47 protein-coding genes and 2 pseudogenes (1 of these 49 running past the window's edge) are annotated in these 57,671 nt (G+C 69.1%); 31 read left to right on the top strand and 18 right to left on the bottom strand.

Annotation, left to right across the window (positions count from 1 at the left end; all coding sequences use genetic code 11):
• The 3 genes from AB0J69_RS31110 to AB0J69_RS31100 all read right to left on the bottom strand — a co-directional run.
• Window positions 1-2,216, bottom strand: partial view of a helix-turn-helix domain-containing protein gene (locus AB0J69_RS31110; RefSeq protein ID WP_364124262.1) — the 5' portion only. Its footprint begins 40 nt before the window's first position; only the first 2,216 of its 2,256 coding nucleotides appear in the window; its start codon is at window positions 2,214-2,216; its stop codon lies off the left edge, out of view.
• A gap of 1,406 nt (window positions 2,217-3,622) precedes the next feature.
• Window positions 3,623-5,932 (bottom strand): polysaccharide deacetylase family protein, encoded by a 2,310-nt coding sequence (locus tag AB0J69_RS31105; protein WP_364124259.1) that lies wholly within the window; start codon window positions 5,930-5,932, stop codon window positions 3,623-3,625.
• Between the two features lie 176 nt (window positions 5,933-6,108).
• Window positions 6,109-7,101, bottom strand: a complete 993-nt coding sequence (locus AB0J69_RS31100) for an ROK family protein (RefSeq protein WP_364124256.1) — start codon at window positions 7,099-7,101, stop codon at window positions 6,109-6,111.
• A 76-nt stretch (window positions 7,102-7,177) separates the two neighbouring features.
• Between AB0J69_RS31100 and AB0J69_RS31095 the strand changes: the two genes are divergently transcribed.
• The 10 genes from AB0J69_RS31095 to AB0J69_RS31050 all read left to right on the top strand — a co-directional run bounded on the left by AB0J69_RS31095 (window position 7,178) and on the right by AB0J69_RS31050 (window position 20,115).
• Window positions 7,178-8,386 (top strand): ROK family transcriptional regulator, encoded by a 1,209-nt coding sequence (locus AB0J69_RS31095; RefSeq protein WP_364124253.1) that lies wholly within the window; start codon window positions 7,178-7,180, stop codon window positions 8,384-8,386.
• Window positions 8,387-8,548: 162 nt separating this feature from the next.
• The gene (locus AB0J69_RS31090; protein WP_364124250.1) at window positions 8,549-9,577 is read left to right on the top strand and encodes an ABC transporter substrate-binding protein; all 1,029 of its coding nucleotides are present in this window, start codon (window positions 8,549-8,551) and stop codon (window positions 9,575-9,577) included.
• Window positions 9,574-11,097, top strand: coding sequence for a sugar ABC transporter ATP-binding protein (locus AB0J69_RS31085; RefSeq protein ID WP_364124247.1), 1,524 nt, complete (start codon window positions 9,574-9,576; stop codon window positions 11,095-11,097). The genes AB0J69_RS31090 and AB0J69_RS31085 overlap by 4 nt, the downstream gene beginning before the upstream one ends.
• Window positions 11,094-12,050, top strand: a complete 957-nt coding sequence (locus AB0J69_RS31080) for an ABC transporter permease (RefSeq protein WP_364124244.1) — start codon at window positions 11,094-11,096, stop codon at window positions 12,048-12,050. The genes AB0J69_RS31085 and AB0J69_RS31080 overlap by 4 nt, the downstream gene beginning before the upstream one ends.
• The gene (locus AB0J69_RS31075; RefSeq protein ID WP_364124241.1) at window positions 12,047-13,027 is read left to right on the top strand and encodes an ABC transporter permease; all 981 of its coding nucleotides are present in this window, start codon (window positions 12,047-12,049) and stop codon (window positions 13,025-13,027) included. The genes AB0J69_RS31080 and AB0J69_RS31075 overlap by 4 nt, the downstream gene beginning before the upstream one ends.
• 11 nt (window positions 13,028-13,038) lie before the next feature.
• Window positions 13,039-14,295 (top strand): Gfo/Idh/MocA family oxidoreductase, encoded by a 1,257-nt coding sequence (locus tag AB0J69_RS31070; RefSeq protein ID WP_364124238.1) that lies wholly within the window; start codon window positions 13,039-13,041, stop codon window positions 14,293-14,295.
• 589 nt (window positions 14,296-14,884) lie between these two features.
• Window positions 14,885-15,514 (top strand): HNH endonuclease family protein, encoded by a 630-nt coding sequence (locus AB0J69_RS31065; protein ID WP_364124236.1) that lies wholly within the window; start codon window positions 14,885-14,887, stop codon window positions 15,512-15,514.
• 62 nt (window positions 15,515-15,576) lie between these two features.
• Complete coding sequence (locus AB0J69_RS31060) at window positions 15,577-16,674, top strand: hypothetical protein (protein ID WP_364124233.1); 1,098 nt, start codon at window positions 15,577-15,579, stop codon at window positions 16,672-16,674.
• Window positions 16,675-16,771: 97 nt separating this feature from the next.
• Window positions 16,772-19,300, top strand: a complete 2,529-nt coding sequence (locus tag AB0J69_RS31055; protein ID WP_364124230.1) for an alkaline phosphatase D family protein — start codon at window positions 16,772-16,774, stop codon at window positions 19,298-19,300.
• 491 nt (window positions 19,301-19,791) lie between these two features.
• Window positions 19,792-20,115, top strand: coding sequence for a hypothetical protein (locus AB0J69_RS31050; protein ID WP_364124228.1), 324 nt, complete (start codon window positions 19,792-19,794; stop codon window positions 20,113-20,115).
• A gap of 921 nt (window positions 20,116-21,036) precedes the next feature.
• On the opposite strand, the gene AB0J69_RS31045 is transcribed toward AB0J69_RS31050, so the two are convergent.
• Window positions 21,037-21,549 carry a DUF3027 domain-containing protein gene (locus tag AB0J69_RS31045; RefSeq protein WP_364124225.1) on the bottom strand — a complete coding sequence of 171 codons (513 nt, stop codon included), beginning with the start codon at window positions 21,547-21,549 and terminating at the stop codon, window positions 21,037-21,039.
• 216 nt (window positions 21,550-21,765) lie between these two features.
• Window positions 21,766-21,870: pseudogene (locus AB0J69_RS31040) on the bottom strand (IS5/IS1182 family transposase); the annotation flags it as partial.
• 381 nt (window positions 21,871-22,251) lie between these two features.
• Between AB0J69_RS31040 and AB0J69_RS31035 the strand changes: the two are divergent.
• From AB0J69_RS31035 to AB0J69_RS31020, 4 genes are all read left to right on the top strand, one after another.
• On the top strand, window positions 22,252-23,106 hold the full coding sequence (locus AB0J69_RS31035; protein ID WP_364124222.1) for a helix-turn-helix transcriptional regulator: 855 nt from the start codon (window positions 22,252-22,254) through the stop codon (window positions 23,104-23,106).
• Window positions 23,107-23,293: 187 nt separating this feature from the next.
• Entirely contained in the window at window positions 23,294-24,238 is a 945-nt protein-coding gene (locus AB0J69_RS31030) for an NADP-dependent oxidoreductase (RefSeq protein ID WP_364124219.1), read from the top strand.
• Window positions 24,239-24,260: 22 nt separating this feature from the next.
• Window positions 24,261-25,211 (top strand): alpha/beta hydrolase, encoded by a 951-nt coding sequence (locus AB0J69_RS31025; protein ID WP_364124216.1) that lies wholly within the window; start codon window positions 24,261-24,263, stop codon window positions 25,209-25,211.
• Window positions 25,212-25,566: 355 nt separating this feature from the next.
• Window positions 25,567-26,067, top strand: a complete 501-nt coding sequence (locus tag AB0J69_RS31020; RefSeq protein WP_364124213.1) for a cupin domain-containing protein — start codon at window positions 25,567-25,569, stop codon at window positions 26,065-26,067.
• A 274-nt stretch (window positions 26,068-26,341) separates the two neighbouring features.
• Here the strand turns inward: AB0J69_RS31020 and AB0J69_RS31015 are convergent, their stop codons facing one another.
• The gene (locus tag AB0J69_RS31015) at window positions 26,342-26,776 is read right to left on the bottom strand and encodes an Rrf2 family transcriptional regulator (RefSeq protein WP_364124210.1); all 435 of its coding nucleotides are present in this window, start codon (window positions 26,774-26,776) and stop codon (window positions 26,342-26,344) included.
• Window positions 26,777-26,908: 132 nt separating this feature from the next.
• On the opposite strand from AB0J69_RS31015, the gene AB0J69_RS31010 reads away from it, so the two are divergent.
• Window positions 26,909-27,658, top strand: a complete 750-nt coding sequence (locus AB0J69_RS31010; RefSeq protein WP_364124207.1) for an SDR family oxidoreductase — start codon at window positions 26,909-26,911, stop codon at window positions 27,656-27,658.
• A gap of 76 nt (window positions 27,659-27,734) precedes the next feature.
• Here the strand turns inward: AB0J69_RS31010 and AB0J69_RS31005 are convergent, their stop codons facing one another.
• The 3 genes from AB0J69_RS31005 to AB0J69_RS30995 all read right to left on the bottom strand — a co-directional run bounded on the left by AB0J69_RS31005 (window position 27,735) and on the right by AB0J69_RS30995 (window position 29,317).
• On the bottom strand, window positions 27,735-28,028 hold the full coding sequence (locus tag AB0J69_RS31005) for a hypothetical protein (RefSeq protein ID WP_364124205.1): 294 nt from the start codon (window positions 28,026-28,028) through the stop codon (window positions 27,735-27,737).
• A 192-nt stretch (window positions 28,029-28,220) separates the two neighbouring features.
• Window positions 28,221-29,054 (bottom strand): IS630 family transposase, encoded by an 834-nt coding sequence (locus tag AB0J69_RS31000; RefSeq protein WP_364124390.1) that lies wholly within the window; start codon window positions 29,052-29,054, stop codon window positions 28,221-28,223.
• Window positions 29,021-29,317 carry a helix-turn-helix domain-containing protein gene (locus tag AB0J69_RS30995; protein WP_364124202.1) on the bottom strand — a complete coding sequence of 99 codons (297 nt, stop codon included), beginning with the start codon at window positions 29,315-29,317 and terminating at the stop codon, window positions 29,021-29,023. Before AB0J69_RS30995 ends, AB0J69_RS31000 begins: the two co-directional genes overlap by 34 nt.
• A gap of 1,045 nt (window positions 29,318-30,362) precedes the next feature.
• Here AB0J69_RS30995 and AB0J69_RS30990 point away from each other — a divergent pair.
• The gene (locus AB0J69_RS30990) at window positions 30,363-30,671 is read left to right on the top strand and encodes a hypothetical protein (RefSeq protein ID WP_364124199.1); all 309 of its coding nucleotides are present in this window, start codon (window positions 30,363-30,365) and stop codon (window positions 30,669-30,671) included.
• A gap of 310 nt (window positions 30,672-30,981) precedes the next feature.
• Window positions 30,982-31,556 (top strand): annotated as a pseudogene (locus AB0J69_RS30985) (CAP domain-containing protein).
• A 75-nt stretch (window positions 31,557-31,631) separates the two neighbouring features.
• Here the strand turns inward: AB0J69_RS30985 and AB0J69_RS30980 are convergent.
• Window positions 31,632-31,859 carry a hypothetical protein gene (locus AB0J69_RS30980; protein WP_364124196.1) on the bottom strand — a complete coding sequence of 76 codons (228 nt, stop codon included), beginning with the start codon at window positions 31,857-31,859 and terminating at the stop codon, window positions 31,632-31,634.
• Window positions 31,860-32,283: 424 nt separating this feature from the next.
• On the opposite strand from AB0J69_RS30980, the gene AB0J69_RS30975 reads away from it, so the two are divergent.
• Window positions 32,284-33,528: a phosphatase PAP2 family protein gene (locus AB0J69_RS30975; protein ID WP_364124193.1), complete on the top strand. Its 1,245-nt coding sequence runs from the start codon at window positions 32,284-32,286 to the stop codon at window positions 33,526-33,528.
• A 466-nt stretch (window positions 33,529-33,994) separates the two neighbouring features.
• Here the strand turns inward: AB0J69_RS30975 and AB0J69_RS30970 are convergent, their stop codons facing one another.
• Complete coding sequence (locus AB0J69_RS30970) at window positions 33,995-34,486, bottom strand: Pycsar system effector family protein (RefSeq protein WP_364124190.1); 492 nt, start codon at window positions 34,484-34,486, stop codon at window positions 33,995-33,997.
• Window positions 34,487-35,422: 936 nt separating this feature from the next.
• On the bottom strand, window positions 35,423-36,532 hold the full coding sequence (locus AB0J69_RS30965) for a hypothetical protein (RefSeq protein ID WP_364124187.1): 1,110 nt from the start codon (window positions 36,530-36,532) through the stop codon (window positions 35,423-35,425).
• A 556-nt stretch (window positions 36,533-37,088) separates the two neighbouring features.
• Between AB0J69_RS30965 and AB0J69_RS30960 the strand changes: the two genes are divergently transcribed.
• Complete coding sequence (locus AB0J69_RS30960) at window positions 37,089-39,227, top strand: hypothetical protein (protein ID WP_364124184.1); 2,139 nt, start codon at window positions 37,089-37,091, stop codon at window positions 39,225-39,227.
• 267 nt (window positions 39,228-39,494) lie between these two features.
• Here AB0J69_RS30960 and AB0J69_RS30955 read toward each other — a convergent pair whose 3' ends face one another.
• The 3 genes from AB0J69_RS30955 to AB0J69_RS30945 all read right to left on the bottom strand — a co-directional run bounded on the left by AB0J69_RS30955 (window position 39,495) and on the right by AB0J69_RS30945 (window position 40,953).
• On the bottom strand, window positions 39,495-40,106 hold the full coding sequence (locus tag AB0J69_RS30955; RefSeq protein WP_364124181.1) for a DUF6461 domain-containing protein: 612 nt from the start codon (window positions 40,104-40,106) through the stop codon (window positions 39,495-39,497).
• Between the two features lie 46 nt (window positions 40,107-40,152).
• Entirely contained in the window at window positions 40,153-40,599 is a 447-nt protein-coding gene (locus AB0J69_RS30950; RefSeq protein ID WP_364124388.1) for a winged helix-turn-helix domain-containing protein, read from the bottom strand.
• 162 nt (window positions 40,600-40,761) lie between these two features.
• Window positions 40,762-40,953 (bottom strand): hypothetical protein, encoded by a 192-nt coding sequence (locus tag AB0J69_RS30945; protein WP_364124399.1) that lies wholly within the window; start codon window positions 40,951-40,953, stop codon window positions 40,762-40,764.
• Here AB0J69_RS30945 and AB0J69_RS30940 point away from each other — a divergent pair.
• The 4 genes from AB0J69_RS30940 to AB0J69_RS30925 are packed head-to-tail and all read left to right on the top strand — an operon-like array spanning window position 40,886 to window position 44,545.
• The gene (locus AB0J69_RS30940; protein ID WP_364124178.1) at window positions 40,886-42,370 is read left to right on the top strand and encodes a serine hydrolase domain-containing protein; all 1,485 of its coding nucleotides are present in this window, start codon (window positions 40,886-40,888) and stop codon (window positions 42,368-42,370) included. The two genes, AB0J69_RS30945 and AB0J69_RS30940, sit on opposite strands and share 68 nt — an antisense overlap.
• 20 nt (window positions 42,371-42,390) lie before the next feature.
• On the top strand, window positions 42,391-43,062 hold the full coding sequence (locus AB0J69_RS30935; protein ID WP_364124175.1) for a response regulator transcription factor: 672 nt from the start codon (window positions 42,391-42,393) through the stop codon (window positions 43,060-43,062).
• Complete coding sequence (locus AB0J69_RS30930; protein ID WP_364124172.1) at window positions 43,059-44,117, top strand: ATP-binding protein; 1,059 nt, start codon at window positions 43,059-43,061, stop codon at window positions 44,115-44,117. Before AB0J69_RS30935 ends, AB0J69_RS30930 begins: the two co-directional genes overlap by 4 nt.
• 17 nt (window positions 44,118-44,134) lie before the next feature.
• A complete protein-coding gene (locus AB0J69_RS30925; RefSeq protein ID WP_364124169.1) occupies window positions 44,135-44,545 on the top strand; it encodes a nuclear transport factor 2 family protein in 411 nt (136 codons plus the stop codon).
• Window positions 44,546-44,901: 356 nt separating this feature from the next.
• On the opposite strand, the gene AB0J69_RS30920 is transcribed toward AB0J69_RS30925, so the two are convergent.
• Window positions 44,902-45,357 carry a lamin tail domain-containing protein gene (locus AB0J69_RS30920; protein ID WP_364124166.1) on the bottom strand — a complete coding sequence of 152 codons (456 nt, stop codon included), beginning with the start codon at window positions 45,355-45,357 and terminating at the stop codon, window positions 44,902-44,904.
• A gap of 178 nt (window positions 45,358-45,535) precedes the next feature.
• Entirely contained in the window at window positions 45,536-46,744 is a 1,209-nt protein-coding gene (locus tag AB0J69_RS30915) for a hypothetical protein (RefSeq protein WP_364124164.1), read from the bottom strand.
• A gap of 379 nt (window positions 46,745-47,123) precedes the next feature.
• On the opposite strand from AB0J69_RS30915, the gene AB0J69_RS30910 reads away from it, so the two are divergent.
• Both AB0J69_RS30910 and AB0J69_RS30905 read left to right on the top strand, forming a co-directional pair.
• Window positions 47,124-47,525, top strand: a complete 402-nt coding sequence (locus AB0J69_RS30910; RefSeq protein WP_364124161.1) for a hypothetical protein — start codon at window positions 47,124-47,126, stop codon at window positions 47,523-47,525.
• A 117-nt stretch (window positions 47,526-47,642) separates the two neighbouring features.
• Window positions 47,643-48,776: a serine hydrolase domain-containing protein gene (locus AB0J69_RS30905; RefSeq protein WP_364124160.1), complete on the top strand. Its 1,134-nt coding sequence runs from the start codon at window positions 47,643-47,645 to the stop codon at window positions 48,774-48,776.
• A 24-nt stretch (window positions 48,777-48,800) separates the two neighbouring features.
• Here AB0J69_RS30905 and AB0J69_RS30900 read toward each other — a convergent pair whose 3' ends face one another.
• Window positions 48,801-49,796 carry an aldo/keto reductase gene (locus tag AB0J69_RS30900; RefSeq protein ID WP_364124158.1) on the bottom strand — a complete coding sequence of 332 codons (996 nt, stop codon included), beginning with the start codon at window positions 49,794-49,796 and terminating at the stop codon, window positions 48,801-48,803.
• Between the two features lie 129 nt (window positions 49,797-49,925).
• Here AB0J69_RS30900 and AB0J69_RS30895 point away from each other — a divergent pair, with 129 nt between their 5' ends.
• The 6 genes from AB0J69_RS30895 (at window position 49,926) to AB0J69_RS30870 (ending at window position 57,571) form a co-directional block, all read left to right on the top strand.
• Window positions 49,926-50,786: a helix-turn-helix transcriptional regulator gene (locus AB0J69_RS30895; RefSeq protein ID WP_364124156.1), complete on the top strand. Its 861-nt coding sequence runs from the start codon at window positions 49,926-49,928 to the stop codon at window positions 50,784-50,786.
• A 338-nt stretch (window positions 50,787-51,124) separates the two neighbouring features.
• Window positions 51,125-51,865 (top strand): VOC family protein, encoded by a 741-nt coding sequence (locus AB0J69_RS30890; protein ID WP_364124154.1) that lies wholly within the window; start codon window positions 51,125-51,127, stop codon window positions 51,863-51,865.
• 555 nt (window positions 51,866-52,420) lie between these two features.
• Complete coding sequence (locus AB0J69_RS30885) at window positions 52,421-54,100, top strand: serine/threonine-protein kinase (protein ID WP_364124151.1); 1,680 nt, start codon at window positions 52,421-52,423, stop codon at window positions 54,098-54,100.
• 439 nt (window positions 54,101-54,539) lie between these two features.
• Window positions 54,540-55,700 (top strand): RNA ligase RtcB family protein, encoded by a 1,161-nt coding sequence (locus tag AB0J69_RS30880; RefSeq protein WP_364124148.1) that lies wholly within the window; start codon window positions 54,540-54,542, stop codon window positions 55,698-55,700.
• Entirely contained in the window at window positions 55,697-56,362 is a 666-nt protein-coding gene (gene prfH, locus AB0J69_RS30875; RefSeq protein WP_364124145.1) for a peptide chain release factor H, read from the top strand. Before AB0J69_RS30880 ends, prfH begins: the two co-directional genes overlap by 4 nt.
• Window positions 56,363-56,551: 189 nt before the next feature.
• Window positions 56,552-57,571 carry a MerR family transcriptional regulator gene (locus tag AB0J69_RS30870; protein ID WP_364124142.1) on the top strand — a complete coding sequence of 340 codons (1,020 nt, stop codon included), beginning with the start codon at window positions 56,552-56,554 and terminating at the stop codon, window positions 57,569-57,571.
• The last annotated feature ends 100 nt before the right edge of the window (window positions 57,572-57,671 follow it).

Here is a 57,671-nt window from a genome sequence, read left to right as displayed (position 1 = left end):
CCGGATGGCTGCAGCCATGAGCGGATTCTCGCCTCTCCGATCACGGTCGGTTCCAGGGGCTGCTGGAGGGAGTCGGCTCGCGCCCACTCCGCGAGTGCTTCGTGGAGGCGTTCGGAGGCCGCGGCGACGTTTCCCAGCCCGGTAAGCGCCCGAACGGTCTCGTAGCGGCTGCCGCAATCCTCGGCCAGTTGCCGAGCCTGTTGGTAGTAGCCGGCAGCGGCGTCGAAGGCGCCCCAATTGAAGTAGGCCCAGGCGATGCAATTGAGCGACATCACGATGTCCAGGGGAAGATCGAGTCGCTGGAACTCGGTCAGGGCCTCCTGGCCGTGTTCCAGAGCGTCTCGATAGTGTGCGAGTTCTGTCTCGGCCAAGACGATGGCACGGAGAGTGATCGCGGCGTTCCGCAGATTGCCCAGTCTTCGGTAGGCGGTCAGGACCAGGCGCAGTTCGCGTAGTGCGCTCTCGTAATCGCCCAAGTACAAGGAGGCCCAGGCGAGGTTGGATAGGGCGCTCGTCTGTCCGTGCTCGTCCCCCAGGCGTCGGAAGAGTTCCAGGGCCTCTTGGTAATGGCCGACCGCTAAGGCGACGTCGCCCCGGTCGACGTGCGCGATGCCGAGACTGTTCAGCGCAGCCGCCAGGACGTCGTCCGCACCAGCCGCACGCGCAGACCTGACTGCGGCCTGATGCGTCTCGATCCACTGTGCCCAGAGCTTGGTGACGAAGAAGTAGTCGCGCAACGCGAAGGCGAGTTGCCAACACCTACGGTGGAACCCTCGTACAGTAGCCGTCTTGCACAGCTCGACCAGGGTGTACCACTCTGTCTCGAACCAGTCCAGCGCCCGGGTGCGGTCGGTGATCTCGGTCCGCAGGTGAGCGGATGTCTCGGTGGTCAGCGGCCGGTGGCGCTGCGGATCGATGAGCCTTCCGCATGCTTCGGCGCGTGTCAGGTTGTGGTCGAGGAGCCGCGACAAGGCAGCGTCGCGTTCCGCTACCGCCAGACCGGGAAGGGCCTTGCCGCACGCGAACTCGCGCAAAAGGTCGTGCATGACAACGCGGTCTGCGGTCTCGTAGGACACGAGATTGGCTGCGCAGAGGCGGTCCAAGGAGTTGCGTGCCTGGCCAAGGACGACACCTGAGAGAGCGAAGATGCTGGAGAGCGGGATCTCGCGCTTGGGGTACAGCGCGAGAAGCGCGAAGAGCCGGCGATCAGCCTCCCTCAATTCGTCAAAGGACATCGCGAAGGCACCAGCGATGCTGCGATCTCCGTCGTCGATGGCATCGACGCGGGACATGCCCTCGGCGAAGCCCTCTGCGAACGCTTGGAGGGTCCACTGGGCGTTTAGGCCGAAGCGCGCGGCGGTAATACGGAGGGCGAGCGGGAGCCGCCCACAGTAAGCGACAATGTTGGCCAGCAGCGGAGCCGCCGCTCCCTCCGCCCGATGTCCGGCTATCGCGCGGAAGAGCTGGGCCGCCTCTTCCTGGGGCAGCTCCGCAAGGGGGATATACATAGCCTCGTCGAGGCTGGTCAACCGGTTGCGGCTGGTGACGATCACACGGCAGCTCGGCTCGGCCGGTAATAGTGCCTTCACCTGGCTGACGCTTCTCACATTGTCGAAGATGATCAACATCCGTCTGCCTTGCGAGCGGCTCTGATAGAGCGCTATGCGGCCCGCGCGGTCACCTGGAATGTCCTCGCTGTGCACATTGAGCAGCCTGAGCAGAGTACCAAGCGCGTCGTACTCGCTGAGTTCGGAGACGCCCGGGGTGTGCGCGCCGAAGTCGAGCTGGAGCGTGCCGTCGGCGAAGGAGCAAGCAGACTCCCACGCGGCCTTTAGAGCGAGAGCGGTCTTTCCGATTCCGGCCATTCCGGTGACCAGGCAGATGTTCACGCCGCTCTTGCCGTGAAGGAAGGATGACAGCTGGGCCAGCTCCCTGAAACGTCCCACGAACCACTGTGTGGAGGCGGGCAGGCAGATCAGTTCTTGCGCGGGACGGCGGGCCGGAGGCGGAATCAGGGACATCAGCGCGCCACCCGCTTCCAGCGCTTCGTCCAGTTGCCGTGCCAGGTCAGGGTTGATCGAGACTCTACCTGTCTCCATCCTGCTGATGTAACTCTTGTGACAGCCGACTGCCCTCGCAAGCTCTGCCTGCGTCCTTTCCTTCGCATGACGAAGACGTTGCAGCTCAGGACCGAATTGAATGGAGGGTTTCGCCATGACTTCATGATGCCCTATCTGTCGCAGTCTCTGTCGAAAGAACGGCGTTCTAGCCGGCATGCAACCGGACGAAGCTTGCCGATCAACCGCGCGTACCCTGCCTAAACGATGTGATCATCTGTCGAACGAATGTGTGTGCATTGTGCATACACCTCCCGGCCACGGTAAGTCCAAGTGCTTTCGTAAGCACTGTGACCTCATAGGCGGAAGCAAGTAAAGGAGTTTCTTGAAGTAGCTTTCTTGGAAACTGGAAACCCGCTTCTACCAGCGGAAGTTTCGTAACTCGTGGACAGATGGAAACGCCAGATGAGATCCGCGAGCAGCCCTCACGGTCGAACAGCGCCTCGTGGCACGTGCCCGGAGATTTCCTTTCTTCGCGCCCCTCTGCCCTGCGGCCCGGGCTTTGCCCGACATCCAGAGACGTGGCGGCAGTCTCCGACGGGTAGAGGGGACATACGCGGGATGATCTTTCAGCCGATACGGGCCACGGGAAGCATTCGCCCAGGTCACAGCACGAGATCCAGCCGTACAACAACCCCACTCCTAAAGCGGGTGCCGCAGGTTCGAATCCTGCCGGGGGCACTCACCTAGATAGGCATTTTCGGCCCCTGACCTGCGGTTTCTCAACCGCGGGTCGTTTGCTTTGTGAACCTTGGTAGGCAGCCGGCGGTGCCCGCATGCAGCCATAAGACCATGATCAGGGGAGATAAACGGGATGATCTTAGCAACACTTCCCCAGGTCAAACCCCGATTCTAGGCCATCCGGGCCTCCGACAACCCGCTGCAATCGGCTGGCCATCAGATTAACGCAGCCTGTGATCGTGCCAAATACCTGCGTACACTCCGGGCTTTGGTGCATACTTACCTGCCCAGTACGCGGGGCCGCTCTGGCAACAACGGTGGCCGCCAGAACCCAGCCGGCCGAGATCAGCCCGCACGAGAGCCACTGCGTCACTCCTGCTGAGCAAGCCGCTCCCCGCTCGCCCTGGCGACGGCCTGGTGCAGCGTGCTGGCGAGATCGAGCTGCCCTCACTGGCCGCGAAGTTCGGCGATCAGCTTTGACCCGGCGAAAATCGCTGAGCGGATGTCGGCGCCAGTGGCGGGCCTGAGCGCCGCCACTCGCGCGCAGGTGGAGGCCCACCACAAGCTCCTCGCCGTACACGTGGAGGCCGAACGCGTCAAAGAGGCACTGCGAGCCACGTCCGCCCGGCGCGACTCCGGCGTCTGCCAAAACGGGTCGGTGGCGGCGGCGAGCGCCGCCACGAGCATGACCAGCCCGAGTGCGGCCACGATCTACCCGCCCGAGGGAGCACCAGGTAACGAGCCGCGGCGCAGCAGTCGACGGTGCCTGTCTTCATGATGCTCGCTCGCGCTTGGTGCCCCACAGTCGGCACTCGCCTCCTGAGTCAGTCGAGGATCACGTAGGGGTGCGGCGGCTCACCGGGGAAGATCAGCGGCGCGTACGGCACCGGGTTCTCGACCACCGGGATCGGTTGGTCAGTTGGGATCAACCGGTCCGCTACCACGTCGCCGTGGTGGTCGACGGTGCCGAAGCAGTAGCCCCGCTCGCGGGCGGCGTCGATGAGCAGAGCCAACCCACCGTTCGTACCCCGGCCGGCCGGGGTGTCGTACGGGCCGTCGTGAAGCGAGATGATCGCGCCCGGGTGCAGCTGTTCGACGATGGCGTCGCTGATCTCCTGCGGCGTACGGTCCGGCACCCAGTCGTCGGTGCCGATGCGGGTCATGTAGGCCGTGTAGCCCATGTCCGCGACGATCTGTCGGACCTGCGCGTTCGCGGCGCCGAACGGCGGACGGATGCCCTTGAACGAGATCGGGGCGCCGACGGCGGCGAACGTGGCCTCCGCGGCCGTGATTTCGCGACGGACGCCGTCGGGACCCTCGCTGGCCAGCACCTCATTGAGGTTCGCATGGCTGTAGGTGTGGTTGAGCAGCTTGTGTCCCTCAGCCAGTTGGAACCGAGCGAATTGCGGGTTCGCCTTGACCCGGGTGCCGGTGTCCATGAACACGCCGGTCACCTGCTTCTCGCGGAGGATCCGCAGTGTCTCCGTCCGGTAGTGCGACGGGCCGTCGTCGAACTGGATGGCCAGCCGGCGGTCGCAGGAGTTCGGGACGGACGTGTCGCGCGGTCCGCCGACGTGGGTGCGGGCGGCGGCCGAGACGATGCGGGCCTGTTCCGGTCTGCTGAGCAGGCCGGCGGCGACGAACTCGTCGGCGGCGGCGCGGACGGCGGACACAAAGGCACCGTGGGTGGCGAATGGCTCCCGCTCCCAGACGCGGTCCAGCAGGGTGCAGCCGTCTGGGCCCTCGGGGTTGGTGATGCCGGTGTCGACGCGCGGCGGGCCGAACCAGACCGTGCCCTCCGAGGACCAGCCGTTCGGGCATCCGTTGGACGCGGCGCCCGCGGCCGAAGACATGCTCCTCGTGGCGGTGGTCGCCGTCGTGGCGGTCGTCGTGGCCCGGCTGATCGGCCCCGGAGCAATGGGCGTCGGAGTGATGATCTTGTAGGGCTCCGGCGGCAGCCCCCCGCCGAACATCAGCGGCAGGTACGGCACCGCGTTAACGACAGACGGGATCGCCTCACCGCTCGAGACGTACCGGTCGGCGACGATCGCGCCCGTGCTGTCGAACGTGCCGAAGCACAGCCCGGCCGCCCGGATGTCGTCGATGATCTGCGGCAGGGCCTTCATTAGCTCCCGTCCGGCGACGGTGTCGATGGGGCCGTCGTGCAGGAAGACGTTCCGCCGTCCGTCGGCGATGCCCGCGGCGATGTCGGCCCGCAGCTGCTCGGCCGACCGGTCCGGCAGCCAGTCTGCCGCGTCGATGTCGCCGCCGATGACTGTGAAGCCGAGCTGCGCCAGCTCGGCCCTGACCTGCGCGTTGGCCGCGAGGAAGGGCGGGCGCATGCCGGCGAACGGCCGCTCGACCCTGGCCCGGTCCAGCGCCTTCTCGGTGGCCCGCAGCTCGGCCCGCAGCCTCGGCAGGGTGACCTCGTTGAGGTTGGGGTGCTCGTAGGTGTGGTTGAGTACGAGATGACCCTCGCGCCGCTCGAATTCCGCAAGCTGCGAGTTGGCGTCGATGCGCATGCCCACGTCGAAAAACGTCGCCGGGACCTGCTTCTCGCGCAAGATCGCCAGCGTCCGGGCGCGGTAGAACGACGGGCCGTCATCGAACGTCAGCGCCACCCGATCGGTGCAGGTGTTCGTGAACGAGTCGTCGGCCGGACCGCCGACGGCGGAGCGGGCGGCAGCCGAGCGGATAGTGCGCGCCTCGCCCGCGTCGAGCAGGCCGAGGCGGCGGAACTCGCGCGTGGCACGGTCGACGGTGGCAACGAACTGGCCGTGGGTGTCGAACGGCTCCGCCCGCCAGACGACGTCGAGCAGCGTGCAGCCGTCGTCGCGCCGGGGGTTGAGGATGCCGGTGTCGACGCGTGGCGGGCCGAACCAGACCGTGGTCTCGGTGGACCAGCCGGCTGGGCAGACATCGGCCGCGGTCACCGCTGATCCTGGCGACCCGCTTGACGGATCCACGTCGGATGAGGCCTTCGACGGGTCGGCGCCGGGTGCGGCCACTGCCGTCCTGACCAGCGTGCCGGAGGCCTCGGCGGGCACGGCCACAATCATGCCGATCAGCGCGCTGGCGACCACCACCCCCAGCACTCGCGCCGCCGGGAATCGTCCCGTCACTGTCCTGGCCATGGCCACTCCTTCGGGAGGTCAGCGGGCATGCCGAGCGAGATCTGCTCAGAACGAATCGAAATGCTGAGCAGATTGTTGATCCCTGTGAAGGTACTCGTGACACATCGTCATCGGAACCCTTCAAGGCCGGGAATGAACCACTTTCTTATCGTGGTGATACTGAACTCTCGACAAGGTCAGATCGCCGCGGCGGCGGCCAGCGCTCCCGCGACGGCCGCTCGAGTCCCAAATGTGCTGGCCCTGACCTGCAACGACTCGCCCTCGGTGACGGCCAGCCAGCGCCGGGCGGCGGCCAGCGTCTCCGGCCGCGAGCCGATCCCGCCGCCCAGCACGAACGTCGCCGGATCGACGATCGCCCGGACCGCCCGCAGCGCCAGCGCCAGCATCCGGCCCAACTCGTCCAGCGCCTGCGCGGCCGCCTCGTCACCGCCTGCCGCGGTCGCGAACACCTCCGCCGCCGGGCGCCGCCTGCCGGTCAGCTCGTGGTAACGACGCTCGATGCCACGGCCGCTGACCTGCTGCTCCAGTGGTCCGTGCACGAGGTTGGCCGGATCGAACGGGTCCGCACCGAACGGCAGGTCGGCCACCTCGCCGGCCAGGCCGCGGCTGCCCGCGTACATCCGGCCACCCAGCACCAGGCCGAGCCCGACCCCGGTCCCGACCGCAACGAACGCGAGGTCGCCGCCGTCTTCCGGCCGCCAGACGTGCTCGCCCCAGGCGGCCAGGTTCGCGTCGTTGTGCACCAGGGGCCGGATGCCCAGACGGGCCTCGAGGTCGGTGGTCACGTCCATCCGGTCCCAACCCGGGATGTTGGGCGCGTGCCCGAAGGTGCCGGTGACCGGATCCGGGGCGCCGGGGCAGCCGACGGCGACCCGCGTCGGTCGCCCCCCGCCGCCCGCTGCCGACGTCAGCGATGCCACAAGTCGGGCGATCTGGCTGGTCACGGCCGTGCCGCCGCGTGGATCGGTGTGCTCGACACGATCCAGCAGCCGGTGCCGGGCGGGGTCGTATAGCACCGCGTGCAGCTTGGTGCCGCCCAGGTCGACGCCTACCACCGGCTCTCCGAGGAACGCCTCGTCGGGCAGGGCCGGCCCGGCGCTGCCCGACGGCAGCCAGCCGGCCTCGGCGAGGGCCAGTCGCAGCGGGCCGGTACGGTCAGTTCCGGGCACAGGCGGCCTCTCCCGTCTTGATCGGGCTCGGGGACGGTTACAGTATCAGCCTGATAGAAAACTCAGGGGAGCAGTCATGTCCGGTCCGACCTCCTCGACGGCCAACGCTGGCACCGTCTCGCGGGTGAACCAGACCGCAATTCTCGACGTGCTGCGGCAGCACGGGCCGCTGTCGCGGCAGGAGATCGGTGCCCGCACCGGTCTCAGCCCCGCTACCGTGAACCGGCTGGCCGGTCAGTTGCAGCGCAAGGGCCTGGTTATCGCCGACGGGCTCCAGCCGTCCACCGGCGGGCGGCCGTCGATCCTGCTGCGCTACAGCGGCCGGGCCCACCTCGTGTCGGTGGTCCATGTGGGCGCCACCCGCACCGAGGGCGCGCTGGTCGACTTCGACGGCGTCATCGTCCACCGGGTCCGGCGTCCCGTGGTCCCCGATGTGCTGCACGCCGCCGACCGCGCGACCATCCGCCTGGAGGAGGCGCTGTCCGTCGCCGCCGAGCTGGGTGACGCCGCCGGGGAGCGGAGCCAGGCCAGCCAGGCCGTGGGGGTCGCCGTCCCGGGCGTCGTCGACGGCGCCGACGGGCGCGTGACCTGGGCGCCCGCACTCGACTGGCGCGAGGTGCCGGTCGGCTCGCTGCTGCACGACCGCACCGGCCTGCCCGTCGTGGTCGAGAACGACGCCAACGTGCTGGCCGTCGGCGAGCACCACCGCGGTGCCGGCCAGGGCGTCCAGGACCTCGTTGCCGTCGTGTTGGGCACCGGCATCGGCGTCGGCATCGTCACCGGCGGCCGGCTGCATCGGGGTTCGCGGGCGGCGGCTGGCGAGATCGGCTACATGCTGCTGGACCGCTCGTCGCTGGCCCGGCTGTTCCCCGGGTTCGGCGACCTGGAAAGCCGGGTCGGGTCGGCCGGGCTGACCCGGCAGGCCCGCGAGCGCGGCATCGGCGCGCCCGGGGATCGGCCGCTCACCGCCGCCGACGTGTTCGACCTGGTCAGAAGCGGCAGCTCGGAGGCGCGGGCGCTGCTGGAGGAGACGCTCGACTACGTCGCGCTGGCCGTCGCCAACCTGTGCACGGTCCTGGACCCGGAGCTGGTCATCGTCGGTGGTGAGATGGGCGGCGCGGCCGATCTCATCACGCCCGGCCTGCGTGACCGGCTCGTCGGCAAGATCCCGCACGTGCCGCGGCTGGCCGCGTCCGTGCTTGGCGGCGACGCCGCGATCGTCGGCGCCGCAGAGCTGGCCGCGCGCCTGGTGAGCGAGTCCGCCTACGTCCAGGCCATTCCCTGACACCGGACCCTCATGGCGGGAAAGATCGCGCCGAACGGTAGACGGTACCCCCGACGGTGGGGCACCATTGGGCCCACTTATTGCTCGTGCTGGACATAAAGTCACCTGAGAAAGGGTGTGGTCCTCATGCCGAGACCGAGTCGAGGGTGGCGGGCAGGTGCTGTGGCCGGCGCTCTGGTCGTCCTCCTGACAGCCTGCAGCTCGGGCGACGGCGGCAGCGGTGCCGAGGCCGGCGGCCGGCCGTACACCATAGGGTTGAGCAACGGCTTCGTCGGCAGCGAGTGGCGCACTCAGATGGTCGAGGGCCTGAAGACGGCGTTCGCCGATTACCAGGACGAGGGCGTCGTCGACGAGCTGGTCATCGAGAGCGCCGACACCGACGTCAACGGCCAGATCCAGCAGATCCGCAACCTCATCAACCGCGACGTCGACGCGATCATCGTCAACCCGAATTCGGAGACCGCCCTGGACGCCGTCTTCCGTGAGGCGACACAGCAGGGCATTAAGATGTTCGCCATCGATCAGGCGGTCACTTCCAAGGATGTCACGAACGTCGTCATCGACCAGGCCGAGTGGGCCCGCATCTCCGCCGAATGGCTGGCCGGGCAGGTGGGCAAGGGCGGCGACATCGTCGTCGTCAACGGCATCGCCGGCCACCCGGCCAACGAGACGCGCTGGGGCGCCGCAAAAGAGGTCTTCGCCAAGGCCGGCGTCAACGTGCTCACCGTCGCCGACGGCAACTGGGATCAGGCCACCGGGCAGCAGGTGATGACGAACCTGCTGGCCACCTACCCCGACGTGGACGGCGTCTGGACGCAGGACGGCATGGCTGAGGGCGTGTTCCGCGCCGTCCAGGCGGCCGGCCGCCTGGACCGGATCACGATCTCCGGAGAGGCCCGAGTCGGGTTCATGCGACTGTGGGACAAGGCACGGGCGAACGGCTTCGAGAGCATCGGCGTCGTGAACCCGCCCGGTGGCGCCGTGTCGGCGTTGCACATGGCCGTCAACGTGCTCGACGGCCGGAAGTTCCCCGCCGGCAAGATCAACGGCAACACCGTCCACATCCCGATCCCGTACACCGTGGACGAGGCCGCCTTCGACAAGTACTGGGGCGAGGCCCGCGGCAAGGGAGACGCGTACTGCCTGGACGGCTCGCTGACCCGCGAGCAGGCCGCGGAATTCTTCCAGTGAGCACGCTGCTGGAGATGACGGGCGTCCGCAAGCGGTACGGCGGCGTCCAGGCGCTCGACGGTGCGAGCCTCATCGCGGTTGGCGGTGAGGTGCACGCCCTGCTCGGCCCGAACGGCTCTGGTAAGAGCACGCTGGACAAGACGCTGGCTGGCACCGTCGTCCCCGACTCCGGCGAGATCCGGATCGACGGCGCCGAGGCGCGCATCCGAGGCCCGCGCGGCGCGCACGCCCTTGGCATCGCCGCCGTCCACCAGCAGCTGAGCCTCGTCCCCGACCTGACGGTGACGCAGAACGTGGTACTCGGGCTGGAACCGGCTCGCCGGTGGGGCTTCCTCGACCACCGCGCCGCCCGCGAGTGTGCCGCCGCCGCGCTGGAACGGTTCGCCGCCGCGTTCTCCGGGCGGCTGCCGCTGGACCGGCCGGCCGGCTCGCTCGGGCCCGGCGAGCGGCAGATCGTCGAGGTCGCCAAGGCGCTGGCCCGCGAGCCCCGGGTCCTCGTGCTCGACGAGGCCACCGCGTCCCTGCACAAGGAGCAGGTCGAGGTGCTGTTCGACGTGGTCCGCGAGCTGCGCGCAGCCGGCGTGCTGGTGGTGTTCACCTCACACCGGCTGGATGAGGTGTTCGCACTCTGCGACCGCGCCACGGTGCTGCGCAACGGCCGTACCGTGGGCACGGTCGAACTGGCGGCCACCGACGAGGACGAACTGGTCCGGCTCATGGTCGGTGACGCGCCGCACCGGGTGCCTCGTGCGGCGGGAGCGAACCGAGCAGCGGCGACGGCGGCGACTCTCGAGGTGCGCGGGCTCACCACCGACCGGCTGCGCGACGTCGGCTTCACCGCCTGCGCCGGTGAGGTGCTGGGGCTCGGCGGGCTGCAGGGGCAGGGCCAGTCCGACCTGCTGCTCGCGCTGTTCGGCGCCGCCCGCGTCACCGTGGGGGAGGCGCTGCTGGACGGCCGGCCGCTGCCGCTGACCTCGGCGGCCAGGGCGGCCGGCGCCGGAGTCGCCCTGGTGCCCGGCGACCGCGACCGGCAGGGCATGTTCGCGTCGCGGCCGATCCAGGAGAACCTCTCGCTGGCCAGCATGCACCGCCGAGCGCGGATGAAGCTCGCGCTCGGCGCCGCGACCGAGCGGCGCGCAGCCCGGTCGATGATCGAGCGGCTGCAGATCAAGATCGGCTCGTTGGCCGACCCGGTCTCCACGCTGTCCGGCGGCAACCAGCAGAAGATCGTCATCGGCAAGTGGCTGCTCGACCGGCCGCGGGTCGTGCTGCTGGACGATCCCACCAAGGGCGTCGATGTCGCCGCGAGGGAGGAGATCTACGCGATCGTACGCGGCCTGGCCGACGACGGCGCCGTCGTCATCCTCAACTCCAGCGACAACCGCGAGCTGATAGAGCTGAGCGACCGCGTGCTGGTGCTCTTCGAGGGAGCCGTCGTTGAGGAGCTGAGCGCGACGGCGATCACGGAGGACCGGCTGGTGTCCAGCGCGCTGCGGCTCGCCCCGGGAGAGTCGCTGTGAAGAAGGTCCGCCTGCCCGGCGTCCAGCTGTCCGGCGTCGCGACGGTCGCGATGCTGGTGGTGGCCGTCGTCGTCAACTCGGCGCTGCAACCGAACTTCTGGGGCGGCTACGCGCTGACCTCGAACTTCGCGACATTCGTGCCGCTGGTGGCGATCGCCGTCGGGCAAACGGTCGTGGTGTTGAGCGGCGGCATCGACCTCTCGCTGGGCGCGCAGGTCACGCTGGCCAGCGTCGTCGCCGTCCAGGTCGTAGACGGGGAGCTTGACCGGTTCCCGCTGGCCGCGGCCACCGCGCTGGGCGTCGGGCTGGCCTGCGGCGCGCTGAACGGGATGGTGGTCGCGTTGTTACGGCTGCAGCCGATCGTCGCGACGTTCGCGACCAGCTTCGTGTTCTCCGGGCTGGCGCTGGTGGTGCTGCCGACTCCCGGCGGCTCAGTGCCGTTGGAGGTCACGGCGGCGTATCGCGACTCCGTGCTCGGGGTGCCGGTCGCGCTGCTGGCGATCCTTCTGCTCGCGCTGCTCTGGTGGGTGCTGCGCCGGCACCGCGTGATGCGGCACATCTACGCCGTCGGTGGTGACGCCGACGCCGCGTACGCCTCGCTGGTGCCGGTCGCCCCCACGCGGGTCTGGGCGTACGTGCTGGGCGGGCTGTTCGCGGCGCTGTCGGCGCTGGCGATCCTGGCCAACACGGGCTCCGGCGACCCGTTCGTCGGCAACGAGCTGACGCTCGCTTCGGTGGCCGCGGTGGTCCTCGGCGGGACGGCGCTGGCGGGCGGGCGAGGCGGGGCGGGCGGGTCGATCATCGGCGCCATCGTCCTCGCGCTGGTCACGAACATCGTGTTCTTCGCCGACGTGCCGACGGCGTACCGGCAGCTGGTCAACGGGGGCGTGATCATCCTCGCACTGGCCCTGGCCGGCATCCCGGCGTTGCAGAAGAGGAGGCCGGCGGCATGAGTGCACCGACCGTGGAGGCGCCTCGACGGACCCTCGCCTGGCGGCCCGGGCCGGTGGCACTGGCAGGCGCGATCGCCGTCGTCCTGATGATCGCCGGCGAGATCGTCTCGCCCGGGTTCGCCGGGTACGGGCAGCTGGTCAACCTCATGCGGGTAGCGGCCTTCCTCGGCATCATCGCGATCGGCCAGACCATCGTGATCATCGCCGGTGGCGGCGGCGTCGACCTGTCGGTCGGCAAGGTGGCGACGTTCGCGGCCATCATCGGGTCACGGGTGATGGCCGGTGACGATGGCGGCATCGTGCCGGCCGTGACCCTGGCGCTGCTGGTCGCCGCGGCGATCGGGCTGGTCAACGGGCTGGGCGTCACGCTGCTGCGGATCCCGCCGTTCGTCATGACGCTGGGCATGATCGGCGTTGTGCAGGGCCTGATCCTCGCCTACACCGGAGGGCAGGCCAGCGGCCGGGCGGCGCCGGCGCTCACGTCGCTGGTCAACGGCCGGATGATCGCCGACCTGCCAGGGCTGCTGTTCCTGTGGCTGCTGCTCGGCCTGCTCGCCGTCTGGCTGCTGCGCCGCACCACGTTCGGCTGGAACCTGTTCGCCGTTGGGGCCAACCGATCCGCCGCGGAGCTGACCGGCGTCCGGGTCAACCGCACGCTGATCCTGGCGTACGTGCTGTCCGCGACGTTCGCCGGGCTGGCCGGCCTCCTGCTGCTCGGATACACCGAGTCGGTCTTCCTCGACCTCGCCGACCAGTACATGCTGCCGTCGGTGGCGGCCGTCGTCATCGGCGGGACGCTGCTGGCCGGCGGCATCGGCGGCTACGCCGGCACCGCGGTCGGCGCGATCGTGCTGACCGTCCTGCAGGGTCTGCTCACCACGCTGGACATCGGCGGCGCCGGGCGCACCGTCGTCAACGGCGTCGTCCTGCTCGTCCTGCTGTCGCTCTACGGGCGGCAGCGACGCCTTCGGAGTTAAGGGGTCCCACCATGGAGAACAGCGAACGGCTCGGAGTCGGCATCGTCGGCGCAGGATTCATGGCAAACTTCCACGTCACCTCGTGGACCGGCGTCCGCGACGCCGACGTCGTCGCCGTCCAGAGCCCGCGGGCCGAGAGCGCGCAGGCGCTGGCCGAGCGCTGCCGCGAGCTGCGGGTCGGCGACGCGCATGCCTACACCGGCCTGCGCGAGCTGGTTCGCGACCCGCGGGTCGACGCTGTCTGGGTGGTGGCGCCGAACCACGCCCGGCTGGCCGTCGTCGAGACCATCGCCGAGGAGGTGACGTCCGGGCGCGCGTCCCTCGTCGGTGTCGCCGTCGAGAAGCCGCTCGGCCGCAACCTGGCCGAGGCCCGCCGGGTTGCGGAGCTGGTCGAGAGCGCCGAGCTGCTGCACGCGTACCTGGAGAACCAGGTGTACGCGCCCGCCCTCACCCGGGGCCACGAACTGCTCTGGGCCCGGGGCGCCGCATCGGCCGGGACGCCGTACCTCGCCCGGTGCGCCGAGGAGCACAGCGGCCCGCACGCCGCCTGGTTCTGGGACGGTACGCGGCAGGGCGGCGGCGTGCTCAGCGACATGATGTGCCACTCGATCGAGGCGGGCCGGTACCTGCTGACGCCGCCCGGCGTGGACCAGTCGGCCTGGCTCACCCCGGTGTCGGTGAGCGCGCAGATCGCCTCACTGAAGTGGTCCCGCAAGCGGCACGCCGCGCAGCTGGCCGTGCGGTACGGCGGTGCCGTCGACTACACCCGGCAGCCGGCCGAGGATTACGCCCACGCGACCATCACGTTCCGCAACGGCGACGGCGATGAGGCGGTTGTCGAGGCGACCACGTCGTGGAGCTACGTTGGGCCCGGGCTGCGGCTGACATTCGAACTGCTCGGGCCGGAGTACTCGATGAGCGCCAGCACGCTGAACACCGAGGCGCAGCTGTTTCTCAGCCGGGAGATCCGCTCCCCCGAGGGCGAGGACCTGGTCGAGAAGCAGGGTGCGGAGCAGGGCCTGCTGCCGATCGTGTCCGACGAGGCCCTGACCTACGGGTACACGGCGGAGAACCGGGCGGTGGCCGCGGACTTCCTGGCCCGGCGACAGCCGCGAGAGAACCTGAAGCACGGTGTCGAGGTCAGCGAGCTGATGATGGCCGCGTACCTGTCCGCCGAGAAGGGGGAGACGGTGCGCTTCCCGGTGGCCGGCCTGGACACGTTCGTGCCGCAGGTGGCCCAGGGAACGTGGCGGCCCGGTCCGGCATGAATCGCAGCTTGTCGCGGGCCGCCGAGGTGTGGGCGGCGCAGGTCGTATGTCATCTGGCCCGTGCTGTAGCTGGTGGTGCGAGCAGTTCGCTCATGTGAGAAGTCCCTGATCACCTGGACAACCCGCTCGGTGGTCGGGTGAGCGGTGGTGAAGCGTGACAAGGACCATCCGACCCGCAGTTGCGATCGACCCGTCTTGCGCTGCAGCGCCTGCGCCCTCGCAGCAGCGAGGTGGACCAGCCCAGGCACAGCGCTCGACTTCGGCATGTATGGACGTCGCTGGTAGCTAGGTCGGCACAGCGTCCCGAATCGGTCCTCAAGGTTCCGCGTGGAGCCGAGCGGCTGACGGTTGCCGACCGGCGTGCCGTACTCACGCGGCTGTCCGCGAGCCATCCGGCCCGCGCTCGCCGACCTCGTTGCCGCCGTTCGGCGATAGATCTTCCGGACATATACGGCTTGCGTTGGCTCAACGTGATCTTTACTAGTTCGCCAGATAAGGCTGCAAACGTCCCCTTTGGCCGTCTCCTCGCCTCCGACCAGGATCACCCCTCCCTGGCCGAGGACGCCGGCCAGAAAGGGACCCGCTCGCCATGCGACGAGTCGTCTCTGTCGTCTCCGCTGCCATCGCGGCCCTAACAGTCTCCGTGATCGTCTCCGGGCCGGCCTCGGCCACCCCGCCCGGCATCCCCTCGGCGAGCACGGCCGCCTCCCGGCTGGCCGCGCTCACCGTCGCCGCCGAGTCGCACGGCTCGACCTACAACCGCGACCTGTTCCCGCACTGGATCACCGTCTCCGGGTCCTGCGACACCCGCGAGCAGGTGCTCAAGCGGGACGGCACCAACGTGGTGACCAGTTCCTCCTGCGCCGCCACCTCCGGCCGCTGGTACTCCCCGTACGACGGCGCGACCTGGACCGCCGCGAGCGACGTGGACATCGACCACATGGTCCCGCTGGCCGAGGCGTGGGCCTCCGGCGCGTGGAACTGGACCACCTCCCGCCGCCAGTCCTTCGCCAACGACCTCAACGGCCCTCAGCTGTGGGCCGTCACCGACAACGTCAACCAGTCCAAGGGCGACCAGGACCCGGCCCAGTGGAAGCCGTCCCTGACCTCCTTCCGCTGCACCTACGCCCGTGCGTGGATCCAGGTCAAGTACACCTGGGGCCTGAGCGTGGACAGCGCGGAGAAGTCGGCGCTGAACAGCATGCTCGGCTCCTGCTGACGGACACGACCTGGAGGAACCGCCCCGGGCGGGGCGGTTCCGTACGACGGAGAGGACAGCAGATGCGACGATACGCACTCCTGGTCGCGCTCACCGTGGCGGCCACAGCCCTGATCGACATCGCGCCGGCGACCGCGGCCGACCACGCGCAAGGGATCGCCGACAGCGGGGAGGCCACGTTCTCCAGCCCGCTGTGGGCCGGGCTGAACGTCATCCGCGGCCGCGTGATCGTGCCCTACGACGTGGCCCTGCGCCCTGCCTCCGATCCCCGCCGGCAGGCGTTCGAGGCCTGGCTGGAGAGCGCCGAGGGCGCCGGCGTGACGCGCAACGTCGGGCTGGCCAGGATTCCCGAGCCGGAGCGGCCTGGATACGGCAAGGCGCCGGACGAGACGACGTACCGCACGGCCTTCAAGGCGTTCGTGGCGGCCTACGGCACGCGCGTGGACGCGATCGGCCCATGGAACGAGCCGAACTTCCGCCCCACCGACGGCTCCCGCGCGCTGCTGCCCGGCGGGCAGTACTACCTGGACGACCCGGGCGGCGGCTGCGACACGGCCAGCCCGCTGGTGGCCAACTGCGGTCCGCGCATGGCCGCCTACTACTACCGCTGGGCCGCCGTGGACTGCCCGACCTGCCTGCTGGCCGCCGGTGAGTTCGCCGGCACGCAGAGCTCGAACTACCTGCAGAAATACAAGCGGCACCTCGGCGACCACCGGCCGAACCTGTGGAGCGTGCACAACTACGCCGACGTGATCCGCTACCAGGTCAGCGGCGACAACAGCGCGGCCGAGCTGAAGACCTTCCTGCGCGAGCTGTACTGCACCGAGGGCAACCACTGCGTCACCGGCCAGACCGACTGGTCAAGCGGCAACCTGTGGATCGGCGCCACCGGCGCGTACTACCAGCTGGACTGCACCACCCATGACGTGACCTGCGACTCGGGCAAGAACGTCCACGTCCTCGGCGAGACCTCGCAGTGCCAGGCAGCGGCCTTCATCAACCGGTTCTCCAACCTGAGCGGCAAGATCACCCGAATCTACTTCTACACGTTCACCGACGGCCGCTCCGGCGACAACACCGGCATCGTCAACGCCGCCGGCACCGTGCCCCGCAAGGCCTACTACGTGGTACGCGACCGCGCCGAGTCCTGCACCTACTGACGAGTTGATATGTCGTTGATCAACCGACTTGTCCTGTATTTCGATCATTCATCACCATGCAACCGGTGCGGTGCGGGCGTCGCTCAAGCTCGTCGGCGTGAATCAACACAGCACCCTGCGCCGCCGGGGATTCCTCGCCCTGGCGGGCGGCACCCTCGGCGCTCTGGCGACCGGCTGGAGCGCCGAGCCCTCGACCGCGTACGCCGACGACGTGGACGCGGCCCCGTTCACCCTGGGAGTCGCCTCCGGCGATCCCGACCACCGCAGTGTCGTCCTGTGGACCCGTCTCGTCGCCGATCCGCTGAACGCCGAGACCGGCGGCATGTCGGCCGAACCGGTCCAGGTCTCCTGGGAGGTGGCCCGCGACGACGCCTTCCGGCACGTGGTACAGAGCGGTTCGGTGACCGCGGTGCCCGAGTCCGTGCACACCGTTCACGTGGTCGTGGACGACCTGGCGCCCGACCGGTGGTACTGGTATCGGTTCAAGGCCGGTGACACCTACAGCAGGACCGGCAGGACCCGTACGATGCCGCCGCCCGGGGCGAAGTCCGGCCACATGCGCTTCGCCTTCGTCTCCTGCCAGTCGTGGGCCGGTGGCCCGTACCCGGCCTACCGTGACCTGGCCGAGCAGGACGTCGACTTCGTGCTGCACCTCGGCGACTACATCTACGAGACCGCGGGCGGCAGCCTGACCGAGTTCCGCCGGCTGCACGCGCTCTACAAGACCTCTCCGCACCTGCGCGCCGCGCACGCTCGCTTCCCCTTCTTCCTGACCTGGGACGACCACGAGGTCCAGAACAACTACGCGGGCGACGTCCAGGGCGGCGCCGGGGACGGCAGGCCCTTCCTGGAGCGGCGCGCGAACGGCTACCAGGCCTACTACGAGCACCTGCCGATGCGCCCTGCCCAGCAGCCGCACGGCCCGGACGCCCTCATGTACCGGCGCTTCGACTTCGGCAGGCTGGCCGAGTTCAGCATCCTGGACACCCGGCAGTACCGCAGCGACCAGTCGTGCGGCGACGGCCGCAAGGTCCCGTGCGCGGACACGGCAGACCCGGCCCGCACGCTGACCGGGCCTGAGCAGGAGCAGTGGCTGCTCGCGGGCCTGGGCCGGTCCAAGGCCCGCTGGAACATCATCGCGCAGCAGACCATCATGGCCCAGTTCGACTACGACCTCGGGCCCGACAAGGTCGTCAACCTGGACCAGTGGGACGGGTATCCCGCCGCGAGGTCCCGCATCCTCGACTTCATCGCCGACCGCGGGCCGTCCAACCCCGTGGTGCTCAGCGGCGACTGGCACACGCACTGGGTCAACGACCTCAAGACCGACTTCGACGACCCGAAGTCGAAGACCGTCGCCACCGAGTTCGTCGGTACCTCGATCTCCTCCGGCGCCGGCTGGGACGCGGACGTACGGGCGGGCCTGGCGGCCAACCCGCACGTCAAGTTCTACAACGGCACCTACCGGGGCTACGTCATCTGCGACGTAACCCCCGAGCGGTGGCGCAGTGACCTGCGGATCGTGCTGGCCGCCTCGGACCCGGCCTCCCCCGCGTACACCATCGCGGCCTTCGAGGTGCGCGACGGCGTGCCGGGCGCGCGCCGGATCGACGAGGGCGACGGGCTGGCGGGCCGCCTCACGGACAAGGCCACCGGCAAGCCCCTCGCCAACGTCCAGGTGACCGTGACCGCGGCGGACACCGGTCTGCGGATCACGAACAGCACCACGGACGCGACCGGCGAGTTCCTGGCCTTCGCTCCCCCCGGCGACTACAAGATCGCCGTCAACGGCGTCGGGTACGAGCCGGTCACCGTCACCGCCAAGGTCGTCCAGGGCAGGCAGACCCTGGTGGAGCAGGCCCTGGACAGGGCGGCGGTCTCGGCCGCCACCGGCCGTTCCGTGCCCGGACCGCAGTCCCAGGCGGCGCTCACCGACATCGTCCTGGCCAACGACCTGCTCGCCCTGACCGTCTCGGCCGGTACGCAGGACTCCCAGCTGCCCGGCGTGACCGTGGGCAAGCCGATGGACCTGGCGGCCGTCGGCCACCTCGACCAGATCGACTGGCTGAACCTGCCCTACGCGTCCCTGACGCAGCCGCGCGGCGGCAACGCCTGGCAGCAGCTGACCGTACGGGCCGACACCATGCAGATCGTGTCCGCCACCGGTCCGGAGGCCGCCGCCCGAGCCACCGGGGTGTGCACCGCCGCGCCGGAGGTGCAGGTGGTCACCACGTACAGCATCCGGGCCGGAGAGTCCTGGATCACCGCGGAGAGCGTCTTCACCAATCGCGGCACGGCGGCGCGGACGTTGTGGATCGGCGACGTCATCGACCACGACGGCGCGGGCCAGCGCAGCGGTGTTCCCGGCGCGGGCGTGGTGACCGCCTCGGCCCCCGCCGACTTCACCCCGACCGCTCCGTGGATCGGCATGACCGGATCGGACGGGCAGACCTACGCGCTGCTGTACGACGAGCCGGGCTTCACCGCCTACGCCTGCGGCATCTGGGTGATGAGCCAGCACCAGGTGACCATCCAGCCCGGCGCGGCGTTCACCCTGCGCCGCAGGATCGTCGCGGTGGACAACGGCGGCGCCGCAGACCCGTTCGCGATGCTAGCCGGTTTGTGATCCCGGCTTCGCCCCGGCAAGTTTCGACGCTCTGGCAGATCCACACGTGCGGCGCGGCGGACGGCACGCGACCTGCGTCGCCACTCGCCCCACCCTGCCGGATCTGCCAGGGCGTCCTGGCGGGCAGGAGGAGAGCGACAAGCTCGGCTACCGCTTCGTATGTCGTATGCATGGCAAGCAAGGGTTCCCGACGCTGCCCGCCGACTGCGTGATCGACCTCGACCGCGACCGCGACGTACGCCCGCTCGTCCTCGACAACGTCCGCCAGACCCCCACCCTGAACTGGCGGGACCTGGCATGCGAGCTGCGCGACACCTCGGAGACATCAACCTGTCCACCTTCCGCCAGGAGACCGTGCTGGACGTCAAGGACCTCTACCGTCGCAGCCGCCAGGGCTGGGCCTCGCTGCGGCACGCCACCGGCTTCGGCGCCGCCCTGCCTCACCGAGGTGCTGGCCGGAAGGGCTCCACAATCGCCGCGCGAGCTACGCCATGCTGGACGAGATGTTGTGGGGCGGCACCGAGTCGATCTCCGGGATGGAGGCCCGGCTCGCCCGCCTCACCGGCGCCCGCGCGGCGGAGCTGGACAAGCTGGCGGACGTGCTCCACTCCGGCCTGCGTCACGTGGCCCCGCCGCTGGACCCTGGCGTGCCCCTGCACGTGCACGCCCGCTACAGCAAGAACGAGGTGCTGGCCGCCTTCGGCATCGACAAGCCCGCGCACATGCGGGAAAGCGTCAAATACGTGCAGGAGCACCGGGCGGACCTGCTCTTCGTCACCGTAGACAAGTCCGAAGACCACTGCTCCGCCAGGTAGCGGCGCACCACCGGCCCGGTGTACGCCTCCAGCACGGCCGAGGACGTCCGCTCGTACTCCCCACCACGCTCTACCACGACCGGACGATCAGCGAGGACCTGTTCGAATGGGCGTCGCAGAGCCCCCTGCGCTCGTCGGCCGCCACCGCCCGCCGCTACGTGACGGGCGAGTCCACCGTCCACCTGCTCGTCAGGCAGTCCAAGCTCGACGACGGGCTGGTGGCTCCGCCGTACACGTACGCGGGCCCGATGCGGTACGTGAGCCACGAGGGGCGAGCGACCCGTCCGCTTCGTCTGGCGCCTGGACCACCGGCTCCCTCCCGAGGTGTTCCACTACGCCAAGGCAACCGCCGACTGAGCCGACTGCAAGAGGAGTACTTCTGTGAAGACACCCACATCTGAAGAGCGGGAACGCTTTACGAGGTTCCGCCCGCGAGTATCGCTCTGACCAGAGAGACACCTATCGAGCGATGAACAAATGAGAGGTCTCTGTCGAGGTGCCAATGCACGTCGGGCAGCAACCGCATATCGCCCATGAGTAGATAAGTAGGACTCGAAATGACTCGAGCTCTCCTAAAGCGGGTGCCGCAGGTTCGAACCCTGCCGGGGGCACTTACCTAGATCGGCATTTCAGGCCCCTGACCTGAGGTTCCATAGCCGCAGGTCTTTTATTTTGCACCCTTGATAGGCAGCGGGCGGTGCCCGCATGCAGCCCTAAGACCATGAACAGGGGATAAACGCGGGATGACCTTGGATGTGTTTTCCCTGGTCAACCCCGGTTCTGCGTCATCCAGGTTGGCAGGAACCCCCTATGACCGGCCGGGAACGCGACGCACACAGTCGCTGGCCGTGCCAAATATGCGTAAACCCGAGCGCCAACCCCACGGCACAAGGCCGGACTCTGCTGCCCACCAGTCCGACATCAGGGAGCGCTGACCAGCGACACGCCGTACAGCCTTGCGGCCGGCTGGTCCGACCCATGCGATCGTCGCCGCACGCCAACCGCTTCCAGCGCACGCAGAACCACGGCCAACGCCATCTCCCGATCAGGCTCTTCAGTGAGGGCATCGCGAAGCAACACCAAGCCGCGCTCGTCCATGCCGTCCAGAGCGTGCAGATACAGCCTCCACCGCCGGTGAGCCTCGTGATCCTCCGGCGTGGACCACACTCCCGCCTCACGGAACGCCTCACATCCATCATGCTCGAAACGGACCCGGCCGTCGAAGGGTGACGCCCCGTTCGCGCACGCACCGTAGTCACTGCCCATTTCCCCAGACAGCGGCAACCAGAACCGGTAACTGCCGCACTGCTTGTAGTACCACTCCTCCCGATAACCGGGATCCTCGGTGCGCCGATACCGTTCCGCGATCCACCGCCGATGGATCGCGGACCGCTCGGATTCATTCGGGCCGATGCGGCCGGGAACGCCTGTCATTTGCTGGAGATGGTTCTCAAAACCGCCCCAAAGCTACTAATCTTCGAAAGATTATCCGGATTACGGTCTGTCCGAAACTCCATCTACATGTCACGCGCGATCCCCAGTCACCACCTTCGCGCACAAGAGCACGTCAATGCTCGCCTGGAGTACGCTCGGCCGCGGTTCCCACCGCGACCGGCGGGTGTGTCCACGGCGAAATCACCCCGTACAGTCCCTCGCTCGCCGTGGCGCCTGGCCGCGCTTAGACGAGCGCGCCGACAGCAGCAGCACGGTCTCCTCCACATACCGCCACGCGGTCGCAGTAGAGACTCCGAATCCGAGGTTGTCACTTCAGAGCCCCTGGAGTGATACCCCCCTACGAAGTTGGGATCAGTGGGATCGCCTGCGGCGCAGCCGGCGATCCTGTATGCCACCGGGCATGGCGCGTGGAGAACTCCCCGACATCGAGCCTCACCTGCCGTTGGGCGAGCGAGGCCCGATCCCGGATCTTCGGCGGCAGTTCAGGACCCGCGCTGCCTCTCGCCTCCTGTGACCGCGGTGGCGAGGTCTCGCGACCGAAGTCGAACGACGTTCGGTTGGAGAGCCGGGCAGGTAAGGATCCGCGGCACGGGCGGCCAGAGGGACGTGCTGCCGCTGCGGAGCGATGTCGGTGCGACGCACCCACCACTGCTGCCTGGACTGTCCGGGCACAATGGGGCGGTGGAACGTCACGAGTTTGGTGCCGCGGTGCGCCAGTTGCGGGAGAGTACGGCGCCTGCGGCTGTCGGGCTGCCGATCGGCCGTCGGCGGGTGCGCGGGTTGCGGCGGGAGGAACTCGGCGAACTCGCGGGGATGTCCGCGGACTACGTACGCCGGTTGGAGCAGGGGCGCAGCCATCCGTCGGCCGGGGTGGTGAACGCCATCGCCCGAGCGTTGCGGGTCGGACGGGCGGAGTACGAGCGGCTCTGCGCGCTGGCCGGTTACGCCGCCGCGGACGGGCAGGTGCCGAACGAGGTCGGTCCGGGTGCGATGCGGCTGCTGGAGCGGTTCACCGACACTCCGATGTTCGTCTCCGACGCGGCGATGAATCTCGTTGCCATGAACAGTGCGTTCATGGCTCTGGGGCATTGGGAGCCCACCGGGGACCCGTGGGAGTGGAACATCGCCTGGCGTACGTTCTGCGACCCGTTCAGTGGCTTCAAGCAGTCTGCGGATGACGCGACCGACCATCAGGCGGTCCTGGTCGCCCGCCTGACGAGCGCGCTGTTGCGCTACCCCGCCGACGCGTCGCTTGCCGCGCTGGTGGACGAGATGCGAAGCCGAAGCCGCCTGTTCGACACCTTGTGGCGCGCGCCGCGACCGGTGGCGGCCTACGAAAGCAGCGCCAAGTTCATTCATCCGGACGGCGGCTCCGTCACGCTCGTCGGCAACCTGCTCGCCATCCCGGGCGACGATCTGGCGGCTCTGATGCTCACCGCGGCGCCGGGCTCGGCCGATGCGGCGCGTCTGGCTGAGATCGTCGGCTTCGGCGGGGAACCGTTCATCATCAAGGTGGGCCAGCCTGGCCCAGGCTAGCCGCACCGGATCCTGCGAGATTAAGTGACGTCTCCAGCGACCGCGGATCCAGTGGCTGCCTCCAGGCAGCTTTGGGAACGCGGGGCTGGACGCCTTCGCAACTCGAAGCGGGCCGCAGGGTCGCCTCTGCGCCGGAATCACTTCAAGTTCGAAGCACTCGACGGCGCTCACAGAGGCAGGTTCTGCAATGAAGGCAGTGCGTTTCCACGAGTTCGGCGGTCCTGAGGTCTTGCGTTACGAGGACGTGGCCCAGCCCGCCCCGGGAGCCGGTCAGGTCAGGATTCGCGTCGCCGCGACGTCGTTCAACGGCGTCGACGGCAACATCCGCGCGGGATACATGCAGGGTCCGATCCCGGTCGAGCTTCCCCACACTCCCGGCATCGACGTCGCCGGTACGGTCGACGCGCTCGGTGACGACGTGGACGACGTCGCGGTCGGCGACCGGGTCGTCGGCCTCCTGCCGATGACAAAGCCCGGGGCGGCCGCGGAGTATGTGATCGCGCCGGCGGAGATCTTGACGGGGGCGCCCAAGAACATCCCGTTGGCCGACTCGGCAGCGTTGCCGCTGGTGGGCCTGACCGCGTGGCAGGCGCTGTTCGACCACGGCAAGCTGACCACCGGTCAGCGAGTGCTGATCAATGGCGCCGGTGGAGCGGTGGGCGGATACGCGGTGCAGTTGGCCAAGGAGGTCCGTGCCCACGTGATCGCCACGGCGAGCCCACGCAGCGCCGAGCGGGTCAAGGCCGCCGGCGCCGACGAGGTGATCGACCACACCATTACCGACGTGACCAACGCGGTGACCGAGCCGGTCGATCTCGTGCTCAACCTCGCGCCGGTCGCCCCGGAACGGCTGGCCGCGCTGGTCACGCTGGTCCGTGACGGCGGTGCCCTCGTCAACACCACCGTCTGGATGCCCGCCCCCTCCGACGAGGAGCGCAGTGTGCGCGGCATCGACCTGTTCGTCCGCAGCGACGCCGACCAGCTCGCCGACCTGGTCGCTCGTGTCAGCACCGGCGAGTTGCGCGTCGACGTCGCCCAGCGGGTGGCGCTGGCCGACCTGGCCGCACTCCACGCCCAGGCCGGCGCGGGCGAGCTGCCGGGCAAGACCGTCGTCCTCGCGCCCTCGGCCTGACCCGCTCGCAGGAGAAGCAGTCATGTCTTTGTCTTTGGATTCCGAGATCGCCGAGGCGCTGGCCCCGATGGCTGATGCGATGGCCGAGGCCACACGACCGGAAGTGGGCGACATCGAGGGGCGTCGTGCCTTCTGGGAACCGATCATCGGTGCCGCGAGCAACGCCCAGCCCATGCCGTCCGATGTCACGATGACCGACCACACGGTGACCGCCGCCGATGGCGCGCGGATCACGGCGCGCTGGTACGTCAAGGGCGGCGCGACGCCGGGCTCGGCCGTGGCCTTCTTCCACGGCGGCGGATACATCTTCGGCCACATCGACCTGTTCGACGGTCCGATCGCCCGTTACGTGGCGGCCTCAGGCGTACCGATGTTGTCGGTGGAGTATCGCCGCGCGCCCGAGTTCCCGTTCCCGACGCCACTCGAGGACGCCTATGCCGCGCTGCACTGGCTGCAGGACCACTCTCCCGAGCTGGGTGTCGACCGCGACCGGATCGCCGTGATGGGCGACAGCGCCGGCGGAGGCCTGGCGGCGGCGCTGGCGATCCTGACCCGCGAGCGCGGCGGCCCGAAGATCGCCCAACAGATTTTGATCATGCCGATGCTCGATGACCGTCCCACCACCCCGGACCCCTACATCGAGCCGTACGCGTTGTGGTCCTACGATGACAGCCGCACCGCATGGCCGGCGCTGCTCGGCGGGGCTGCCGGCGGACCCGGTGTCCCGCCCACCGCCGCTCCGGCCCGGCTCCAAGACGCCACCGGCCTTCCGCCTGCCTACATCGAGGTGGGCCAGCTCGACGTCTTCCGCGACGAGGACCTCGCGTACGCGGCCAAACTGAGCCGCGCGGGCGTCCCGGTGGAGTTTCACCTGCACCCCGGAGCCCCGCACGAGTTCGATTCGATCGCCTTCAAGGCCGACGTCGCTCAACGCGCTACCGCCGACCGCATCCGCGTCCTCAAGTCACTGTAGAGCCGAGCCCCCCATCGCGGGCTGACAGGAAGTGATCAACGCGGTGCACGCCGCCGGTGGTCGCATGGCCACTCAGCTCATGCACGCCGACGCATCTCCCACCTCGGCAGCATGCCACACGGCCGGCAGTCCGTCGCGCCGTCAGCCGGCCGCCCCAAGAACGCGATGTTCACCGCGTCCGGTTTGCCGGACATGCCCACCCCGCGGGCGCTGACGGCCGAAGAGGTCGCCGACGTGATCACGGTCGGCACCATGGCGCCGGCACCCGCCCGCAGCCCCGTCGAATCAACTCCGGGGGACGCCTCGTCGCCCGGCCGATCGAACCAACAACCGCACACCCCAGGAGACGATCACGATGATTCCCGACGACGATCCCGCTCGTTCGCTGACCGTGGCCAACCCCGACGACCCCGCCACGACCTACATCTCCCTGGTAGGCAACACCTACGGCATGCTGATCACCGGCGAGCAGACCAACGGCGCGTACTGCCTGATCGACATGCGCGTGCCCGACGGCGGCGGCCCGCCGCCACACCGGCACGACTTCGAGGAGATGTTCACGATCCTCGAGGGAGAGATCGAATTCACCTTCCGCGGCGAGAAGCACATCGTGCGGGCCGGGTCCACCATCAACATCCCGGCCAACGCGCCGCACAACTTCCGCAACGTCTCGGGCGCACCGGCCCGAATGCTCTGCATGTGCACGCCGGCCGGGCAGGACGAGTACTTCATGCGCATCGGTGACGCCGTGGCGGGCGTGGACGCGCCTGCGCCGCAGCTGTCGCCGGACGACCTCACGGAACGCCGCCGCCGCGCGGCAGAGCTGGCCCCGACCTACCGCAGTGAATTTCTGTGACCCCTGCTCACGGTCTTACAGATGTTCGAGCCGGCCAACCGGATGGTGGAGCGTCCTGCCTCGGCAACGTCCGCCAGGACAGGGCAGGGCGTCTCGACTACTTCTCCAGCGACACGGCGAGAGGCAGCCCTTCCCAAAAGTCCGCTCACAAGGGCGGAAGCCGCGGCTTCGGCGATCATCGCTTGCATCAGCTGCTTCGGGACCTCGTGCCGCTGGGAACAACGCGTTTCCCGGGCGTGGTCGCGTTCCGTGAGCTTCAGCCAGTGGTGCCGAGTCAGCGAGGTGCTGCAAGGACGTCCTGAAGTACGTCTTTCAGCGTGACGCGGGCCAGCTCGCGCCGGAGGGTCTCCTCGATGCCGTCGTAGATGCGCTGCATCGCCGGCTGGATGCCGTACCCCACCACGCATCCCGGGTCCGGGGCGGCGCGGTGCAGCGCGAACAGCGGGCCGGGTTCCACCGCCTCGTACACGTCGAGCAGCGTCATCGACTCCAGGTCGCGCGCCAGCGACCAGCCCGCACCCACCCCGCGCCGGGACTCCACGAGCCCCGCCCTGCGCAGGTCGCCGAGCAGCCGCCGGATCACCACGGGATTGGTGCTCGCGCTGGCCGCGATCTGCTCGGAGGTGGCGACCTCATGGCCCTGGCGCTGGTAGAGGCCGATCCAGGCCAGCGCGTGGGCGGCGATGGTCAACCTGCTGTTGGCGCTCATGAACTCGTTCCTCTCGATCGCAACTCCCGATGTTACGACAATGCCTGTCGTAACAATCTAAGTTGCGACAGTCTGTCGTAACCGTTAATGTTTCGACTGCCGGAAGAGGTCAACCAGTGAGGTGAAGAAACAATGAACAAGCCGCTGACGGGCAAGGTCGCCTTGGTCACCGGAGGGTCCCGCGGGCTGGGAGCCGCGACCGTACGGCTGCTTGCCGAGCAGGGCGCCGACGTCGCGTTCACCTACGTCAGCTCCGACAAGCAGGCGCAGGAAGTCGTCGACGAGGTGCGCGGCAAGGGAGCGAAGGTCGCCGCGTTCAAGTCCGACCAGGCGGACGTGAGCCAGGCTCCGGCGCTGATCGACGACGTGGTCGCGCACTTCGGTGGCCTGGACATCCTCGTCAACAACGCGGCGATCTCGGTGAGCGGGACGGTGGACGACCCAGATGCCGACACCGCCGCGCTGGACCGGATGCACGCCACCAACTACCTCGGGGTGATCGCCGTCATCCGAGCCGCCTCCCGAGTGCTGCGCGAGGGCGGGCGCGTCATCACGGTCAGTTCCGGGCTCGGCACTCGAGCCGGCGTCCCGGGCGTGGCCGACTACGCGGCGACCAAGGCGGGGGTCGAGCGGTACACCATGGGCGTCGCCCGCGACCTCGGCTCCCGCGCCATCACCGCCAACGTCGTGGAAGCCGGGCTGATGGTGGGCGGCATGGAAACGCCGAACCCCGAAACCCTCAAGGCCCTGCTCAGCTCGCTCTCCCTGCAGCGCATGGGACACCCCGACGAGATCGCGGCGGCGATCGCCTTCCTGGCCAGCCCCGCTGCGTCGTACGTCACGGGCGCCGTGCTCGACGCCCACGGCGGCTACAACGCCTGAGCCGCAGCGCCGTCGGCGCGTCCCATGCTGGTACGTAGAGGTTGGCGTATCCCGAGTACATCCCGGGTTCCGCTGGTCACAGTGCTCTGCCGGTGATAGTCGCGGCTGGGCCGCTCGGAGTGCCGGGCACCATCGGCAGCACCGGCGCGGACTGCCCGATCGCCTGGATGTGCGGCCTGTCATCGGCGGAGAAGACCACCGCGTGCTCGGGCGGTGACGGGTACAGGCCCACCACGTCGCAGAAATTGTCGATCAGCAGCGGATCGGTCAATATCTTGAACTCCTCCACCCGGGCGCGCAGCTCCCGCCGCGACCAGTGGGTGGCGCCTTCGGGCACCTCTTCCAGCGTGCGGACCACCACCTCCTCCACTTGCGCGTCGGTGAGTTTGCGCGGCGTGCCGTGTCACGTCGTGCTCGTGGGTGGAGTAGCACACACACGATCACGGTCGGAGCACCCGCATCTGAAGAGCGGGACTGCCTTTCAATGCTCCCGCCGGGGGTATCGCTTCCACCAGTGCAAACCCCCGCCCAGCGATGGACAGTGGGAGGTCCTGGTGGTCCGTCACGCAACCTTGGCCGGATAACTGGTCCAGCTTCGGATGGGTGAGCTGGCGGCGAAGCTGGTCTTCGGCTGGGCGCGGGCGTTGCGCCAGCGGACGTGGCCGCCTATCGCCGTGTTCTGCTCCTCGTGGGTGCGGTGGTCGGTGCCGTTGAGGGCGTAGTAGCGCAGCGCGGCGAACTCGGACTCGATCCAGTTCAGCCACGAGCCGTAGGTGGGCAGGAACACCAGCTCGACGTCGTGCTCGGCGGCCCAGGCGCGGACCTGCGGATGCTTGTGCGGCGAGTAGTTGTCCATGATCACGTACAGCCGTTCGCCGGGCCACCGCGCGCGCAGGGTCTTCAGGAAGGACAAGAACTCGCGCCACCGCTTGCGCCGGCGAATGCGGTAGTACAGCTTGCCGGTGGCCAGATCCAGCGCGGCGATCATGTGCATGACGCCGCAGTAGCGGTGGTAGGTGGCCCGCAGCCGGGCCGGGCTTCCGGCCGGCCGCCACCGCTTGCCCTTGCGGGGCATCAGGTTCAACGGGCCGAACTCATCCACGCAGATGACCCGCCCGTCGGCGGGCGGGTGATCGTATAACTCCAGCACCCGCTGCATCTTGGCGATGAAGTGCGGGTCGTTGGACGCCTTCCAGGTCGTGGTGGTCTGCCAGCTCACCCCGCCCTTGCGCAGGATCCGCCGCAGGTGCTCGCGGCTGACCGCGACCACCACACCGCGGGCGATGAGGTGTTCGGCCAGAGTGCGCAGACTCCAGGTGGAGTGGCCGGTGATGCCCCACTCGGCGGGGACCGTCCGGGCGATCAGGCAGATGTGCTCGCGCACCTGCTCACTGATCGCCGGTGGCCGGCCCCCGCTCCATTTTGGGCCAGCGCATCGAACCCCCGCTCGTTGAAGGCATGGATGACATCGCGCACATAATCGTCACTGACCTGCATCAACGAGGTGATGTCCGGCACGCTCTGGCCTTGTCTGGATATCATCACCACGATCGCCCGGCGCAGCTTGACCGGGTCCTTCGCGGTCCGGGTGATGCGCTGGATCCTGCGGCCCTCCTCCATCGACAAGGGCCGGACGAACACATCCGGTGGACGAGCCACGACCACCTCCCAAAGGTTGCAGAGGCAGCCAGCCTGACGGCTTCACCGTCCGAGATCAATTACCGGGTCAACGTTCAGGGACGGGGCCACTAGCTGAGGACCAATGCAGGCCGAGCAACGATCACATATGGCCCATTAGTAGAGAAACCGGACGCCGTTCGACTCGAGCCCTCCTAAAGCGGGTGCCGCAGGTTCGAATCCTGCCGGGGCACTCACCTAGATAGCATTTTCGGCCCCTGACCTGCGGTTTCACCGCAGCAGGTCCTTTGTTTTGTGACCTTGATAGGCCACCGACGGTGCCCGCATGCAGCCGTAAGACCATGATCAGGGGAGATATGCGGGATGATCTTGAAGGCGTTTCACCAGGTCAGACACTGATTCTGGGCCGTTCGGGCCTTCGGCAACCCTAGGGCTGTCCTGGCATCGGACAAACACACCCGTTGATCGGGCCAAATACGTGCGTAGCATCCGAGCGTCCTTGCTGATGTTCGTCATGAGCCGCCACAGCCGTAGACGGCGGCGAGGTAGTTCAGGCTCTTACGGGGCAGCTCCCGTAAACGATCAGCTCAGCCCGGCCACCGCCACTGAGGTCGTTGGCGCCTCGCATGCCCTTGGCCGGGCGAGGTGTGGATGCCTGCCGCGCATGCCGGCCAAATGCCGCGGACCACGCTGAAGCTGATGGAAGACAAAGTTAATGGGCCCGCGGTCATCAACACACTCACTCGCAACGCCGTCGAGACGCCAATCCTGAGACCTTATACGGGAGGCTGCTCGTGGGCGTCGCCTCCCACATCCAAGAGTCGCTTAACCGGTGGACCGGCCGCACCGAACTGGCCGAGGCCATACGCGCCGAACGCCTGATGGTGGCACATCTGCTGGAGTCGCTGGCGGACCTTGAGCCCCCGCATGTGACCTCGTCGCTACTGAGGGCAGCGAGACATGCCAGCAGGGCCGGCGCACCTACGGGTGGCCCGGCTCTTCTTGTTCTGTCTGTGATCTAGGTAGGGCACGCTAGGTCGCTAATAGAAGCGGTCGGGAGGCGGCGGTGGGAAGGCGTATCGCAGTCCTGATCGGCGTTGGTTTGGCCGCGGTCCCGACGATTCCGGCAGCAGCGCCCGTCGGCGTATCCTGCCTGATGTCGACGTCGTACACGGACAAGTTGATCGATGCCTGGATCGCCGAGAATGCGCCGGCGATGGTGCTGCGGCCCGCTCCTGAGATCACCCCGACGTTCTCTCCCTACAGCGACGTGAAGATGGTGGAGGGGCCACCTCCCATGGGGGAGGAGAGCGTCACGACGGAAGAGTTGGCGCGTTACGTGGTGGCGCTGAAAGGGTGCAACAACGACACCTGATCCTGCCAAGGGCAGGCAATCGTGAGCGGCAGGTTCTCGGGCGTGGACTTTCTTCTCTAGGTCCAGCGGATTGGAGGGACCGGGGCGGACAGCACGACCCGCCCGACCAGCCGAGCAAGGCCCGAGTTCAGATCACCGTCGTCCAGGGCCCAGGATGGTTCGTGGTGAGCGCGCTCGACATGGCGGCGACCCGCTGTGGCGCGTCGGCCTTGAGCGTGCGGTGATCGCCGAGACATGAGATGACAATTCGATCTGGGTCGCGCCAGAATGCGGAGCCACCCAGCATCTACCGCAACTGGAGGAATTTCCTGTGCGCCGACCCCTTGAGTTATTCGCCGCAGCCGCAACCGCAACCACTGCCCTGGCCACGATCGGCGCGCCCGTGAGTACGGCGCAGGCTGCCACGGCGTCCCCGGCTTCCGGCGTCGGCCGGTCCGGCTCGCTCAGCCTGTCCGGGCCGGCCACCACGGCGTCCGTATCCGGCGCCGCCAGAGTGGGAACGGCGCGGGAGAACCTGGTCGTGCGGCTGGTCAATGCCCGACGGGCGAAGAAGGGATGCCGGGCGCTCAAGCACCACCCGCAACTCCACCGGGCCGCCCGCGAGCACTCGGCCGACATGGCGGAGCACGATACTTCTCGAGCACCTCCCGCGACGGCCAATCCTTCATGGACCGCATCAAGAAGTCCGGCTTCACCGGCGGCACCAAGTGGGCGGAGAACATCGCCAAGGGCCAGCGCACCCCGGCCGCGGTCGTGCAGTCCTGGATGGACGTCTCCGGAACCGAGGCCAACATCATGAATTGCAAGTACACCTTCATCGGGGTCGGCGTGGTCGAAGACTCCAATGGCACGATCTACTGGACCCAGGATTTCGCCGCCAAGTGACCCACTTCGTGGTGAACCGCTGGAAGAAGATCGCAGACGACCTATTTCGGCGGCGGCGGGAACGCAGCCCGTCCATCAGCCAATCGAGCGCGTGCGGATCGTCGCGGCCACCGCAGGCTCGGCCAGCAAACCTTCCAGGCCGAAGTACTGCATGCATACGAACGCCGGTGCGCGATCAGCAGTGACAGGATCCGACAAGTCCTGCAGGCAGCCCACATCCGCCCCGTCACAGCAGGCGCCAAACATCGCCTGGTCAACGGACGGGCCATGAGCAAGGACGATGACGTGGCTGGTCGCATGCATGGACTGGGCCTCGCGACAGATGGCTCGGCTATGTGCTCGGGTATCGCCAGGCCGCTGAGGTGAATCACCCCGGCTTCGGTGGAGACCACAGACCCGGGGCGGTTCACTACTCGCGCCTAGTCACGGCCACTCTGCTCGAAAGCGGTGCGCTGACCCCACCGGGAGAGGCCTCCGTCTGCGGCATGGCGCGGCACCTGGACTCGTGGGTCGGCGAACCCGCACCGGACACCGCCGTCGCCCTGCGGACGGAGACACCGACCGGCTTGGCTTGCGCTGGCGAGAACGCAGCGCTTTGGGCCCGCTCACTATCGGCTATTCGGTCGTTGGGCTGCTGTGACGGGTGAGACGGGCATAGTACTTTGCTCGCATGTCTCACTCAAGTCATGCAGAGTTGACCGCCTGCTTACGTCGGAAAGCCGTCACAGTGGCCGTCGCGGGAATCGTCGCCGGGTCGCCGATCTGCTTAGGTTCGTCGGTTGCGTACGCATCGGACGGGGCGCCGCGGGCCAACGCGGTCGTCGTCTGGGACAGGAACGCCCAGACCGCCATGTGGGACGTCGCCCAGCAGCAGCCGCCGGAGCAGTCCCGTAGCGCTGCCATGGTGCACGGGGCCATCTACGACGCGGTGAACGCGATCGCGGGCACTCCGTACCAGCCGTATCTGACCGCGCCTCGCGTCAAGGGGGCCACGTCCACGGACGCGGCCGTGGCAAGCGCCGCCTACCGGGTGCTGATCGCGCTGTTCCCCGAGCAGCAGGAGAGGCTGACGACGCAGTACGACGAGGCGCTGGCCAGGATTCCGGCCGGCGCACCCAAGCAGCGTGGCATCACGGTCGGCAGTGGGGCCGCCTCGGCCATGATCGCGGCGCGGAAGAACGACGGGGCCGACGGCGACCAGACCTGGATCGTGGGCACCGAGCCCGGTCAATGGCGGCCGACTCCTCCTACCTTCGCCTCGAGCGGCGCCTGGATCGCTCACCTCAGGCCGTTCCTCATCCCCAGCGGGTCCATGTTCCGCACTTCCGGCCCGCCGGCGCTCACCAGCAAGCGCTATGCCGAGGACATCAACGAGGTCCAGGCGATCGGCTCGAAGAGCAGCACGGTCAGGACCGAGGACCAGACGCAGTCCGCGATCTGGTGGCAAGACCGAAACGGGGGCGACTGGGAGATCAAGCGCCAGCTCGCGACGACGCAGCGGCTCAGCATGCTCCAGACGGCGCGGATGTACGCGATGGTGAATCTGTCCAAGGCCGATGCCACGATCGCCTGCAACAGCGAGAAGGCGGCCTGGCACTTCTGGCGGCCGGTCACCGCGATCCGGGAGGCCGGCACCGACGGCAATCCGGACACGACGCCCGATCCCAACTGGGAGCCCCTGCTCGTCACGCCGCCGCATCCCGACTTCACCTCCGGCCACACCTGTTCCACCGGGGCGAGCATGTCGTCACTGACGCACTTCTTCGGCCGGGACGACCTGTCCTTCAGCGCGTTCAGCCCCGACGCGGGAGCCACCCGATATTTCCACAGCTTCTCGCAGGCACTCGCCGAGGTCATCGAGGCCAGGGTATGGGGTGGCATTCACACCCGCTCGGCTGATGTGCAGGGGGCCCAGATCGGCAGGCAGGTGAGCACGTACATGGGGGCGCACTACTTCAAGCCCGTGACCTGACCCTTCGGCCGTGGTGAACCCGGGCGAGGGCGCCGCGAAACCGCGCTCGCACCCGCCCGGAAAGAGTCGGTCTCGGGGACGCCTACGACTTCTCCGTCACCCTGTTCCGGACCGCGACCTCGGGCGGAAACGAGCCCGGGCCCTCCTCAGCGATGAAGAGCCGGAAGCAGAGGCGGTCCTCCAGCGCGCGTGCCAGGAGGTACGTTCGACCACCCGGCGGTTCGAGATCACCGCGCCAGGCGCGGCGGAGCAGGCCACGAACGAGAGACTCCAGTCGGCACCGTCGACTCGATCATGCAGCGGTACGAGACGGTGGACATGCTCAACTCATGGTCAAGAACGAAACCGTGCTCCGCAGGATCCTGGAACTCCTCGGCCTGCCCGTTCCGCCGCTGGAGGACGACACGCTGCTGGCAGGCCGAGCGTAAGGTGCTCGCCGGAGCAGCGCCATTCAGCGACCGCACGGTCACGGTGAAGATCCAGTGAGCACGACGTTGATGAGCGCCGCACTCACCGTGGCCGCCATTCCACCGAGGAGCAACCAGAACCCCCAGCGGATAAGGCGGTACTTCCGCCCAACGATGTGGCTGACCCGGTACAGCTGATCAGCGACCCGCTCCAGGTCCGATTCCGAGGACCGCATGAGAGCGCTAGTGACGGTCGCCGGGGAGTCAAGATGCACGATGTCGGCGTAATACATGGCGGCGCCGTACACCTCTCGCCGATCCAACCGCGGATAGACCGCACCGGCAAGCACCACCACGGACGCCAAAGCTGCCGCCGCCCCAACCCACCACAACCACTCGACGGCATTCGATAACGCCAGTTCCCCGCGAGGAGGCCGCCAGTGACGGCGCCGAGGCCGATGCCCACGATGCCGAGAAGGACCTGGGACTTGGTGTCCGCCCGGTTGAGCTCCTCGCGTGCCTCTCTGAGCAGCTGTGTTCCGTAAGAGCACGCATCGTCCTCAGCTGTCTGCCGTTCTTCTGCAGCAGTTTGGGTGAGGGCTCGCACGATCTTTCGGAACACGACGAACCTCCTAGCCGGAGACGATCACACGCAGAGCATTCCACGACCGTCATGGATTGAAGCCTCGTAATGCGCCTCGCCGCCATTGGCCGACCCGCCGAAGTCGTCGCTGTCGAAGGCGTTCCCGGAGAAGAAGCTCACCAGGTCGGCACATACTCCTGTGAAAGGCACCCGCGTCTGAAGAGCGGGAACGCCTTGCACGACTCCTACCGCGGTTGTTGCTCTGAGCAGGCCAAACAGTGGTCAGGTGACGGACGGTAGGAAGTCGTTGGTTAGGTATCGGCGTACGTCAACCAGCCAACCGATATCGCCCATCAGAGACAAAATCCACTTCATGCGAGTCGAGCTCTCCTAAGCAGGGGCTGGTTACCTTTCAGCCTCTGAGCTTGACGTTCAACCCTTCCTGTTCCGGTGCTCGGTGAGCGTCCCCGCGCGTTTGGTGGTCTCGCCAACGTCGTGGTGACGGGCGAGAGCCCGGTTCTTCGAGCCCGCGGGCCTGCCGGGACCAGGGCGGGTAGATTTCGGTGCGCCGGCGGGTACGGGCCGGCGCGGGCGGAGGTGCCGACACCCTCGCCGGACGCGAGCGAGGGTCAGCCGCTCGGGTGGAGCAGGGCGTTCCCACGGGCGCAGGTCAGGTGCAAGCGTCCGGGCGAGCCGAAGCTGGGCGTAGGCAATGATGATCAGCCAGGTCCAGGCGCACCCTGCTGCTGCCCCGAACTGTGCAATCTCATACTCCTGCACCGACCAGATCACGGCGTGTTCCGACGGCGTCCTCGTCGCGAGTCCGGCCCTGGTCGCGCGCCTGCAAGCCGTGCTCGACGACACCTGTGACCGGCGACTTCGAGGTCGCCACGCCGGCGTACAGTCACACTGACCGTCGCCGGCCCTTTGCGATGGTCGCCCCACGTTCGCGCAGGCTGGGCGTGTCGACGTCGAGCACGGGCGCCAGCGCGGCCACCGCGGCACCGCCCCTGGCCGGGGGAGCGTCGGCGATCCACTTCACCGCGGCTGCCATGTTCTTCTTCTCCGGTCGGTACGCCAGCGCCTGGACCGCCTCGGCGAACAGTTCCACCTCGAGCGCTCCCGCGGCTTCCGCCCGGTGGAGCTCCTCCAGCGCGAGCTGGATCAGAGGCGAGGGCGCCGACGGCAGTACGCGGACGAAGTCGGTCTCCGGGATCTCGGCCGCTTCCGGCTTCAGCTTCCGCCACAGTTTGACGAAGGGAGCGGCCTCGGCCGCATCGCATCCGGCTAGGAAGCGGCTCACGCAACCGTCGAGCAACGCCTGACGCGGCACACGGCCCGTCCGGGTCAGATCGACCAGCTCGCCGATGATGGTGTGGTGGCCCTCCCAGCCTGGATTCCAGTTCAGCCCGTCCGCCACGCCCGCCGCCTGGAACAGGCGCGGCAGCATGTGATCGAGCAGCCGATCATCAGCGAGCACCCGGGTGCCCCTGTTCATCCAATGCCGCTCGACCGTCCGCAACACCCACCCGGACACGAACGCGTCGTTCTCCGGCGGCTCAACGCCCGTCTCGATCACCAGCGCCGCGGCCAGGTCCCAGGCCCTCAGTGACTCCACGCGCCGCCAGGTCGAACCGGAGGGGGCCGGTCGCAACCGCCCTACCAGACGGACGGCCAGGTCTCGGCGCCACTCCAGCGGCCGGTTCCCGAGCACGGACATGACCTGTACGGCGTCGGCCTTCGGCTCCACCCACCTCAGCTCCCGCCGGTTGAGCCAGGACGCCACCTGCTCCGCCCCGCTCAAACAGGCCGCCCCGGCCACGCGATAGAGGGGAGCCAGCTCCAAGATCCGCCGTTCGGCCTCGAACCCGGCGCGCCTGCGTTCGCTCAGGTGAGCGGGCAAGCCCCGCGCCACCGCGCGCTTGTCATCGTCGTCGAGCCCCTGCAAGAACGCTACGAGGCCGGCGACGGAGCCGGTCTCAATGCGGTCGAGCACCTCCTGCACGGGATTCATGCGGATGCCTCGATCCAGGCGGAGCATAATCTGATCTTGATCATGGGTCGCAGCCTATTGATCGACGCCGACAATCGATGCCTCTCCCCTGCCAGTCCCTCGACTGGCTGAGCGCGCTCGAGGGTTGTCGGGTTTCCGCCTACAGTCCTGGAACCAGGCTTCTTGGCGTTCAAGCGCTGGTGAACATGACCCCCGGCGGTCCCACAGCGAAGGCCCCCGCGATCCGCTGTCCACCTGTTCGGTATCTGGCGCGGTTCGGCAGCCGTGGTTTGCGGCCGCGCCGCATCTATGGCGGGGTGAAGGACCGCCCGTGCATGGTCCCGTTCTCGTAGACGTGAGGTCTCGAATCCGGGCGCATGCGCCGCGACAAGGGCAGGCGGCAAGTCGTTCCGGTAGGAGGGATATCACGGGGGTCCCGCCAGCACTCTGGGCAAAGTCCACACATGGGGAGGTGATCAGTCCTCAACACCCAGCAGCGACTCTCGGACGATGCCGGGCCAGACCATTTCCGGCGAGTAGGGAGCGAACCGGCGAAACGCCCTGTCACCATTCGGCCGTGACCTCGCTGGAGCCGGTGACCTCCATGGAGCACGTCGAACGGCTGCGCAAAGACGGCGTGCTGTTCCGGAGTTATCTGGACGCCGCGCGGCGCCTGGTGCCGTTCGCGCTGCCTGGTGTGCTGGTGCACGTGCCGCTCGCCACCCTGTCCCTGCTGGCATTGACAGTGACGGCCGGTGGCTCGGCGGCGCTGGTCAACCAGCGGTTCCAGCTGATCGGGACGTCCGATGCCCCGCTGCTGACCTGGACGGTTCTGCTGGGGGCGGTCGCGCTCGCCGGGGAGATCGTGGTGTTCCCGGCGACAGTGGTCATCGCTGCGGGTGCCCTGGTCGGCCGGCACGTGTCGCTCGGTGAGGCGTTGGGGACGACAGTACGGCGGCTGCCGTCCCTGCTCGTGCTGCTCCTGGTGGCCGCGACGGCGTTCGGGACGATCTGGGCCGCGAGGGCCGGCGTGCTGATGGCGACCGGTCAACAGTGGCCGGGCAATGCTCTGCTGGTGGTGGCCGCGTACGCGGCGATGCCGGGCCTGCTGGCCGTACCTGGTGTGCTGATGCACGGCTGCTCGGGGCTGGGCTCGATCCGCCGCGCCTATCAACTGACCAGGCTGCGATTCCTGCCGACCGCGTTGACGCTGGCCTTCGGAGTCGTCCTCGTTCCGGGCGCGGCGACGTGGGCTCTCGATTCCGGGCTGCGCCAGCTTCCCGGCCCGCTCGCGACCCTCGGATGGGGCCTGGCCGGAACCGTGCTCGCGCTGGCCATGACGCCCTTCCAGGCCGCCTTGGTCGCGCGCGAGTTCCTCCACTGCATGGCCTGGCGCACCCAAGTGGACGACTCGGACCTGGCACCCGGCCTGCCCGACGGCCCGCCGCCGCGCCCGGTCAGGCTCGGCTTCCTGCCGGCGGCGCTGCTGCCCGGAGTGCTGTTCAGCGCGACCGTACTGATCAACCCGTTCGGGTGGCCGGAGGTCGCCGAGACGAACGTGACGGAATCCTGGACACCCGAGGAGTTCTCCGCCTCCATCCACAACCGCGGACCGGAGCTGCGTCCTTTCGACCTGCAAGCCCTGCACACCGGGCGCGGCCAGCGCCTGATCGTGGTGATGGACGGCTTCCAGGACCATTCCAGCCTGCTGGTATGCGCCGACCCCTCGTGCCTGAAGACGAGCTTCGAGTGGGCCGAGCCGCGGGACCGCGACACCCGATGGGAGGCCGGCGCGGCCGGCGCACGACTGCCCGACGGGCGTCTCCTGCTGACCACCTGGACCTCCAACAGTCTCGAACTGCTCACATGCGAGGCGACCACGTGCGTACGAAGCAGCGGAGCCGTCGCGACGACGCGCTCGCGTCCGGAGTCGGTAGGGGTGGCCCCGGCCGTACGGCAGGGCGGCGGCCTGGTCGTGGCCTACGCCGACGCGGATCCGGCGGGCGGCGACAGACCGTCCCACGACCTCGTCTCCTTCATCTTCTGCGCGGATCCGAGCTGCGCACGCCCGGAGCGCAGGCAGGTCGCCCGGCTGGAGACGACCGTGTATTCGGCCACCGACCACAACCTGGTCGTCGCCGTCGGCCCCGGGGACCGTCCGGTCGCCGCCCGGTACGACCCCGGCAACGGCCAGATCCACGTGATCTCCTGCCTGGACGTCGCCTGCCACCAGCCGACCGTGACCAGGCCCGTGCCCCCTTCCCCATCGAGCACCGACGACCTGCCCTGGACGTTCGGCCTGGCCATGGCAGTGCGCCCCGACGGCCGCCCCGTCATCGCCTACCGGGACCTGCGTGACCAGGCGAACAAGCTGCTCGATTGCCGCACCCCCGACTGCGCCCAGGTCGACGTGCGTACGCTGGGCGCCGGAGACGAGTACCACGCGGTCCCGGCGCTGGTCCTGGACCGCGCGGGACGGCCGCTGGTGGCGTTCGAGAGCCGCGAGCACCAACGGCTCATGCTCGCCATCTGCACCGGCAGCCGCTGCGAGAGCATCCCGGTGTCCAAGAACAGGGGTGGCTTCGGAGAGAGACTGGCCATGGCCCTGAACGCCGAGGGCGACCCGACGATCGCCTGGATCGACCACAAGCTCGCGCCGCCCGGCCTCAGCTGGAACCTGCACGTCACGACCCCGCTCAACCTCACCCCCGATTAGAGAACCTTGCGCAGCCTTCCGAAGCTCTTGCTTTCGCGGCAGCAGGCCGACTGCGTGCTTGCGGGTTGGCGTCGATCTGCCCCTGATCAACGTGCGCGGCCGGGCCGAACCCGCGGAGCACGTGTTGGATCGGCTGCTCGCCCACGGCGAGCGGCCCTGTGTGACCACCGGGACCGCCGCGCATAGACAGACCGCCGCGCATAGACAGCCCGCCGGCGCGTCGGTCCGCAGGCCGGCGACGTGCCTCACGGAGCTGAGCGCAGGACGTCAGGAGGTGGGTCTGATGCAGGAGTGCTGCGCCTCGAACCAGTCGGTGGCGATGTCGGTTCCCGTGAAGCGCCCGATCAGGGCCAAGGCCGAGCTGACGCTCTCCTCCCGGTCCACGCGATCGTCGAAGACGTCGTCCGCGCTGATCTGGAAGCGCAGCCCGTCCATCAGGTGATCGAGCGCGTGCAGGTCGTCACCGAAGCGCGACTCCGGCTGGGAAGGGCTGAAAGAGGTCACCAAGCGCCCGTCGCGAACGTAAAGGAGATCGTCCCTGTTGCTGATGTCCATGCTGAGGCCGAAGGCCTCGCGACCGCCTGCGGTGATGGACAGCAGGTGCTCACGGTCGGCGGTCGCCGGCACGATGCTGATCCAGTTCCGGACCTCCGCGACCCAGAGGGATCCGTCGTCGATGTTCCGGTCGAGAATTTCGCTCAGGTGGCACGGGGTACGGGTGGAGAGGTTCAGCTGGTAGATCGGGGCGAGGGCGTCGAGCTCCGCGCCCTTGATCCAGATGGCGCTGAATCCCAGCGCCCACAGATCCATGTCGCCGTCGAGCCCCTCGGTGAAAAGGGTCGAGGCCAGAAGGTCGTGCAGATAGGTCGGTGACTGCATGGCCGCCTCTCGGGTGGGAGGGGACATCCGCCGGGATTCCCCTCTCTCAAGGGTGGGTTACGCGTTGCCCTGCTTGATGGTCACGTAAGAGACGTCGGCGGGCGCCTTCCTTGATTCTCACGAAGAAGAGGCTCTGCAGGCACCCTTCGAGGGTTGCGTTGGACAGCTTCTTCAGCGCGCCTTGAACGTCGCCGCGTCGCCGCGCTTCCCGGCCCTCGGCCACCAGCCGCTCGAAGGCGAGCATGTCGAGGCAGTCGATCGGCGCCCGGATCGAGCATCCCGTCGGGAGCGTGACGATGGGCGCCCGCGCGTGATCCGCCGGCGACAACAATCGGAGCAAAGCCCACACATGGGTCTTGAGACTGGCCTTCGCCGAATTTATCGGCCGGTCCGGCCACAATGCGTCGACAAGGGCGTCCCGCGACACGGCCCTATTGGCGCTGATCAATAATATTGCGATCAGGAGGCGCCGTTTGGCGTGACCGGCAACGATTTCCTCGCCTACTCGGAAGCCATTCCGCGGGGCGCTGGGCTCGTTTACATCTCGTTCACAGCCGAGCTTCTAGCTTTGCCGCATGAAGAAGCTTGTCGCCGTTCTGACCGTAGGCCTGCTCCTCAGCGCCGCATGCACTGAGGATTATCCTGGGCCGGGACGTCAAATTGCTTCCGCCGGTCCGCCCCCGTCATGCGCACGGGAAATGGACGCGGCGTTCAGTTCGTGGGCAAAGGCCGGGTTCAGTGGTTCTGTCGCCGTCTCGACCGGCGATGGATTCGACTGCTTGGCCGCGTACGGATCGGCGAACGACGCCACGGCCACACCCAACACGATCGACACGGTGTTCAGCATCGGTTCGATCACCAAGGCGTTCACCGCGGCCGCGATCTTCCACCTGGTCGACGACGGGAAGCTGGCCCTGGACGACCGCGCGGGCAAGCTCCTGCCGGAGCTCGACGGCCCCGTCGCGGACGCCACCGTCGAGCAGTTGCTGCTGCATACGAGCGGCCTGAACGGCACCCACGCGAATGATACCGCGCCGCTGGGCCGGGAAGCCGCCCTGAAGGCGATCGACGAGCTGGAGCTCGCCGCCAAGCCCGGTTCGCGCTACCTGTACTCGAACGCCGGCTACACGCTGTTGGCGCTGATCATTGACAAGGTGTCTGGTTCGAGCTACCGGGACTACCTGGCCTCGCACATCCTCCCGCTGCCCGACGGCCGGGTCGCCGGTGGCTACTGGAACGGCGAGCCGGCTGCTCCGGCACCGCGCGCGCTCGGCTACCTCGAAAGCGGCGAGACCGGCGAGACCGGCGATTTCGCGGGTCCGTTCTGGGCCGTCGAGGGCAACGGCGGCCTGGCCATGACCATGAAAGACCTGGTGACCTGGACGCGCGCGCTGTTCACCGGAAAAGTGGTGTCCCCGCAGTCGGCCAGGGCGATCGCCACCCCCGGGCGGGAGATCACCGAGGGCCGCGCCGAAGCGTGGGGCTGGGTCGCGTACGACGCGTCGGTGTACGGCAAACCGTTCCTGGCCACCGCCGGCGGCGGAGGTGACATCGGCCACAACGCGGTCCTGGTGTGGGTGCCGGAAGACCAGGTGGTCATCGCGATGGCCTCCAACAAGCCGAAGATCTCCGCCGAGAAGCTGCTCGAGACGGTCGGCCCGGCACTGGCTCTCGGAAAGCCGCTGCCCGTACCCACGGTCGAGGCCGGCAGGGGTGACATGGCGGCGGCGGCCGGCACGTACAAGCTGGGCACCGGCGGGTCGTTCGAAGTCGCCGTCCGCGACAACCGCCTGGCCGTCACCGCGACCGGGGCCGACGCGGTGACCGCGCTGTTCCCGCCGCCGACCGGCATCTCCCCCAGCGACCTGCGAAAGCACGAGGAGCAGGTGGGAGCGCTGCTCGCCGGGAAGACCCAGGAAGGCCGCAAGGAACGCGCCGCTTTCGAGGGTCAGTACGGCCCCATGGGCGACATCACCCTTACCGGCACCATCGCGCACGGCGACGAGATGCGTACCTACGTCACCATCGCCAGCGGCAGTAAGTTGATTCTGGGCTGGTTCTCGCTCAACGAGGCAGGCGGCGTCAAAGCGGCAGAGATACCCACGAAGGAGGCAGCGACCTTGCACTTCCTCCCGTCCGGCGACGACCGGTACCGTCCGGACGACCCCACCGGGGTCCGCCCAGACGTGAGCGTGGCCTTCGCCGACGGCCGCATGACCGTGACCGGACCCGCCGGAGCGACCGCCGCCACGCGGGCCGGCTGACGGCATCGGCGGGCGGCGGCGTGCGCATCCTCCTGGTAGAAGACGATCCCGATCTCGCGCAGGTCGTCGCTCTTGGCCTGCGGAACGAGTCGTACGCGGTCGACGTCGCCGCCACCGGCGACGACGCCGAGGAACACCTCCGGACGACCGTGTACGACGTCGCCTGCCTCGACCTCGGCCTGCCGGACGGCGACGGGATGGACCTCGTCCGTCGCCTCGGCCACGATCCCGACCTGCACCGCCCACGGCGGCTGCTGGTGGTGACCGCACGCGACGCGGTCGCCGACCGGGTCGCCGGCCTCGACGCCGGCGCGGACGACTATCTGGTCAAACCGTTCCACTTCGCCGAACTCACCGCCCGCCTTCGCGCTCTCGAACGTCGCGCCGACGAGCACGGCACCACGTTGGGGGTCGGCGACCTGCTGCTCGACCTCGCCGCGCACCGCGCGTGGCGGTCCGGCGCCCCGTTGAACCTGACCGCGCGTGAATACGCGCTCCTGAGGTACTTCATGCACCACCCCGGCGAGGTCCTCTCCGCCGAGCACCTGCTCGAACACGTGTGGGACGCCAACGCCAACCCGTTCACCTCCTCCGTACGGGTCATCCTCAGCCGCCTGCGCAAGAAGCTCGGCGACCCCGCGCTGATCGACACCATCGCCAACGTCGGCTACCGACTCAGGGCCCGGCCATGAGCCACCCTTGGCGGTCGCTGCGGATACGCCTGGCGGCTCTCGGCTTCCTCGCCATCTACGTGCCCGCACTGCTGCTGTTCGGCGTCATCCTCGCCACCGACACCGAGACCGTGTCCACCGTGCGGGTCGGCGCGACGGACACCGAGACGTCGACCCGGCACCTGTCCGGATGGGCCTTTGGGACCCTCATCGCACTGGGCCCGGTCGCCGCCGCGCTGGCCTGGTGGTGGGCCGGCCGGGCGGTGCGGCCGCTCCACCAGGTGCGCGCGGTCGCCGAGGACATCGAGGCCACGGATCTCAGCCGCCGCACCGGCCTCGACAACGGCCCGATCGAGGTCACCGCCCTGGCCGCCAGCTTCGACGCCATGCTCGACCGGCTGGAGGCGGCCGCGGAGACCCAGCGCCGGCTCATCGAGGAGGCCAGCCACGAGTTACGCCTGCCGCTGTCAGTGCTGATGACGAACGCGGAGGTCATCCTCGCTCACCCCGCCCCCACCGCCGACATCTACCGGCAAGCCCTGGAACGCTCACGGAAGGCCGCCGACCGACTCCAACGAACGATCGAGGAGCTTCTCGTCGATGCGCGCGGCCGGGCCCGCACCATCAACCGCCGGCCCACCGACCTGATGGTCACCCTTCGCGAGATCGCCGGCGACGCCGCCGTTCTGGCCGCGGTGCGGCAGGTCACCCTGTCCGTCACCGGGCCACCATCCGCCGTGTGCCGGGTGGACGGGCCCACGGTACGGCGCGCGATCTCCAACCTGCTCGACAACGCCATCCGGCACGCGCCGGCGGGTTCGACCGTCGGCGTCCACATCGAAACGACGCCGGCGCAGGTCGCCGTCGTCGTCACCGACCACGGCCCCGGCATCCCACCCGACCAGCAGGAACGCATCCTCGAACGCTTCTGGCGCGGTGGAGACAGCGGACCCGGTGCCGGGCTCGGCCTGCCGATCGCGAGCCAGATCGCCCAGGCCCACGGCGGCACCGTCACCGTGACCTCACCAGGACCCGCAGGCGACGGCTCCGTGTTCCGGCTGACCCTTCGCCCCTGACCACCGTGGAGAGGCAGATGAACATCGATCAATGGCTGGCCCGATACGGCCAGGCCTGGCGGGACAAGGACGCGTACGCCGCCGCCGGACTGTTCACCGAGGATGGTGTCTACCTGTCGTCGCCGACCGCACCGGCGCACGTCGGCAGCGACGCCATCGCCGCGTACTGGCGCCGGGCGACGGCGACGCAACAGGAGGTGGACCTGAGGTTCGGGCTGCCGGTGATCAACGGCCGCCGGGTCGCGGTGGAGTGGTGGGCGGTCATGCGCGATGCCGACTGGCAGCCGGACGCGCCCAGCGACTGGGTCACCCTGCCCGGCTGCCTGATCCTCCGGTTCGCCGAAGACGGGCTGTGCGAGGAACTGCGCGAGTACTACAACCCCGTGTTCGGCGAGGCACTGCAGCCCCCGACCGGTTGGGGCCGGTAGCCACACGTTCGGCCGCGGGGCCGATGCCGCCCGCTCGCTCCTACCGAAGCGCCCCACGAACCGCCGCCGCCGTCGCGAACGCCGGCAACCGGCTCGTCCTGCTCCAGCGCACCAGGCACCGGGCACGCCATCCCCCTCTGTCGACGACTTCCGGTTCAGCGACCGGGCCTACCGGATCTGGCTTGACCCGGTGGGACAAAAACCGGGCCTGGCCGCGCTCGGTGGGAGGCGTCTGACGGGTTCGCGATCGTGCGTTCTGTCGAGGACGGGGACCGGTTCGCTGACTGTTCCGTCGTCCTGGACTTCGGTGATCCGCGGCGGTCCCCAGGGCCGAGGGGAATCACTTCCAGGTGTCCCTACGCGCAGTTCTTCCAGTCGCCCGCGCTCCCCCACGAGCAGGTGTCGATCTTCTTGAGGTCGCTGGCCCGGTAGATGCCCGCCGCGTCCCCGTCGTTGTTCCACACGTACCACTTGCGCTGCCAGTACAGGGTGGTCGAGGAGTCCTGGCCCTGGCCCGAGCGGACGGTGACGCTCTTGCCCGGCTTCAACGTGAAGCGCGGGAACCTGAACCTGTAGCCCGTCTCGTCGCGCAGGACCCAGCGCTCCATCTGGATCGCCTTGCGGGTGGTGTTCTTGAGGACCACGTACTCGCCGTTCAGGCTGGTGTTGCCGCCCCTGTCGCTGCCGGGAGAGTCGAAGTGCACCTTCGTGAACATGACCGCGGGGTTCGCGGCCTCGGCCGGCGCGGCGACGAGCGTCGAGGCGAGCAGGGCTGTCCCGACGGCGGTGGCGGGAACGAGACGACGGAGCATCCGAACTCCTGAGCATCGAGGAATGGAACGTGACAGGAGTTGGACGTTGGAACGCCGGATCAGGTGGTCGCGTACTGCTGTCCGGATGCGGACACGGAACGGGAGCCCGGCAACGCCACCCTGGCTCCTACGGGCGGTGCATGTCCCCCTCGCCGGCAAGGGGGACATGCGAAAACGCTCAGCCGAGCCAGGCCGTGATCTGGGACATGGCGGTCGCCGACCAGCCGAGCTTGAGGTGATTGAGCGGGAGCGTCGCCGTGGCGGCCCGGTTCGCAACGCCGTCGGGCGCGGTGCAACTCGCCACGAAGACGGCGCCGTCGGACGGTCCTGTGTGCTCGTTGTGCAGCAGGGCCATGTCCGGCATGTTGCCGCACAGCTGGTAGACCGGAACGCTCGAAGGCGTCCCCGCGTTGATGAGGGACTGCACGAGCGAGCCTCTGTCGATGGCCCACTGGATCCCGCGGCCGGCGGTGTAGAAGCCGGTGCCGCCGTAATAGGTGGTGTACCAGTCCTGCTCGGCGGTGGACAGCGGGTAGACGTTGTCCCAGCGGTAGAGCATGTCGTCAGAGCCCGGGTAGGCGGCGCCCTCGTAGCTCAGCTCGGGGTGGTTGCGCCACAGGCCGTAACAGACCATCTGGGTGTGGGGCGCGGGCGCGTTCAACGAACCGCCGCATTCCGGAAATATCGCGAAATCGTGGGTCCAGCCGTGCCGGTAACCCCAGTCGAAGCCCTTGTTCGGCCCGCCGACGAGGATCAGCTTCCTTACGTCGCCCGCGTAGGCCGTGCCCCACGACTTGCGCATCGACGAGACGTACATGCGCGCGTTGAACGCGCCCTTCGACCAGCCGATCACGTCCACCTGTGCGGCACCGGTCTTCGCCCGGATCCTGGCGACGGCGTCGTGGATCTGCTCAGCCCAGTAGTGACCGTCCCCTGTGATATGCGGGAAGCCGATCGCGAAGACCTTGTAGCCCCGGCCGCTGAGGTGCTGCATGAGTCCGGTGGTGGGGCAACTGGCCTGGCCGCAGCCGTACGAGCCGCTGGCGTTGGGGTTGGCCCAGGCCAGATCGGCGGTTTGGTTGGCGCCGTGCACCAGCAGCACGGGAGTGTTCTTGGCGCCCGTCTGCCAGCCCGGCGCGTGGTACAGCAGGAACCGCGAGGAGTGCGGGCGGGCGACGTCGCCGAACAGGCGCCTGGTCTGTCCCGTCTGATCGCCGCGCCCGTCGGGCGGGTAGGTCTCGGCCTGGAACCCGGTGGAGTTGTCCTTGTAGCGCTCGACGAGCGCCCAGCCGTTCTCCAGGCCCGAGGTGTAGGCGGCCTCCAGCGTCACCGACCCCGTCGCGGTCGCCGCGGCGGGTGTCGTGAGCAGCGCACCGGCTGCTAACACGAGGGCCGCGGCTATTCGTATCCACGAACGTCGTCCCATCAGACCTCCCACGAAGCTGAGATGAGTCAAGTTCGCCCGATCTGGAGGCGCCGGTCAATGTGAGCCGCACCCATAGTTCCGTGTCGGCCAGTACCTCGAGAACGGCGCGACGAAAGGGGCGCATCGAGCCGCGCGGCCGAACCTGCACAGGCTCATGACACCCGGGGCGAGCTCGGATGGGGGACGTCCGGCGTCTCACCGACCCCCACGGCGTCGTCGTCGGTGTCAGCGGTCGCGTCAGCACGGCAACGGCCCCGTATCAGAGCGGTCGGCGATCGTAAACGCCATGAACGGTGCAGCGCCTGCCCGTTCCACCGAAACTCCAAGGAGCACACCCATCATGTCGATCACCCTCTCCGACCAGGACCAGCTCACCCTCCGCACCGCCGCCTGGGGCGCCGTCTCGCTCATGTCGGCCGCCGGCGCCGCCGGCTCGGCCCACAAGGCCGCCACCAACGGCTCCATCGCCCTGACCTCCGCCACCGGCCTGGTCGGGCACGTCCTCGCCAAGGCCCCCAAGGGCCTGACCGGCAGGACCGTCGCCGCACTCGCCGACCAGGTGCTGCCCGCCCTGACCGCCGCCGCCACCCTGCTCAAGCAGCACGCCCCGGACGAGGCCGACAACTTCCGCCGCACCGTCACCGTCGCCGTCGACGCCGCCGTCCAGTCCCAGAAGGGCGAGCCCAGCCCCACCATGACCGAGATGGCCCGCAAGATCACCGAGGCCCTCGACGCCGCCTGATGGCCACGCCGGCCCCGCGCAACCCCACCACGTCGCGGGGTCCCCTCCGGACCCCGTGACGCTCCAACCACCCGGTCAATCGCCTTTTTCGTAACAGATCTAAAGGAGCACCCCATCATGTCCACCATCCGTACCGGCCAGGACGAGTTCACCCCGCAGACCGGACAGGATCGCCCCGAGCTGCAGCGGATCATCCAGGAGATGGTCGATGCCGGTTTCGTCGGAGTGTCGATGCGCGTGCGCGACGAGCGAGGCGAGTGGATCGGCAGTGCCGGAGCGAGCGAGCTGGGCGGCACCGAGACGCCGCCGGCCGACGGGCATGTCCGGATCGGCAGCAACACCAAGACCTTCACCGCGACCCTGGTGCTGCAGCTGGTGGCCGAGGGCACGATCGGGCTGGATGTCCCGGTGGATGACTACCTGCCGGAGTTCGGGCTGGACCGGCGGATCACGGTGCGGATGCTGCTGCAGCACACCAGCGGGATCTTCAACTTCACCGGCGACTTCGACCCCGACGGGACCTTCGTGCCCGGCATCGCCGCCACCCCCTCGGGCAAGGAGTGGGTGGACAACCGCTTCCACACCTACCAGCCCGAGGAGCTGGTACGGCTGGCACTGTCCAAGCCCGCCCGGTTCGAGCCGGGCACCGACTGGAGCTACGCCAACACCAACTACGTGCTGGCCCGGCTGCTGATCGAGAAGGTCACCGGCCGCCCGGTCGCCGAGGAGATGCACCGGCTCATCCTCGGACCGCTCGGCCTGTCAGGCACCGTCCAGCCGACCGCCCAGACCGACATCCCGGAGCCGCACCCCCACGCCTACTACCGCTACGAGGAAGACGGCGAGCAGCGGACGGTCGACGTCACCCGCCACAACCCGTCCTGGATCTCCAGCGGCGGGGACATGATCTCCACCACCCAGGATCTGGCCACGTTCATCTCCGCGCTCGTGGGCGGCAAGCTGCTCCCGGCCGAGCTGCTGGCCGAGATGTGCACGCCGGAGGCCAAGGCCGGCTACGGCCTGGGCGTGTTCGTCCAGAACGTGCCCGGAGGCGGCACCGTCATCACCCACAACGGCGGCATGGCGGGTCACGCCGCACTGATGTACAGCACCCCCGACGGCAGCAGGACCCTCACCGCCGCGCTCAACTACATCGACGACCCCGCGATGTCCATGGGAGCCGCCTTCCAGCAGGCCACGCAGCAGCTCGTCCAGGAGGTGTTCAGCGGCCAGGCCGAGCCGACCCACTAGACAGGGCCGAACACCCCGCAAGGCTCAGTTGCCCACACCGAGGTCGGACATGAACGCGGACGGGTACCGGTCGCCGCGCGCCGCGCCCGGTGGCACCGCCTTCTCGATGTCGGCGAGGTCGTCCGCGATGAGGCTCAGGTCCATCGCGGGCAGTGCCTCGGCCAGCCGCTCGCGGGTGCGGGCGCCGGCCAGCGGCACGATGTCCTCGGCCTGCGCGGCCACCCACGCGATGGCCAGCTGGGCGACGGTGCAGCCCTTCGTCTCGGCGATCCGGCGCAGCGCGTCCACGAGGGCGAGGTTGTGCTCCAGGTTCCCGCCGGAGAACCGCGGGCTGAAGCCGCGCATGTCGCCGGGGCCGGCGGTGTGGCCGGCGGCCCAGTGCCCGGAGATGAGACCGCGGCCGAGGACGCCGTAAGCGGTCAGGCCGATGCCGAGCTCCCGCAGCGTGGGCAGGACGTCCGCCTCCACCGCCCGCGAGAGCAGCGAGTACTCGATCTGCAGGTCGGCGATCGGGTGCACGGCGTGTGCCCGCCGGATCGTCGCCGCGTCGACCTCCGAGAGCCCGATGTGCCTTACGTACCCGGCGTCGACCATCTCCTTGATCGCGCCCACCGTCTCCTCGATCGGCACCGTCCGGTCCAGCCGGGCCGGACGGTAGATGTCGATGTGGTCGGTGCCCAGCCGGGTCAGCGAGTAGGCCAGGAAGTTCTTCACCGCCTCGGGGCGGCCGTCCTGCCCGCCGAGCTCGTGGCCCGGCCCCCGCAGCTGGCCGAACTTGACGCTCAGCTGGTAGCTGTCCCGGTCCCGGCCGCGCAGCGCCTCGGCGAGCAGCAGCTCGTTGTGGCCCATGGCGTAGAAGTCGCCGGTGTCGATCAGCGTGACGCCGGCCTCCAGCGCGGCGTGCACGGTGGCGATGCTCTCCGCGCGGTCGGTCGCGCCGTACGCACCCGACATGCCCATCGCGCCAAGGCCCAGCGCGGAAACGGCCGGTCCGGTACGGCCCAGGGTTCGTGTCTGCATGGTGTTCTCCCTCGTCGTCGAACTCGTCCCTCACTCTGGACGGCACGCCGGGGCGGGCGGAAGCGGAGCGTTCATCATGGGAGAGCCGCTCCCTGGCTCGGCTCGCCGGCCGCGAGGCAGGATGGAGCCATGGAACGTGAGCAGCTCGCCGACTTCCAGCGCCGCCGCCGCGAGGCGATCCGTCCGGCCGAGGTGGGCCTGGCCGACAGCCCCCGCCGCCGCACCAGCGGCCTGCGCCGGGAGGAGGTGGCGATGCTCGCCGGCATGTCGGTGGACTACGTCGTACGCCTGGAGCAGGGTCGCAGCAGCCAGCCGTCCACGCAGTTGCTCGGCGCGCTGGCGCGGGCGTTGCGCCTGTCCGACGACGAGCGCGACCATCTGTTCCACCTGGCCGGTCACCATCCTCCGCCCGCCGACGGGGTGGCTCGGCTGGCCCGCGCCGGCCTGATGCGCATGCTCGACCTGCTCGGCGACACGCCGGCCGTGGTGCTGTCCGACCTGGGCGAGGTTCTCGCCCAGAACCGGGCGGCCCTCCTGGTGATGGGCGACCACACCGGCTGGTCCGGCGACCGGCGCTATGTCGTGTACCGCTGGTTCACCGACCCCGCGGCCCGCGCCGTCCACCCGCCCGAGGAGCAGGAGCATCAGGCCCGCCAGATCGTGGCCGACCTGCGCGCCGTCGCCGGGCGGCGGACCGGTGACCCGACGGTCGCCGGGCTCATCGACCGGCTGCAGGCCGTGAGCGCCGACTTCCGCCGGCTGTGGGCTGAACACGAGGTGGCGGTACGGCGCGCCAACCGCAAGACCCTGCTGCACCCGCGGGTGGGCCGCCTGGTGATGGACTGCGAGACCCTGATCACGCCCGACCAGGGGCAGCAACTGCTGGTGCTCACCCCGGCGGACGGCGAGACCCGCGAGCGGCTGGAGCTGCTGCGGGTGCTCGGCATCGAAGAGTTTCCCGCAAGGGTCACGGAAGGGCTCGAACGTTAGGGCGAGGACTGGGCTGCCCGCGTGATCGATCATCGCTCGGCCGGCGCTGCGTCGACGTCGGCCAGAGGCGCGGCAGTACGATGCCGGCTCGTTCTGGGAACATGAAGTGGACCCACTTACCCGCGAGCGCCGAACGGTGCTTCGCGTGAGGCTCACCCCCCGCTCGGGTCCTGGGCCTTCTGGCCCTTTCTCGTCGCTGCCCATCCGCCATCGCCGGACCGCAGATCAGCGTGGGTGCCCGCAGCGAAGCGCCGGGGGTCGGCATCCGCGGGACGGAAGTGGCGTAGGGCCTGTTGGCGGCTCATAACCCTCGTCTACCTGGGCATATGATCGGCGGCATGGCGCTGCGACTCGTTCAGGTGAATTTCAAGGCTCGGGATGACTCGGCGCTCGGCCGGTTCTGGGCGGAGGCGCTCGGCTGGGGTGTTTCCAGCGAGGCACCCGGCGTGACCAACCTCGAACCCGAGGGCTTCGTCTGGCCGGACCCCGCCGGCTTCTACATCGATTTCGTCACCGTCCCTGACCCCGAAACGGTGAAGTACCGTGTGCACCTCGATCTCGCCACCACCTCTGCGGCCCACCAGGCGGAGTTGGTCGCGCGCCTGAAGGAGCTCGGTGCGACGCCCGCCGATGTGGGGCAGGGCGACGTCCCGTGGACGGTTCTGGCCGACCCGGAGGGCAACGTGTTCTGTGTGCTGGAGCCTCGGGAGATCTACCGGGATACCGGGCCGATCGCCGCGGTGGTGGTGGACTGCGCGGATCCGCGGGCCATGGCCCGGTTCTGGGGCGAGGCGGCGGACTTGACCGTGCACGAGGTGAACGACGATTATGCGCGGCTGCGCTCCGCCAAGGGTGTCGGGCCGTATCTGGAGCTCCTCCGCACGACGCCCGGCGGGAAGACCGTGTGGAACCGCGTCCATCTCGATCTGCTGCCCGACCCCGTTGACGGTCAAGAGGCGGAGGTGGCCCGGCTACGGGCTCTGGGCGCCACCGCCGCCGACGTCGGCCAGGGCGATGTTTCGTGGAAGGTCCTGGCCGACCCGGAGGGCAACCAGTTCTGCGTCCTCGGACGGGGCTGACGCAGGGCAGCGTCACCTGCGGAGACCGCCTTCCCACGGGCCGGCATCGAACACGGAACATGCGCCGGACCTCACTTCGCGCCCGTGAGATCAGCCGGCCCTTGGTTCGTGCCGGTTGGGAGGGATGACCAGTTCGTAGGCGGTGCCGGCGCGCCCCGGCCGTAGAGGTGCCACGCGGTGGTTCAGCGGCCGAGGTCGTCCGGTTCCTTGTGGAGCTTGGCCCGGGTGGCGTCCTGCGGACCTGCCGCGGTCCCGGGCAGGCGCGGCGGCTTACGGTCGCGGAACAGCCACCCGCCCAGCACCCCGGCCGCGAAGCGGAACGCGTGAGCCTGCCACCCGATACCTTCCTGCGGCAGCGGCGCCGCCCACGAGCGAGCCCTGGGGCCGGATCCGGGCCTGGGGAGCGAAGCTGCTAGGCGACTTGGCGCTGTTTCCATGAGGAGATGCATCAGACTCGATAAGGTCGCCGGCGAGTCTGCGTTCGCGGCCGGTGGGCAGGCCGTGCGGGATAGCCTGGGCCTGGCGTGAGATCGTTACGAATGGCGGGGGGAGCCGGTGACGGACTCTCGGGTGGTGGGCATGGGCGGCCCGGGACGTATCGGTGAGCATCAGGTCGTGCGGCTCCTCGGTGAAGGCGGGCAGGGCGCGGTCTACCTTGCGCAGTCGCCCGACGAGGGGCGAGTGGCGGTCAAGGTGCTGCACCGGCGGCTCGCCGCCGATCCGGAGGTCCGGCGCCGGTTCCTGCGCGAGGCGGAGGTCGCCGCCAGCGTCGCGCCGTTCTGCACGGCGCGGGTGATCGGCACCGGGATGCTGGGCGAGCAGCCGTACATCGTCAGCGAGTACGTCCCCGGCCCGTCGCTCGACGAACTGGTCAAGCGGGACGGGCCACGCGCCGGCGGCGGGCTGGACCGGCTGGCGATCAGCACGCTGACCGCCCTCGCCTCGATCCACCGCGCCGGGATCGTGCACCGCGACTTCAAGCCGGGCAACGTGATTCTCGGCCCCGAGGGGCCGGTCGTGATCGACTTCGGCATCGCCCGCACCCTCGACGCCATGGCCACCACCAGCCACGTTGCCGGCACCCCGGCGTACATGTCGCCGGAGCAGCTCAGCGACCGGCCGCTCACGCTCGCCTCGGACATGTTCTCCTGGGCGGCCACGATGGTGTTCGCGGCGACCGGGCGAAGGGCCTTCACCGGCGCCCACGTACCGGCGATCATGCATTCCATCCTGAACAATCCGCCTGATCTGTCCGGGGTGCCCGAGCCGCTGCGGGCGATGGTGGCGGCCTGCCTGGCCAAGGACCCCGCTGACCGGCCGACCGCCGAGCGCCTGCTGCGCGACCTCACCTCCGGCGACGGCCGCGGCGCCGTACGCCCCGGCCCCGCCGCCGAGCAGACGCTCGAGGACAAGGCGCGGTCCGCTCCGCCGGCGGTGCCCACCGCACCCTCGGCCCTGGACGGAGCGAAGGGGCGGCCCAGGCGCTCGCGCGGGTCGCTGGTCGCGGCCGGGGCCGTGCTGGTGGCGCTGGCCGTGACCGCGGGCGTGCTGCTCGTGCCCTCCTGGCTGGCCGGGAACGCGGGCGGCGGCGAGAAGGCCGCGGCCACCGCATCCGCCGTGGCCCCGCCGGTGATCGACCGCAGGGCGTACCCGACGGTCGATGTGGCTGACGGCTTCGACGGCGCCGCGGCTGACCACGACGGCTACCAGCCCTACAGCGAGGAGGTGATGCCGGTGGTCAAGGTCGCCGGCGGCAGGCTCACCGGCGAGGGGCAGAGCCCGTTCTTCGGCTGGTTCGCCCTGCCCGGGGCACCGTCCTCCGGTGACACAGTCAGCGTGATCACCCTGGGCGCGTTCGCGGGCACCGGTGAGGAGGAGGACAGCGTGTTCGTCGGCCGGGTCAAGGACGCCGGCAACTACATGGGCGCCTGGTACAACAACACCCGCAAAGAGGTCGGCATCGACGTGCGGGTCGACGGCGAATTCCGCCACGATCCCAACAGCGCCAGTCTGTCGCTCGCGCCCGGCGACCGCCTCGCCCTGGTGTTGTCAGGCGGCACCACGATCACCTCGTACGCCGAGACGGGCGGCACCTGGCGGCGCCTGACCACCGCCCACATCGACCTGCCGGCCACGCCACAGGAGCGGGCGCGGTGGCGCCACGGGTTCGGCATGCGCGGCACGACCGGCACGATCGCCCTGGACGCGGCCGCGGGGCACAGTGCCGCGGGGTGAACACCAGAGGTGCACCGTGGTGATCGGCATAGAGGAGCCGGCGACCACGGCGTAGGTCCTGCCATGGGGCGAGTCTCGGGGAAGCGAGTATTGCTTCTGGAACACCTCGGTGTCCGCCGACCTGAGCGACAGCGGTGTGAGGGCAATCTCATCCACAAGCGACGACTCGATATCCGGACCTTTTGTCGACCGTGAAAGCGGTCTCACGTGCATGACCATCCATTCCTGAAGAATGAGGCATCACGCATGACGCAGGATGGGGACTTGCGGGCATGCAGGCCCGTACGGTCGAAAACCATTTGCCTCGTATGGCTGGCCTCGGGGAACGTTGTTTCCATGATGCTCTGACGGATTGCACCCGCTGTTTCGAGATGCCACGGCGCCGGCTCGCGCGCCGTGATGCCGCCCGCCCATGCCCCGTTCAACAAAGAGAGCGTCTTTGTCTCAGCAACATTCCCGGCCACCGGCCACCACGGCCACGGTCACCGTGTTCGCCTCCCCCACGAGCTGGATCGAGTCCGATGCCGTCGCGCAGTGCCACCAGGTGGCCGCCCTCGACGGCATGATGCACGTCGCCGCCATGCCGGACCTGCACCCCGGCAAGGGCGCCCCCATCGGCGCCGCCATGGCGTCGACCGTCCTGTACCCGTTCCTGGTGGGCTCCGACATCGGTTGCGGCATCGCCGTGTTCCCCGTCAAGCTCAAGCGCGCCGTACCCGAGAAGCTCGCCGCCCGGTTCCCCGACCTCGATCGCGCGCTGGACCCTGAGCAGGATGCCGACGATCCCGCCTGGGCCGTGGTGAAGGGCGACATTCCCGCAGGTCACATCGAAGGGCTCGGCACGGTCGGCCGGGGCAACCACTTCGTCGAGCTGGCGCGGATCGGGACCGTCTTCGAGCCGGACCACGCCGGCCGTCTCGGGCTGGCCGCCGGCGACCTGGTGCTCATCGTGCACAGCGGTTCCCGAGGGCTGGGCGAACGCATCCTGCGGGCGCACACCGAGGTCCACGGCGCGGGCCCGGCTGCTGATCCCGACGCCTACCTGGCGATGCATGACGACGCCGTACGCTGGGGGTCGCTCAACCGGCGGCTGCTGGCCGCCCGGGTCGCCCATGCGCTGGGAGCCGAGCCCACCGAGCCGATCGTCGACCAGTGCCACAACCTGGTCGAGCTCCGCGACGGGATCTACCTGCACCGCAAGGGGGCGGCGCCGGGTGACGGCCGCGACGTGCTCATCGCCGGCACGCGAGGCACCCCTTCCTACCTCGTGGCCGCCCACGCCGGGCCGGACGCCGGGCATTCCGTGGCGCACGGCGCGGGCCGCAAGATGTCGCGTGCGGACGCCCTGCGCCGGGGGCGGGCCAAGCACACGGTCGAGGAGCTGCGCCGTACCCCGGTGGGGTCGCTGGTGGTGTGCGGCGACCGGCAACTGCTGTTCGAGGAGGCGCCGACGGCGTACAAGCGGATCGAGCAGGTGATCGCCGACCTCGTCGGCCACCGGCTGGCCACGCCCGTGGCCACCACGATCCCGCTGGTCACCTACAAGACCCCCGACCTGGGGTCCGCGCCCCGTAGCCGCCGTAAGCGTGGCCGGCCGTGAGCGTCCACCTGCTCCTGTCGGCCGGGCGTGGCCCGCAGGAGTGTGCCTGGGCATTGGCCGAGCTGCTGCACCGCCTGGAAGCCGACGCCACCCGGCAGGATCTGGAGACCCATCGGGCCCAGACTGTTCCCGGGGACCGGCCGGGCACCTACCGATCGGTCCTCATCCGGATCGCAGGTGACGACGCCGAGACGTTCGCCGCCTCGTGGACCGGAACCCTGTGCTGGCAGGCCCCCAGCCCCTACCGGGCCGGCACCGGTCGAAAGAACTGGTACGTCATCGCCCGGCCGTGCCGGCTCGACACCCCGCGCACGACGTTCACGGAAGCAGACGTCGACATCGTCGCCTGCCGCACCGGCGGCCCCGGCGGCCAGCACCGTAACAAGGCCAGCACGGCCGTGCGGGCGACCCACCGGCCCACGGGCATCGTCGTCGTGGTCGACACCGAGCGGCAGCTCAGCCTCAATCGCCGCATCGCCCTGCGGCTGCTGCGGCAGCGCATCGAACACGGTAACGCGGCGGCAGAGCACGCCGTCACCACCGCCCGCTGGCGCATCCACGACGAGCTCGTACGCGGCAACCCCACCCGCACCGAACGCCCGGAAACGCCGAGCCAGGACCCGGCCCCACAGGTGCGGACGCGCCGGCGACGGCGGCAGTGACTCTGTCGATGAGCAGGGGAGCCGGAGGTCGGCGAGGTCGGGCGCCAGCTCAGTGCCGGGATTCTCCGGCAGACCGGGCCGACCCAGCGCTGGAGCCGGGGCGCCAACGGCCCGGGCGTGCCGGTCCGGCCATGGGCGGCCGTGTTCGGAGGTTGCGTCTCAAGTCGCTCGAGGTCCCATAGTGGCGCCATGGACGACAAAGAGCTCTACTCGATCGGGGACGCCGCACGCCGGACCGGTCTGAGTGTCAGCGCCATCCGGTTCTACTCCGACGCCGCGGTGGTCGCGCCCACCCGCCTGACCGCTGCCGGCGCCCGGCTGTACGACGTTCGCGCGATCGCCCGGCTCGAAGTCGTCCGTACCCTCCGCGACCTGGGCACCGGCCTGGACGACATCCGCCGGCTGCTCGATGGTGAGACGTCACTGCGCGATCTCTTCGCGATGCACCTGGAACTCGTCGAGCGGCAGGAGCGCGGCCTGCGGGCCCGGCGGGCCGTGCTGCGGACCCTGGTCAAGCAGGGTGGCACGGTCGCGCAGGCGGCCCTGATGCACAAGCTCGTCTCGATGTCGGATGAGGAGCGCGAGCGGCTCATCGACGATTTCTGGAACGAGGTCGGCGAAGACCTCGACGTGTCTCCCGGTTTCGTCGACCGGTTGCGGACGATCCGGCCTCGGCTTCCGGACGATCCCACCGCCGCCCAGCTCGAAGCCTGGATCGAGCTGGCCGACCTGGTGCGGGACGAGGAGTTCCGCGGCGCCGTCCGCTCCTATCTGCTGGAGACCTACTCCACCCCGCAGGGACGGCTCGTGACCGCCACGCCGGTGCAGGACTTCGTCCACACGACCGGGACACGGATCATGGAGGAGATCATCGCCGCGTACCGCTCCGGGCTGACGGCGGATTCCCCACGAGCGCGGGAGGTCAGCGTACGCCTCGCGCACGCGACCGCCGAACTCGCCGGCAAACGCGCCACCGCGGAGTTCCTGAACCACCTGGCCACCCAGTTCCTCCTGGTCGAGGAGATCGAGCGTGCGGAGCTCCGGAAGGAGACGGACGCCGAGTCGCGGTTCGACAGCACTCATGGCAGGTACCTGTCCCTGGTGGCCGTGATCAACGGGTCGCCGGCCGGTGAGGGCGGGGAAGGTCCCGTGCCTTTCGGGTGGATTGCGGCGGCTCTTCGCGCTTCGGCATCCGAAGCCACCTCCTGACCGGCGTCGTGTCAGCGGCCGCGTCAGGAGGGCGACGGCCCGGTATCAGAGCGGTCGGCGATGGTTGAGCCCATGAACGGAACAGCGAACGCGGCACCGA

The organism is Nonomuraea sp. NPDC049709 (assembly GCF_040674815.1).
In the GTDB taxonomy this organism is placed as follows: Bacteria; Actinomycetota; Actinomycetes; order Streptosporangiales; family Streptosporangiaceae; genus Nonomuraea.
The sequence above is the reverse complement of the archived record's forward strand: the minus strand, read 5'-3'. Positions and strand labels throughout refer to the sequence as shown.

Coding starts and splice junctions, on each gene's coding strand:
- AB0J69_RS31050 (WP_364124228.1), top strand. CDS start 19,792: ATGCTGGACGAGATGTTGTGGGGCGGCACCGAGTCGATCTCCGGGATG.
- AB0J69_RS30905 (WP_364124160.1), top strand. CDS start 47,643: ATGTCCACCATCCGTACCGGCCAGGACGAGTTCACCCCGCAGACCGGA.
- AB0J69_RS30925 (WP_364124169.1), top strand. CDS start 44,135: ATGAACATCGATCAATGGCTGGCCCGATACGGCCAGGCCTGGCGGGAC.
- AB0J69_RS31020 (WP_364124213.1), top strand. CDS start 25,567: ATGATTCCCGACGACGATCCCGCTCGTTCGCTGACCGTGGCCAACCCC.
- AB0J69_RS31045 (WP_364124225.1), bottom strand. CDS start 21,549: ATGACAGGCGTTCCCGGCCGCATCGGCCCGAATGAATCCGAGCGGTCC.
- AB0J69_RS31065 (WP_364124236.1), top strand. CDS start 14,885: ATGCGACGAGTCGTCTCTGTCGTCTCCGCTGCCATCGCGGCCCTAACA.
- AB0J69_RS30945 (WP_364124399.1), bottom strand. CDS start 40,953: ATGCTGAACACCGTGTCGATCGTGTTGGGTGTGGCCGTGGCGTCGTTC.
- AB0J69_RS31070 (WP_364124238.1), top strand. CDS start 13,039: ATGGAGAACAGCGAACGGCTCGGAGTCGGCATCGTCGGCGCAGGATTC.
- AB0J69_RS31025 (WP_364124216.1), top strand. CDS start 24,261: ATGTCTTTGTCTTTGGATTCCGAGATCGCCGAGGCGCTGGCCCCGATG.
- AB0J69_RS30980 (WP_364124196.1), bottom strand. CDS start 31,859: ATGCATGCGACCAGCCACGTCATCGTCCTTGCTCATGGCCCGTCCGTT.
- AB0J69_RS30900 (WP_364124158.1), bottom strand. CDS start 49,796: ATGCAGACACGAACCCTGGGCCGTACCGGACCGGCCGTTTCCGCGCTG.
- AB0J69_RS30930 (WP_364124172.1), top strand. CDS start 43,059: ATGAGCCACCCTTGGCGGTCGCTGCGGATACGCCTGGCGGCTCTCGGC.
- AB0J69_RS31095 (WP_364124253.1), top strand. CDS start 7,178: ATGTCCGGTCCGACCTCCTCGACGGCCAACGCTGGCACCGTCTCGCGG.
- AB0J69_RS31015 (WP_364124210.1), bottom strand. CDS start 26,776: ATGAGCGCCAACAGCAGGTTGACCATCGCCGCCCACGCGCTGGCCTGG.
- AB0J69_RS30955 (WP_364124181.1), bottom strand. CDS start 40,106: ATGCAGTCACCGACCTATCTGCACGACCTTCTGGCCTCGACCCTTTTC.
- AB0J69_RS31060 (WP_364124233.1), top strand. CDS start 15,577: ATGCGACGATACGCACTCCTGGTCGCGCTCACCGTGGCGGCCACAGCC.
- AB0J69_RS30910 (WP_364124161.1), top strand. CDS start 47,124: ATGTCGATCACCCTCTCCGACCAGGACCAGCTCACCCTCCGCACCGCC.
- AB0J69_RS31030 (WP_364124219.1), top strand. CDS start 23,294: ATGAAGGCAGTGCGTTTCCACGAGTTCGGCGGTCCTGAGGTCTTGCGT.
- AB0J69_RS31010 (WP_364124207.1), top strand. CDS start 26,909: ATGAACAAGCCGCTGACGGGCAAGGTCGCCTTGGTCACCGGAGGGTCC.
- AB0J69_RS30920 (WP_364124166.1), bottom strand. CDS start 45,357: ATGCTCCGTCGTCTCGTTCCCGCCACCGCCGTCGGGACAGCCCTGCTC.
- AB0J69_RS31105 (WP_364124259.1), bottom strand. CDS start 5,932: ATGGCCAGGACAGTGACGGGACGATTCCCGGCGGCGCGAGTGCTGGGG.
- AB0J69_RS30965 (WP_364124187.1), bottom strand. CDS start 36,532: ATGAATCCCGTGCAGGAGGTGCTCGACCGCATTGAGACCGGCTCCGTC.
- AB0J69_RS30870 (WP_364124142.1), top strand. CDS start 56,552: ATGGACGACAAAGAGCTCTACTCGATCGGGGACGCCGCACGCCGGACC.
- AB0J69_RS30890 (WP_364124154.1), top strand. CDS start 51,125: ATGGCGCTGCGACTCGTTCAGGTGAATTTCAAGGCTCGGGATGACTCG.
- AB0J69_RS31075 (WP_364124241.1), top strand. CDS start 12,047: ATGAGTGCACCGACCGTGGAGGCGCCTCGACGGACCCTCGCCTGGCGG.
- AB0J69_RS30895 (WP_364124156.1), top strand. CDS start 49,926: ATGGAACGTGAGCAGCTCGCCGACTTCCAGCGCCGCCGCCGCGAGGCG.